A 52,425-nucleotide genomic window follows, 5' to 3' on the forward strand; every position below is an offset into this window, starting at 1 on the left:
CCAGAACAGAGACCTTTTTGTGTGATTCACCCCCTCAAACAGAGACCTTTTTGTGTGGTTTTCACCCCCTAAATGCGTCTGGAACGAAAGAAAAATCGTTACACTGATGTTGTTTTCTTTTAGTATTTAAATAAAAAAAACAACATCACCCTGGAGGAGCATGCCCAAAAGCCAGAACAAAATTCCTGCTGAACGCCGTGACGAAATCAACATCGCCAGGCTGGGCATCATCAGCATCCAATCCCGGGTGGACACCAGTGTCACCCGATGGAAAACCGCCTTCGAAATTGACCGACGCCCATACCGCGTGGAATGCGTCGCACCCGATGGACGGCCCCATGGCATTGACTCCGACATTGTGCTGGCCATCCAGACCCTTTACGTGCGGGCAGGATGCCCAGACCACGGCTGGGTGCACACCACCGCCTACGAACTCGTGGACCTCGCAGGCCTGCAGAAAAAAGGCGGCAGTTACCAGCGCATCAAAGAATCCCTCGTGCGCCTCTACACCACCAGCTTCTTCGTCTCAGAAGGCTGGTACGACAAAAACAACCAGCGCAAATGGGGCACAGACACCATGCGCTACATCGACCGCATCAAATACCTCGGCAAAGACGAACAAACCGAACTGCCCGGGCTGGACCAGAGCTCCACCCTCAGCATCAAACTCGGCGAGCAACTCGCCGAAAGCATCCGGGCCCGGTTCACCCACGTGCTTGATGGCAAACTGCTGCACCAACTGGAGCAACCCCCCGCAAGGGCCCTGTACCGCCTTCTGGAGGCCCACCGCACCACCGGAGGCGTGCGCACCCTTGAACTCATCGTGAACCTCGACGACTGGCGTCACGCCTGCGGGATCAGCAGCGACCGGCCAGAAATCATCCGGCGCACCCTCACCCCCGCCCACGAAGAACTCATTGCAGCAGGCTACCTGCAAGAAGTGCTGCTCGAAGGGCGCGGCAAAAAGCAAACCCTCACCTACCGGTTCCAGAACGACAACGCCCCGGATCCGGCACTGGTGGAAATGCTCATCGGGGCTGGCTTCGCTCGGGGTGCCGCCACCGAAATGGTCAAAGTGCACGAAGACCGCATTGAACCCGCAGTGGCCTACGCCCGGCACCGCAAAGAAGCCGGCTACCAGGTCCGCAGCATGACCGGACTGATCGTGGACATCCTCAAAAACCCCGATCGTTACGTGCTGCCCAGCACCCAGAGCGTGACCACCGTGGCCCTCACTGAAATTGCACGCCTGCACGTCGAACAGGCCGAACAGCAGGCCCACAAAGAATTCGAAGCCCAGCAAGCACAACTCAAAACCCTCACCCCTGCAGAGCAGTACCAGGAAGCCAAACCCGCCCTGAACCTGCTCCTCAAAAAGCACCTCAGCAAAGACGAACTGAAACTGCTCGAACAGGCCTGCCTCTCCGGACGCATCCAAGCAGCAGAACTCAAAGACCAGGTGACTCTGGCCACCGGCAGGCTCACCCTCAGTCAATTCATCCAAGACCTCAAAGCCCAATTGAACGAAAACCAGAACGACTGAGTGTTTTCCGCAAACCCAAACCAGCCACTTTTGAGCATTAAGGAGCCGTGCCACATGCATGACACCACCTGAACCCCTCCCAAAAGACCACCCCTCCCCCACTCTGGGAGGGCTGCACAAAACGCCACAAGCGTGGAATAATCATTCCCAAGGACGGCTGGCGAGCCGGGAAAACGCAAAAAGGACCCCTGGGTGTGGGGACACCCAGGGGGAACGGACAAACAAATTGGTTTGATGGATCCCAAACCTCAGAACTTGGAATCCATCATAGCCGAAAAAGTCTCACCAGCGCAAGCGCTGGGCGGTGCCTCATTGCCTGAATTAAGGCGTGTTGCACATTGAAAGGCTATGGTTATCATGCACATTCAAATTCAGCCAGAGCAGGAAACAATGACCATCACCATCAGTTTTGCCGAGCGGAAGCAACTGCTCAGGACCTGCACCAATGCCTACGAGCTGGCGGGCCTCAGCATGGCCATGCTTGCCTGCGACCTCAGGCCCCTCGACAAATACGAAGAGCTGCCCTGCATGCTCGGGCGCACCGTCCGCAACGTCATCAAAGGAGCCCAGCCGGTGCTTTCCGTATGTGCTGATGTAAGCAATTTGGAAGAATCAAAAGATTTCTTTGTTTCTGTAAGAGAGAAAAACAAAAACCGTACATACCAACATACGGAAAGCATCCCCCAGGAGGACCGCGACCGCCTCCGGGACCTCTCCCAGAAATCCGGGGTGCGCCTCAGCCAGGTGTACGCCGCCCTGATCCGCCACGGCAACCCCCTCGACTTCCTGACTGGGCTTCTGCAGGACATTGCTGCAGCCCCCAGCTTCCAGAGGGTCATCAACGCCACTGGGCTTTTCGTCTCCCAGACCAAACTCGGGGAACGCCTGCAATTCCCTGCAGGGGTGCGCGAAGAGCAGGACCTGCAGGCCATCGAACAGCAAACGCAAGCGCTTGAAGCGCAGCGCAAAACCCAGAAACTCCTGGAGGATGCCGAGTGGCGTGAAGTCATCGGCGACACCCTGCTGGAAGGCATGACCGTGCGTTACCGGGGCGCGCAGTACACCCTCACTGCCCACCATGGTGATCACCTGACTTTGACCGGCTGGGACCAGGACGGTGAGTACCACGAGCAGGTTCAGCTCTCCGCCCTGACCCCCGGGAATTTCATGATTGTTCTTGCAGGCACTCCAGAGCCTTCCCTGCCTTCACCGGAGCCTGCACCAGCACCAGAAACACCCTTGGACATCGAGCGGGTGATTCAGGAAGCCCTGAGTGCGGACCCCCTGACCGCGAAGTTCCTGAAGGGCCTGAAGCGCTCTGGAGGGGTGAAGGCGGCGCTTTCATGAAAGTGTTACGGATTTTCGGGTCTTTTTCGCCCATGAAGCCCTTTGAGGATTTATGCTGGAGGCATGCGCCGATTCACGAAACACCTTTTGATCCTGTCCTTGCTGGCCGTCTCCTGCATTCCGACCGTTCACGCCCAAGTTCCGAGGCCACCCGGCAACTGCTCAGGCACCGGAAGTGGGTGCTGATGAACGTCCAGAGAAACCCGGTGTGGGTGAAGCTGTGGCTGTTGGGGCTGTCCGCTCTGGCCCTGACAACCCTGCTGGGGCCTCCCGGCAACTGCTCTGGTGGGGGTTGCTGAAAGCCTTAGGCGACACCCCTTGACGCCCGAAAAACGTGTTTCAGAGAGGGTTTTTTGGTAGAATGGGTTATGGTTGAGCATGCTTTGAAAACCCCTGAGCCTGTGAAAGAAAGGCCCCATTACCGCCGTTGGGCGGAGGTGCCGGAAGGACTGGTCACCAAAACCACCCTGAGACGGGAGGGCCTGAAGCCCGCCCCGAACCAGCAGCATGTGGCCACCGTGACATACGGGCCAAGCCGGGACACTGCCCTGCTGTACCGGCGCAGCGAAGCCGTTCCCAAAAAACCCCTCACCGAAGCCCAGAAAGCCGGAATCCTGAGGGCCCAGGAGACCCGGGCGGAAAATGAACGTCGGGCATACGAAAAAGAGTGGGCTCACCTGCAGGCCAGAGAGGAAGCCCGGCAGGCGCAGATGGCTGAGGATTTCGAACGCCATTTGAAAGAAGCCCAACAGGAAGCCCTGCAGAACGTGCTGACTTTCCTTGAGCGTCACCCTCGGGACACCTGGCGGATTCTGGACACCGAAACCACCGGTCTGCAAGGCGAGGTGATCAGCCTGAGCATCGTTGATGGGTACGGGAATGTGCTGTACGACCAGCTCCTCAGGCCCATCCGGGATGAGATCGAGGAGGGTGCTTTCAGGGTGCACGGGATCCGGATGGAGGACCTGGAAGGCAAACCGTCATTCGCGGAGGTGTGGCACCTCGTTGAGCCCCTCTTGCGAGACAAGACCCTGCTGGCGTTCAATGCGGACTTTGATCGGGAGCGGCTGTATTACTCCCTGAGGCTCGACCCGAGTCCCTGCTGGCCGAAACCCACCCTTCTGGAGTGGGAGGGCCGGAACTCCTGGGTGTGTTTGATGCTGCTGGCCTCATCACGGCTGGGGTTCGTGAAGGAACACCGGGGGTACTTTGATGGGTTCTGGTGGTTGAAGCTCGACGAGGCCTGCTGGCGTGCAGCGATCACCCTCGGAAAGTTGCCCACCTTGAGGCCCAGGCACCAGGCCAAAGCGGACGCCCTGTCGTCCTTGGAGCTTTTGAATGACCTGCTGGAGCATGGGGCCAGAGAGCGGGACGGTCTGCCCGTGGAGCCTTTTTTGACGTGGCCGACTGCCGCTGAGGTGGAAGCGGCAGGGCTCGGGCACTGGGGCAGGGCATCATCGGCATGGCTGGAGATCACCCGAAAGGGTGCCGTGGTGGGCCGGGTGTTGTGGTGGCCAGTGAGCCGTTTGCTGCCTTGCTTCTGGGAGATGCACAAGAAACTCCCAGATCTGCCTTTTGAGGCGGTGCAGGCGTGGTGGACCGGGGCAGTGGAGAAAGCCCGGGCCTGCCAGCCGGGTGAGCTCGGTGAGTGCCGGCAGGTGATCGGAGAGTGGGGGTTCTCTCTGGACTGGTCCCCTGAACCCGAAGAAGAGGAATGACCGCAGCAATGCAGTTTACACATTTAACAGCAGATGTTTGTTGTTAAACAGATAACATCTGCTGTTTGACGGAACTGAAAGCCCCCTTGCAGCACGCAGAGGGGGGTTTTCAGTTCAGGTTTCTCTGGAAGGGGATTTCAGTGGGTTGCCCGTCAATGAACCGGATCTCGGGTTGCCAGGTGCGGAAATCTGGGGTGGCTTCCCCGAGGAGGAACAGGGGTTCCTCGAAAAGCTCGATCATGACTTGGTGGTGGATGCGGTGGCAGTTGGGGCAGGCGTAGGCCAACCCGAGGTCTGGCCAGTCAAAGTCGAAGGGGTGCTGGCAGGTGCAGCACTTGCCGTGGACCAGTTGGTCTTTCATGGTTTCAGTTTTTCATGGGTGAGGGGTGCTGGGGTGGGTTGGTCTAGGGATCAGGGCTTTTTTGGAGTTTCTTCAAATTGACTTTGCGCTGTAATGCGTTTTAAGGGGTTTCGGGGTGCGGAAGGTATCAGAATACTCAAAAGGGTTTTGAGGGGGCTTGCTTTTGACTTGGCGCAATGGATTTCATCGTTAAACGTTTAACAACTAACAGATAACTGCTGATTCCTACGATAAAGCGCACTATCGTAGACCCCTCCCAAGTTGCAGAGGACAAACCCCTCCGAGGGCTTTAAAATGAAAGGGCTCAATCCAATGGAGGCACCCATGAAATACAGCAAGTTTGAACGGTTCAAAATGATTCAGCAAATGCGCATCCTCAAAGCCCTTTACCCCCTGCAGGCAGAGCAGTATCAGGAGAACATCAAAGTTCTGGAAAACGGCTTTGAACTCGAAATAGACGAATTGAGCGATGGGCTCTACGAAGGGCTCGATCGGCATGGATGCGAAGAAGTTCGAGCCATTCTGGACATGGTGGCCGTGATGCAGCGCTCGAACGAAAACCTCGGGTTTCCCATCCCAGAAGAAAAAGTGAAATTCCAGGGTTTTGCAGGCAACGATCACTTTGCCCAGCACTCCTACATCAAGCACCTGATCGATGACACCAAAGAATATGAGTATATTAAAGGCGTGTTGAACAGTCACAACCCCTACACGTTTCCTTCCTATCAGAAAATGCTGGAGCGCTGGCGGAGTTGGGGGCAACCTCACCAAATGAGCGCTGAGAAAATTTTGGAGCTTCTAGACTCCCAGTGATTATGCAGCTCCACGTGTGCAGTAATCAAAATCAGTAATGCTCAGCAACTCCCGGAGGTTCTGCACAGCCAGAGCTGCTCTGGATTGCTGGGTCATGGGGCCTTGCTGGACCCGCCCCTGCCAGTTCCAACCGTAAGCGGCCCACTGCACGTAACTGCTTGAATCGCTGGAGTGCACCCCGAGGTCTTGCATGAGGTGGATCAGTTCAGGGGTCCCGAGGCCAAAGGCATGCACGTGCATGGGTCCGCTTTCCTCCAGCACCGTTTCCAGCACCTGCTGGACCGCCCTGAGGTCTCTGGCTTTCGGGACCAGAGCACCCACCCCCACCCCGTCGAACCCGGCATCTCGGTAGATGCGAACGGCTTCTTTTGCGGTTTCCGGGCACAGGGTTTGCAGGCTGGCGTAAAGCCGCATGGTTTTCTGCTTGCGGTTTTTGATTGCCCACAGGGCATTCAGGATTGTGTAGTGGTACCGGCGCTTCTGCTCCTGCCAGTCCTGCTCGGGCAGCACCATGAAATCCAGCGTGAAAGCAGTGCTGGCGTGCCGTTCCTGCAGGGCCAGCACCCCTTGAGGGGTGAGGGTCTCCCCTTTCACGGTCATGCTGGCATGGTCCCCTCGGGGGTGGAGCCGGGTGCTTTCGTGCCGACTGGCGAAGCCGCCACTGTCGATCATCAGTTTCACGGGTGGCTTGCCGGGTGGGAGTTGCAAAGCGGACTGGTGGGACACCATCACGGTGTCCACCAGAGCAGGCAGGTGGGGGCGCACCAGGTCATCGATGGGGAAGCGGCCCCCAAAGGTGGTGACCGGAATGAACTTCATGCTTCCCCCTGCTCGAAAGCCTGCTGGTAGCATTCCAGCACCTCCTCGGCACTCTGGAACAGTCGGGGTTCAGGGTCGAATTCGTCGTGGAGCATGGCGTGCCACTGGCCATTCCCGAGGCAAAGCAGGTCCATGTGGCCTTCTGGACCTTGCAGGTTGGCGATGATGCGCAGTCCACGTTGCTCGAATTCCAGAGCGGCTTTGAGCTCCTCGGGGGTGTGGACGTTCAGGCCGGTGTGGATGGCTTCGATGCACTCTTCTACGGTGCGGTGGTTGCCTTGCGCCCAGAGCACGAAGAAGGGGACGTTGTTGGTGAGGATCTGCCAGCCGGTGAGGGTGTAGGGGGCGGAGAGTGCGCGGCTGGGCATGCCAATTTCGTGATCTCCGATTTCAAACAGGAAAAATTGGTCTTTGGTGTTGTTGAAAAGGGGAAAGCCGAGGGCTTCTTCGATGGCAGCGAAGTCTGGGTTCATGCGGCTACCCCATCGGTTTCCACTTCGATTTCGATGTTTCCGGTGCCTTCGCATTCGGGGCAGGTCACTTCGTCGATCTCGGGGTAAACTTGCCCGTTAGAGTATGAGCGGCTTGTTTTGAAGAGGGTTCCGTGGCCTTGGCAGTAAGTGCATTCGGTGGTTTCAAAGTGGGTCATGTTGGTCTCCTTTGGGGTTGGGTGTCGCGCGTTTGCTTCCCGGCTGGGCGCGTCCTGATGTCATTTATTGTATATCGGATAGATATACTTGTCAACAGGTGAAAACGCGAAAAAGCCCTTGTGGGAAACTGTAAAATAAAATCGTTTAACAGCTAACAGAAAACAGAAAATGTTTAAATTCACACAATCTGCTATGATCGAAAAATGGCAACCAACCAGAAATTTGTGATGGTGGCATCAGGGAAAGGCGGCGTGGGCAAAACCACCACTACCGTGCACCTGGCCTACCTGCTGCAAGGGGTGATCGTGGACCTTGACCCCAAACAATCCACCCAGTATTTCAGCAACCTCAAAAGCCCAGTGATTGGCCTGCAAGACACCCTGCCAGAGGGCATGAATGTGATTGTGGATTTGCCTCCAAGCGCAGAGCTGGTGCAGAAGTACGCCCAGCATTATGCGGCGGCCATGACCCATGTGATCATCCCGGTGCAGCCCACCGCTGAAGATTACGCACTGGCCCGCAACCTGCACGGCATTTTTTCGGTGTTTCCGAGGGTCAAAGTGGGCATCCTCCTGAATTTCCTCGGGAACGATCGGGATTCCAAAATTGCTCCTTCTTTGATCAAAGACACTTTCAAATGGGATTTGATCGGCCAGATCGGTTACAAGCCTGCCGTTTTCAGATCGGTGCGCGCTGCCGGAATTTCCATTGATTCGGTGGACTGCTACATGCCCACCTGCTTGTGGGTGAACTCCTGATGGCTGCGAAAAAGAAAACCACTGAAGAACTGCTGGAGGAAAGACGCCAGCAGGTGATGCAACAAACCGAAAAAACCTCTGAAAACTGGAAGGCCCTCAAGGCCCCAGAGCTTCCCGCCATCAAGCCCACCGAGGCCTCTGCTTCATCACCAGTGCTCACTGAACTTTTGGGTTACCGGGTGAGTGAACGGCAAAAACAATGGCTGGCTTACCATGCCGAGCAGCAAGGCATCACCTTGACCTTGATGCTCGAGGAGCTGGTGAATGCCCGGTATGGCATGCCTCCAGAGAACTGGGTTGCGCCTTCCCATTTGCGGAAGAAGCGCAAGAGCAGGCGTGGCCACCGTTGAGTTAGCTGTTAGTTGTTAAACATCAGACCTGCATTGCGCGGGTCTGTTTTTTTGGCTCTGGGAGCCAGAGGGGGCTGACAAGTACATCAATCTGATATACAATTAAATCAAGGAAAACGAGCGCCCAGCCGGGAAGCAAACGCGCTCGTCACACCCAATCCAACCCCCTGAAGGAGAAGGACCATGAATCACATTAACACCCTCAACCCCCTGCAAGCAACCGAACCCCAAAACATCCCCCTGTACCCCACCGACCCTGAACCCACCCCCCCAGCAGCAGGGAAAATCAAACCCACACCCAGCGAAAAGCACGCCGAAAAACTCGAACGGGCAGCCAGAGGTCTTGACGCCACCATCGTGCGCCTCAGCATTCCTGCATTCGCAGGCTGCAACCTCACCCGCAGGCGCGCAGACTTCCGGGCCCAAAAACAAGCCGAGCACGACCACATGAAACAAGTGCAAGCCATCCTCCAGAAAATGGCAGAAGTGGCCCGCCAGAACCAACTGCCCAGCACCCTCAGCAAAATCACCCGCGCCAGCCAGGTCAAAGACCTCCTCAGGTGGTCCGGGTACCTCAACAGCACCGGCTACAACATCGAATACATCTACAGCATCCAGACTGAAAAAACCCTCAAAAGCCTCGGGTTTTCCTGTCTGCAAGACATGATCGATGCCTGCACTTGGGTGGCCACCTTTGACACCCCAGCGGACCCCACCATCAAGCGCATCCAGCAAATCGAAAGCAACCTGATCGGCACCAAAATCCCCGGATTTTTCCCCACCCCCAGACCCCTCATCAACGAAATGCTGCAATACGCCAGCATCCAGAGCGGCCATGTGGTGCTGGAGCCCTCCGCAGGCAAAGGAGACATCCTTGAAGCCATCCAGCAGGCTGAGCCTGCAGCGCAACTGCACGCCGTGGAAATCAACAGCACCCTTGCAGAACTGCTCACCCTGAAAGGCTTTACGGTGCACCAAGGGGACTTCCTGGACCTGACCGGTGAGTGTTTTGACCGGGTGGTCATGAATCCACCTTTCGAAAAAGGTGCAGACATCGACCATGTGCAGCACGCTTACAGCCTGCTCAAAGCAGGAGGCCGGCTGGTCAGCATCATGTGCGAAGGTCCGTTCTTCCGCAGCGACCGCAAAAGCCAGCAGTTCAGGGACTGGCTGCAGCACGTGGATGCCACCATCCACCAGAACCCCGAAAACAGTTTCTCTGGTCCAGAAGCTTTCCGGGCCACCGGCACCCGCACCCGCATGGTGGTGATCACCAAGCAGGCCATGTAGAACCCCCCAGCGTGTTGAGAAGGACGGCTTTGAAGCCGTCCCTTTTCAGCAAGTGAACATGAAAAAGGCCGGGATTCCCGGCCTTCCTTTGGTGCGTGGTTTAAACCAGTTGGTGCTGCCATTTTTTGCCGAGCACCTCGGCGAGCTTGTTGAGGGTTTGCAGGCTGTGGCCGAAGTAGAAGGGGTTTTTCATGCGGTTGATGGCGGCGGGAGCCGTGCCCATGCGGCGCGCCACTTCCCGTTCAGACATGCCAGATTCAGCCAGCGCTGCCTTGATGAGTTCGCTGATGGGGTTCATGGGTGCTGGTTCAATCCAGAGGGCTTCGGGGTTGTTGAAGTCCTCAAGTTCTTCGGCATCGATGTCTTCAAGGGTTTTGGTTTTGGCCTCGGGGATGGGTTGCCCGAGCTTCTGGAGGGTGTCGAGGTGCAGGGTCAGGCCTTGTTCAAGGCGTTCTTTGAGATCTTCTCGGGTTTGTGCGGTGGCGCTCACCTGGATGTCTACGAGGAAGCCGTTCCAGGATGTTTCGTGTGCGATGACTGCGAGGTAAGGCATGTCTGGTCCTTTCTGGAGGTGCATGAGGCTCTTGGGAAGGGTGGGGGAGGGGGCAAAGCCCCCTCTGGTCATTTGAGTCCGAGTCGTTTCAGGTACTTGTTGAGCAGTCCTTTGTCGATGTCGTCCCCGTCGTGTCCTGCGATGGTTTCGAGTTGTCCATCTTTGCTCCACTGTTCGTGGCTGCCTTCTTGTCTGATGGGCTTCCACCCTGCCTTCTTAAAGAGCTTCCGAATTTGGCGGTATTTCATGCACCTCCTTATGTATTCATGTTATCAAATTTGATAACATCTGTCAATACCAAATTTGATAACATTGCCCTTTTTGTACTCAGTTAGATGTTTGCTGTTTTCTGTTTAACAATTAGGATTTTTGTCCTCCCAGAGCGGTTTAAGCGTTGACAAGTATATCTATCTGATATACAATAAATGACATCAGGACGCGCCCAGCCGGGAAGCAAACGCGCGACACCCAACCCCAAAGGAGACCAACATGCCAAACACCCAGCAACCCCAGACCATCGAACAAGACGTCACCTTCACCTTCGACACCGTGTACGAATTCGCCATCCTCACCGGCGCAAACGAAGAAGTGGCCTTGCAAGAAGCATGGCAAGCCGTGGCCAAGCTCGGCATCCAGAAGCCCGAAAAAGGGGTGGTCGCATGACCTCCCTTTCTCTGGGCACTGTGTACCTCCACTGGGTGATTGAAGGCTACAGGATCGGCATGAACCGGCAACGGGCCACCGCTTACGCAGAACGCAAACTGCACCAGCACTGCAAAGACAACGACATCAAAACTGGGCAACTGATCATCCCCACACAGTGGGGGTACACCCAGAAAGAACAGGGGGCAAAGCCAGACGGCACCCACATCACCCTGAAAATCGATCAGGACTGGCTCACCTTCCCGGTGGCCACCGAAACCCAACCCGATGCACAAGACCTCATGCTGAAAGCCCAACAAAGCGGTTGCCTGATCGGAGCCCACCTCATCGACGGACAAATCACAGAAGTCTGGATGGCCCTATGAGCACTTTCACCCCCAAATTCCGCGAAAACCGTGACGGCAAATTCCGTCACTTCTACCGCACCACCGAAAACGGCCATGAAATCAAAGTCCTCAACCTGCAAGACCACACCCCCCGCTTCAAAGGCCGAAGCGACGAGCGATGCAATGGATGCTGGTTCGGCTTCGGCCACAGTGAAGCCTTCCACAACAGCTTTCTGAAAGGAGACAAGTGACCATGACCCACCAACCAGAAGCCTTCTACAACCTCGACGATGACACCTTAAGGGTGGACCTCAGCACATGGATGGAGCCCGAAATCTACCAGCGCTTCATCAAAATGGGCTTCAAACGGTGGCCGAAACAAGAACTGCTCGTCACCAAATGGAGCACCCGCACCGAAGACCTGGTGCTCGAAATCTGCGGCAATTTCGACATTGTGGTCCACGAATCCCTCTTCTCAGACCGGATTGAACGCTTCGAGCAATACGCCCAGAATGCCTCCAGTCGGGCCCAGAGGTTCCAGAAGGCCAGCGACCAGCATTCCGCCCGTTTCTACATGGGGCAACCCATCCTGATCGGCCATCACAGCGAACGCAGCGCTCGGGCCGCCCAGCGCCGGGCCCACAATGCCATGAGTAAAGCCGTGGCTGAAAGCGACCGGGCGTCCTACTGGAAGGATCGCGCAGCCGCAGCAGCCAGAAGGCAATCCCAGAAAGAAAACCCGCAGGTGATTTACCGCAGGATCCTGCGCCTTGAAGCCGACCACCGCAAAGCCAAAAGAGAGCGGGACGGCACCAGAGACCGGCTGGAAAGGATTTATGCCTTTGAAGATGACGGGAAACCTGTGGATTTTGAGAAAAAAGTGCTGGACTTCGAACGGTACTACCAGAGGATCGTTGACCATCTGGAGATGCGCCTCGCTTTCGAGCGTGCCCGACTTGAAAGCGTGGGTGGCCTGGTGATCGCAGACATCAAAAAAGGTGACCTTGTGCGCACCAAACTTGGCTGGGGCGAAGTGGCCGGGGTGGGCCCGAAGAAGCTGAGCATCAAATACCCCAACATGGTTTTCCCTTACAAGATCGGCAGGGAAGAGGTGCTGGAGGTCTGCAAGCCCACTGACAAAAGTGCATGAAAAAAGAGGGCCAGAGGGATACTCTGGCCCTCTCTGGAGTTGCTTTAAAAAGAGTCTCGCACGGCTTGCCGGAGTGCACCTCTGGCCAAACGTTCAAAGAACCCGAAAGGGTCGGTGACAATTTTGAAGATCGTCACGACAATGAAACCCATCACCATGAAGCCCAACAGCGAGGGGTGCTCAACGGCATAAAGCCCTGATGTGTAAGCGAAATAGATCGCGATGAGGCTGCCGAAGCCAGAAAGCAGGATGCCTGGGACGTTGCGGTCATGCAATTCTGTGGCGCAACGCTGCAGCAAGGCAAAAGCGAGAACGGCGCAGATAAAAGCTGTGAGGCCGTTTCCAGCGAACAAAACATAGGGCTCAAATGCCTCCCACATCATTTTCAAAACAATGCTTTTGCCTTCACTTATTGCATCTGGGATGTTTGAAAATGTGGTCTCAATTGTTTTTGTGTGGTCCATGCCTTTCATTATGGGGTCAAGTGCTCAAAAGTTGCTGATGTTTTTCATCTGTCGCCAAACCAGCGTAGACAACGTATAGACCATTTTTTAAAAATAGTCTATAATGATTTGCATGGGAGGACAGACATGACCTACACGAACAGCCAACAGCTTTACAGCGACATCAACGGACTCAAAAGCTACCTCACCAAACGGCACGCCAAAAAAGGCCCAGCAGGGCTCCAGAACCTTCCAAAAGAAACCCAAGCCAAAATCCCCGAAATTGAAGCCCGCATCACCAAAAACCTCGAATGGTTCGACGTCCAGAAACGCACCGAAATCACCCAGAGAGGCCCCTTCTTCACTGGACCCGAAGTCACCGAAGCCCTCTCTGAAAACCTCCTCGGGAATCCAGAGAAACTCCATCGGTTCCTCAAAGGCATCCAGTGCGCCCTGCTCGACCAAAAGGAAATCAAATGGTTTGAAGACATCCTCAAATAAGCAAAGCCCCCCGAGAGTTCGGGGGGCTGAATCACAACTCGCAAACCAATGCCAGCAATCAAGACTTCTGGGAGTCCCCCTTGCCTGACGGACCTTGATTCTGAACCAACGCATTAAATGCGATGGGGGCCATCGCCAAAAGCAGATTTTGAAACAAATCTCGGTCTTTAAACCACCCAAACACCAAAGCCAACAGCACAAGCGAAGCCAAAAGAACCTGCAATACACGATTGCTCATGGGTATTCCTTTCAGAACCACGTTTCCAGCTTCGGAAGGCTTGACAAAGAGCCACATGCCAAAAACGACATAAACGCGTATACTGTGACTCAAGTTCGGACCTCCATGGCCGGATGGAAGCTGCGCCCGACCGTCGGAAGTCAGGCACAGCACTCAAAACTCAGGGCCTTTCACCAGAGCGCCCCAGAAAAGATCAGTGTTCATGATTGGAAGTCGGAAGCACTGGTCTTTTCCTTGCGCACGCATTGTTCATGTTCATCACCCCCACAACCGACAGGCAAATCTGAAACTGAACAGACCACGATTGATCCCCATGGAACTCTGGGCATTGCGCACCAGTTGCTCCTCGAAGGGCTCGATCATGTCATCTCTTGCCCAGTTCTTTAATTCGCCAGTCAGCACATTCATGTAGAGCAGTGTACTGCAAGATTGAAGGAAAGTGTTTTCGTTGTCTGATGGCGGATTGTTGACGTTTGCGGTATGTTAAACACCTTCATTTGGACTTTGTGGAACGTAAAAAAGACACGATGGGCGGAAGGTTTCAGAGTTCAAAAACCATGATGTCGCCAGTCTCATCAGACGGGTAACGTGCCAGTCTCACACCACAGTGATGTGCTGGCCCCACAAAATCAGAATAGAGGCAGAACCGAAGCACACCTCGTTAACGCGAAATGATCCTGCAGCATTGAAGGTAGGGAGTGGCTTTAATCAACCTCTTGATTTAAGGGCATTCACGGAAAAGCTTTTTCTTGTGAACCGGTCAAAGAAGACCCACAGTTCACCGAAGTCCCGCAGTGCACTTAAACTGACCTGAGGTCCGACGCAGTTTGACGCTCTGGCGTTGTATTTTGATCTCATGCACGAATACAAGGTCGGAGCTTTGTACCACCCCCAGAGGACCCGTTGGCCGGAAATCAGCCACTTGCGGATCACGCCGCAAGAAATGGAACTGGTGCTGTTCTGGAATGGCGTCACCAGCAAAGACACCCAGGCCCTCAAGAGGGGCACCAAAGATTTCGGGATTTACTACCAGCAGGACCAGATCTTCTGGCTGTACCGCATTGAGGGCTGCTGTGACTGGAGCGACAGCCCTTTCACGGTGCACCGCACCCCTCAGGCGGAGCGTGGTGCTCCACAACACGATGGTCAAAGGGTGCCGTTCTATGTGCTGATGGTGGAGGCCACCACCGGAATCATCAAAGGCATGCAGCTCGTGAGTCTCACCCCGAGGTTCATGGATGTGCTGCATGAGGCCCTGAGGACGCAAATGGCTGCCCCTTACGACCCGGCAAGCTACGAGCGGAACCTGCAGGCCGTGTACGCCCGGATGACCAGCACGGACCTCCTCAAACAGGCCCAGATCACCGAGACCGCAGGCAGAATATGAAATACAGCACTCGCACCCTGGAGCTGGCTGAGGACGTGCTGCGTTACGTGGAGGAGAACAGCCGGGAGGCCCCGGATGCCCGGCGTTTCAAGGGCGTCACCCGAGCCGAGATGCTGGCTCAAGCTTGGGCTGCCATCCGGTCCCACCACCCGAACCTGAAAGGGGAAATCAACCGCCCTTACCAGCACCTGTGCCTGATGCCCGAGGGAGGCAAGGCAATCCTGAAGGCATTCTGGTCGAGTGCCACGCAGGATCTGCAGGCTGCAGCCGAGGAGCCCGTGAACCTCCACCACCTGCCCGAGGAAACCAGACGCCTCCTGCATGAGCACTTCCTGCAGCGTGGCCACACCCCTGAAGTCCTCGATGAGGTGATCCGCTCGGGCCTCGCTGCCCTGAAAGGAGCAGGCCATGCCTGAGTACACCACCATCGACGGGCTTGCCGACGCCCTGCTGGCAAAGAAAGCCGTGGAGGTCCCCTGGCCGGACAGGATCCCGAAAACCACCCGGTTGCTGGAATCCCGCAAGGTGATGGGCTCCACCCGCAAACTCCGCGCTTTCGAAACCGACTCCGGCACCACCTACCTGTTCAACGACGGCCGGAAACGCCACGCCTTCCAGTTCACCTGAAACGAAAAGACCCCGAGGGTCACTCGGGGTGTCGGACTTCACTGGTTTCAAATCAACTCTTTGGCTCTGGTGGTGAGCTTGCCCTCCAGAATGTCCCTGACGTTCCGGGTGAGGGGCGGGTGGGTGACCTCTCCCGTCAGCAGGTCCGTCACCTGGAACACCAACCGGTCCGGGAAGGGCTTGCGGTACAGGTGCAAGCAGTCATGCAGGTGCCGGACAGCGAGACGCTCCAAGATCTCCAGTTGCCTCTCCAGAGGGGTGGGTGTGGCCTCATCGGTCTCCACCCAACTGCCGTGCACCTGCCCATCGGTGAGCAGTTGCAGGCGCAAGTGCGGCACGTCCACCTCCACCCCCTGCAACCACAACGGACCAGAGGCAGGACCGGCAATCAGCAGGTTGAAGCGCAGCCGGGAGTGCCCCCAGTCCACGCCCTGGTAGCCCCTCAGTGCCTGCACGGAATCCGGGTGCAGCAGATCAATGCTCGGGCTCGGGAAAGTGCCCTCATGGGCCATCAGGGTGCCGGTCACCTCCGGGAGGTCCGGGCGGTTCACCACCAGCCGCATGGTCTTGAAGAAAGTCAGGCGGGGGTGCTGCAGGCCCATTTCAATGCGGACCTGGTCGAGCAGCATCCGGGTGGATGGGTGACGGGCAATTTCGGCTTTCAGGTGCTCGGTGTGGCTGGTCATGTCTGTCCTCCTCAAATCATTCTGCGAGGGGGATGTTGCAACAGGGGTGCAACATCCCATCCAGTCACTCAAGTCCCAAAGCCAGCGTCCGTTGACGCAAATCCTGGATCACCTCTTGCAGCCCCGCATCGTCCAAATAGGATGCAAGACCCTGCACTTCCCCGAGGAGGCTCTGGCGTCTCTCCTGCTGGTCCACAGGCTCAGCCAGCTTGAAGAGGGGCTGCACAAGTTCAGTGGTGCGCTCCTCGCCGATCAGGGGGCGCAGCATGTCCGCGAGGGCCTGCACGTGCCGCTCAGCGTACAGGGAATCGTCAAGCTGAGGGGTGTCCCCGTGAAGCAAATCCACCTGACCGGTGTAGTAAACGAAAACATGCAGCACGCAGTGCCCATCACGACCCCCCTCTGGATCCGGACGCCAAACGGTCAGGCTGGCTCCATCCTCACGGTCAATGAGCCACCGTGCGCGTCCCGAGAAGGTGGTGTGCCCGATGGTACCAAGCTCAGGGTCGATGGAGGCCAAAATGGGATGCCAGATGCCTTTCTCATCCGGGTGCACCCCAGCGGCCTCCAGGGCCTGAATGAATTCTCTGGGGGTGCTGCAGGCCACGGCTTCTTCTTCGGTGAGGGTGGTGGCCCACAGGTGACCGTGGGCGCAGGCGAGCTTGTGGGCAAAGCGGATCTGGTCAGGGGTGAATGGCTGGCTGTTCATGTCTGTCCTCCTGGAGGTGAATTGGGGGCTTCAAGCGAAAAGCGGAAAACGCCTGCTTTCCCCGGCAGGCTCGGGAATGGGGGTCAGATCAGTGCAGCGGAACGGAAGCGACCATCAATGCGGGCATGCTCGGTGATGAACTTCAGGGCCACCCGAGCGGTCTCGGACAGGTCCGCCACTGGGACTGAGCGCACGAAATACTCTGGGGAGTCAGCGAAGGTGAATTCGTACCGGGTGCCCACGAGGGTCTTCCCGTCGTCTTGGAGGCGCAGGCTGATGCGGTCCCAGTAGTGCAGGGAAGTGGTCTCCCAGAGGATCTGGTCGTCGGGCTGGGTTTTGCCTTCCGTGCGGATTTCAGCAAACAGCACTTTCAGGTTCCGACTGAACTGCACTTGCTGCTGTTCGGCTGCACGCTGGGCTTCCTGACGGTCCAGGACCTGCTGGGTTTCCTCTGGGGTGGCTTCGCGGTAGTAAGCGAAACGCACGTATTCCCCTTCATGCCCGAGGAATTGGTGTCCGTACATGCTGGGGGTGCTTTCGTCGCTGCGCCACACCTTACCGAGCTCGTAGTACACCACGGCTTTGCCGTTCACCAGCACAGGGGTGTCCAGAGGGGGTGTTTCGCGGGTGAGGTACAGGTGGCGGGGGTTGGGGGCTTTGCGCTCAGTGGTGGGTGCAGGGGTGGTCACTCTGGGTGCGCTGGCCTGCTGTGCTTTGCTGGCCAGTTCGGTGACCATGCGCTGGGCGAAGCCGGTGATGCCCACCAGGCGTTTTTGTTGCGCGGGGGTGCCGTAAGCCTGCACGCCTTTCTGGAGTTCCTCGGAAGGCAGGGTGCCTTTCTTGGCTTGGATGTAAGCCCGGTCGAGCAGGTCTTCGAGTTTGGCTTGCTCGACGGCACGGGTGGCTTTGTCGGCACGGTCAGCGGCGGCAGCTTTGGCTTTGCGGGTCGCTTGGCCTTTCAAGGCGGCTTCCGTTCCAGCGAACTCAGGCAGGGTTTCTGCGATGGGTTTGCTGGCCAGTGCGGTGTAGGTGCTGGCGAGGGGGCTGTTCTTGATTTGCCCGAGCGCCTGGTGAAGGTGACCGCTGAGGTCGCTGCGTCCGTTCACGGGCTGGATGAACACGGTGTTTTTGCCGCTGGCGCTGAGTTTGGTGACGCCCATTTCGATGCCGAGGTTCATGACGTGGGCGATCAGGGCAACGGTGGCTCTGGTGCGGTGGTGGGGCAGTCCGGTTTTGGCGGTACTGGCTTTGATGGCGGCTTCGGTTTCGGTGAGGCTGAAGGCGTAAATTTGGCTGTTCATGTCTGTCCTCCTACGCAAATCATTATAGACTATTTTTAAAGAATTGTATATAGACTCATTCCCATGATGGGCTGTAATCAAGCCCCTTGAACAGCTCCTTGAGGCCCTTCTGCTGCTTGAAACGCAGCACCTCATCCGCATCCATCCCGAATTCCCTCGCCACCTGGTCATCCGACCAGCCCAGCTGCAAAGCCTGCGCCACAATCTCCATCATCGGCACAATCCCATGCTCACCTCTGGCCCGGTTGTGCCGGATGGTGGCCGCCATGCGGTCCGACAACCCCTGCTGCCCAGAGCGGATCCGGGTGACCGGCAGGTAACCATGCGTGGACTGCAGAACCCGCTTACTGGTCTGCCCGACCTGGCTGCGGTGGTACCCATCCACCACCTCAAAGCCGCCATCCTCGGGAAACCCCACAATCGGCTGGGTGAAACCGTCCGCTTCAATGGAGCGCTCCAGCAGCACCATCTCAGGTCGGGCCACCTTGTTGGGGTTGTAGGCATTCGCCTGCACCCGGTCGGGCTCCACCCACACCACCAGGTCCACCGGATGGTCCCGGAATGGGCTCACTTCGTGCAGGAGTTCCCGCACGGCATTCAGTTTCTGGACTTGCTCATCCAGAGGGAGGGCAGAGATCATCTCGGCGAGCGCTCTGGCTTGCTGCAAAATCGGATCATCAAAAAGCGTCATAAGCACCCCACAAAAAAGGCAGGCCTGCCAGAAGCAGGCCCACCAGAGAATCAAGCGCTGAGGTCCAGCACCCGCACGACTTCCAGCATGCCCTTGCCGGGCTGGCTGACCATTCTGACGGTCTGTCCGACCACGCCTTCACCGACCGGCACCTTGAGCGGCTGCACCACGCTGGCTCCACGCAGGGTGCGTCCGGAGAGGAAGCCCTCATTGATCTGGTCCACGGTGATCACCTCCACGAAGGTTTTCTCTCGGGCAGCCCGGAAGGCTTCCAGCAGGGTTTTGTACTGGCTGCGCAGCACGCTGACGCTGCCTTTGCATTGGTCTTGGAAGAGCATCAGGGTCTCGGCGGTGAACTGCTCGATCTCTTGGAATCGCACGGTCACCAGCAGTTCCCCGGAGCGGGTGAGCTTGCGGGCTTCCTGCATGATCGCGCCTGCGATCACGTAATGCAGGTCGGCGGGGTGCAGGCTTGCTGCATGGTCGATGATGGTGTCCAGAGCGACCTCCAGGGGGTTGAAGGTCATGGGGATGGCTTTGGGGTTCTGGTGGGTGGTGGCGAAACTGGCGAGGGTGGCTGCGAGCATCATGGTTTGGCTGGTCATGTCTGTCCTCCTGAGGTTCAGAATTCACTGGGGTTGGCTTGGAACATGGCAACTTCCCGCAGGTAATCACCAATGGTGTTTTCGATGGCGGTCAAACCATCAGGGTCCACTGCATGAATGCCGTCCGGGCGGAGGTGCTGGATGCTGAAGTGGATTTCTCCATTTTCAATCCAGCAGGGCTGGCTGGTCTGCCATGCGAGGCGACGCTGCAGGTTCCATCGGGAGGAGTTCTTGGCTTCCCGTTGGGCTTCAAACCACTGGTGCAGGGCGAGTTGCTCGGGGGTGAGGATCACCCGGTAGCTGCTGCTGAGGGGCTGGGTGTTGAGACTGATCTGGCTGTTCATGTCTGTCCTCCTATGCAAATTATTATAGACTATTTTTTAAAAATTGTATATAAGTGATGTTGTGATTTTGTATGGCATTGCACCCCAAAACGCTTCTCCTGCCCTCACAAAAGAGGCACACCCTGCACCATCAACAGCTCGTACAGAGGGAAAGACCCGCGCTTGCCAGCCAGAGAGAAACCCTCCTGCTCAAACGTCCGCACGGTCGCAGGAACCGCCAGCCCCTGCACCTGCTCCAACCCGATGGCTCTGGCGTGCTCCAGACGGGCCCGGAAAAGCGCACGGTGCACCCCATACCTCCGGTAAAGCCTGCACACGAAAGCATGGGTCAACCACCCTTTTTTCTTCCCGAGGTCTTGCAGGCTGCCAACGCCCACCACGCAGCAATCATGGATGGCCACCGCCCAAGTGTGATCAGGGCTGTCCGTGAACGGCTCACCCAGCTCCTGCACGATCACCTTGTTGGCAAACAAACGGCCCATGCGTGCATAAAATTCATCGCCGCTCTGGGCACTGCTGTCCAGGTAAATGTCGATGTCCCCGAGAGGGGTTTTCAGCGTCTTAATGTGTTTCATGGCGTCTCCTTGTCGTCCTGGTGCCGATATGGTGATTCCCATATCGGGATTTTGCTGTGTTGGATTCGAAGCGGGAATTCCCGTTTCGGGCCTTGATGCACCCAGAGGATTGATGGCTCTGGTCACCCAACTTTGGGCGAAAAATTCCAACGGAATACTACAGTGGTCACTCGTGTTGCAATCGAGAATGCCGTCCAGCAAAAAAATGGCCTTTTTGAAACGGGTGCAGTTTTCTGGTCAGGCCATGGGTCACAACGACTGGTATTTCTCTTTCAAGGCCTGGAATTTTTCTTGCTCGCGTTTGTTCACACTGAAACTCAGGCGTTTGCAGAAGTAATCGTTTTGCAGCAGGGTGATGGCCACGTTCCGCCACGACCCGGCTTTTTTGCTTTTCTCCATCTCCGGAGTGGAGATGTCTTTCAGGTCCTCCCAGTTTTTGTGCTTCTGGAACCATTTGATGAACACCTGGATTCGGCGTTCATAGTGATCCCGGAGCGCTGGGGGCATGCTGCCCAGCAAGGTCAGGGCATAGTCCTTCCATGTGTCGTATCCGGCTGGGAGTTCGTGCTCCAGTCGCCCGAGCATGGCGGTGTCGCCGTACATTTTGCCGAAGTTGGCCCCGCTGACCCGTTTGACGAGCTTCTGCCAGGTGTCGGGTTCCAGCAGGTGGTAGGTGTCGAGGTGCTTTCTGGCCTCCTCGCTGAACGGCTCATCGATGCGCATGTCGTGCAGGCTCATGCCTGAGAGGTACATCAGGTCGTAAATGCGGTTGTGTGGCACGTCATGATCCCCGTGGTACGTCCAGATGTCATTGACCTCCCAGTCGTAAATCGGGTAGAAGTTCCAGCCGCCTTTGATGCGCGTGCTCCACTTCCAGCCTTCGAAGTTCTGCTTTTCGCGCTTTACGGCACGGAACCGGTTGAGGCTCTCGGAGGCCCGCAGCCCAATCAGGCTGGCCACCTCACCCCCTCGGGTTTCACTGAGATGCTGGAAGAACGCTGGGATGAACTCCTCGAAGGTCATGCCGTGCCGGTAGAACGGGAAAACGCTCGGGTCGCTGATCACCCCTGGAAGGTCGGGGATGTCCCGCACCCACACGTCCCGCTTCTCGGGGTCCCAGCTGGTCCACATGGGTTCGTGGAAGCTGGTGGCGTTGTTGGTGCTGAGCGGCAGGCACACCCAGAGGGGGTTCACGCCTGGGAGTTGCATCATCGTTTGCACGTGGTCGATGGTGGCCTGGTACTGGGCTTCCCAGTCGATGAACAGCACATCAACGGTGCGTCCCCGCTTCTCGGCTTCGGCGAGAGCGAGGTGCAGGAGGACCGTGCTGTCTTTGCCTCCAGAGAACGACACGGCGATGTGCTCGAAGTGATCGAACACCTGCGCGATGCGTTCACGGGCAGCGACCAGCACCGACCTCTGGGGGTGGTAGGTTTTACTGGCTGTCTTGCTCATCGTCGGTCGGGGTGGGGAAGAGGTGCATCAAAGCCTGCAGGTAAACCTGCACCTCGGATTCCGCCTCAATGGTGAATTTGGGGAACACCACCGTCACAGTGCCAGTGCCAACGATGATGCTTTTGGGTGCGCATTTGAGGCGCACGAGGGTTTTCTGGAGGGCAACCACCGCTTCTTTCGCAGCAAGGCCATCCCGGTAGGCTTGGCCTCTCTGGGGTGGCTTTTGGTCTTTGTAGATTTGCAGGGTTCGGTCATCCAACCAGAGGCTTCCCACGTGGTTGGTGATGCCTTCCGGAACCAGTTTGTGTTCTCTGGCGATGTCCATGGCAGCCCTGGCTTTTTCGGGGTTTTTGGCGGCCCTGGCTTTCTCCAGAATCTCTTTGCGGGATGGCTTGGTCATGGGGGTCTCCTGTGTGGGTGAAGGGACCAGCATCGCTGGTCCCTTTGCGGTCTCAGATGGCGATCTGGAAGTCTTGCTTCAGTTGCATGAAGACGTACTCGTTGGCCAAGTGGCCGTTGAAGTACAGGTTGGCGGCTTCGTCAAAGGTGATGTCGATGCGGTAAACGACGAATTTGAAGGCTGAGTCGTCTTTCAGGAACACATCGAAGAAGCCTTCGCCGTCTTTGGGGGCCGGAAGGGCGTTGACGTTGTGGCCTTTGAAGTGCAGGTGAGCGTAGAGCACGCCGTTTTCGTCGATGTCCATATTGAAGCCGCTGATGGTTTCGCTGTTTTTCAGGAAGGCTTCGGCTTTCATGCGCACCAGTCGGGTGAACACGTCGCTGGTGACCGTGACGGTCAGGGTGCCGAGAATGTCGCTGATGTCTTGCAGGGACAGGCGGGTCATGTAGGGGGAAGGGTTTTGCTGGATGGTATACAGAATTTGCTCTTGCAGGACCTGAATTTCTTTCTGCTTGTGTTCGGGCAGTTGGCCGTCTTTGAGCACCAGGCCAACCATGTCCAGGGCGGTTTGCAGGTGGTGGGTGCCAGCGCGGGTGAGCATGTTCTCGAATTCGATCACGTCACCGTAGGTGTTGAGGGCTTTGAGGGTTTGTTGTGCGAGTTGGATGATTTGGCTGTTCATGTCTGTCCTCCTATGCAAATCATTATAGACTATTTTTAAAGAATTGTATATAGCTAGAGTTTGCGGAGTTCCTTGATCAGCCCAGAGCGCCCCTGCGCACTTCCCAACTTCCTCTGGAAGGTGCGCATCAAATTCTCCTTGCGGGACAGCGCCTCGTGGATCCGCTCATCCATCGAATCCCGGCACACCAAATCAAAATACGTCACCTCCCGACCCTGCCCGATCCGGTGAATACGGTCCTCACCCTGCAACCTGACCCGGTACGGAAAATCATGGTCGTAAAACACCGCAAAAGCACACTCATTGAGCGTCAAACCCCGACCGCCGCACCTCGGACTGGCCACCAAAACCCCACCCGGGGTGTCCCGCCACCCCTGCAGGTTCTGCATGCGCCGCTCCAGAGGCAGAGCCCCATGGAATTCGAACACTTCATGGTCCATGCCGAGGTCCGCGACCATCTGGCGGATGGAGTGATGGAACACCGACCACACCACCACCCGTTCCCCCTCCGGAACCTGCCTCAGGACCTGCCGGAGGGTGTTGATGCGATCATGCTCCACGGTGTGCATGCGGTGACCGGAGCGCAGGCCTTTGCGGATTTCGTATTCGGTGGCGGTGTCATGCCAGTACCCTGAGCAGATTTCCCGGAGGGCCGTGAACAGCTTGAACAAGTGGTGGCTGCGGAAGTTCTCTGCCGGCATGGACAGCAACTCCATTTTCGCCTGGTGGTACAGGGTGCGCTGCTCGTGGGTCATCGAAAAATAGTGCGTGCAGTAACGCTTTTTCGGCAAGTCCACGCATTCCTCTTTTTTGATCTGGAACACGTAAGGCTGAATCTTCCGGGTGAGCAGGTCGGTGTTCAAATTCTGCACCACCAGCTCGGGATAATCCTTGTGGAACTCTAGGTGGTTCTGGGAAAAACTGTAGTAACTGTGGTACCCGAGGATTTTCGGGGACAGGAAGTACATCTGGCTGAACAGATCACCGTAACTCTCGCAGGCGGCGGATCCGGTGAGCAGGAACCGGTAGCGGGCTTTCTTGCCGAGCAGGGTGATGCGCTTCGTGCGGGTCGCAGTGTGCCCTTTGATCAGGTCCCCTTCATCGACCACCACCAGGGTGTTTTCGGTGATCAGACTGTGGGTGGCCAGAGTGACCCGACTGGACTGGCTGAACGACTCAAGGCCCACCACGTAAAAGTCCGCCTCCGGGATCTTCCCGACCCTCGTGGACGATGTGAACACGCACACCCTGGGGTTTTTGATGTGCTTGTGGAGTTCCATCTGCACGTTCTGCAGGGTGTTCACCGGGCAGATGTACACCACCCGGTCGATTTTCTCCCAGCGGTCTTGGATCATGCCGATCACCGTGCGGGTCTTGCCGGTGCCGGGATCCATGAACAACCCTCCGATCCGCAGTCTCCCGAGGTGCTCCTGGGCTGCCCGCTGGTGCTGCATGGGGGCGGTGAGGAGTTCGAGGGGGGCTTTAATCGTCGAGGAGGCTGGGATCGACACCATTCACCTCCTGCTGTGCTTCCAGGTGCTTCCTGGCAGCTTTGGGGCTCTGGACCAGCAGGGCTTGTTCGAGCACCTCCCGGAACTGGTCGGCCACCGCTCTGGCTGCAGGGCTGAACGAAAAGCCGTGCATTTCCGCGAAGTCCTCCACCTCCAGGTGGTGCTCTGGGGGCACGAGCACCGAACCGTCAGCATATTTTGCTGCGGTGATCCGCATGGCTTTGTCGTACAAATCTTTGTTTTTCGGCCAGGACAGGGAAAAGTAATTCTTCCGCGGTCCTCTGGTGACCACGGTGACCCGGCAGGGGTTCTCTGAGTTGAACGCCCCACGGACCACCATGTCCTGCACCCCTGTGTGCCTGAGGCCCACCCGGAAGCCAGCCTGCAGGATGTTGTGTGCGGTGCTGGCCATCACGTCTGCCTGGCGGTCCATGGGGCAGTCCCGTTCCCACACCCCGAGGGTGCCGTTCCAGGAGAAGTTCAGGCTGGTGATGAGCACCCGGAAGGGCTCCAGTTTCTCGGGGAAGGACAGCTGGATGGTCGGGCCGGACTGGCTGACCCAGCACACCGTGCGGGTGCGGTGCGGACTGCTTTCCGGGAGGAGGATGGTGCTGGTTTCAGCCCCGAGCGTGCTGGTGGGGGTGAGGGTCCTGAGGGCCATGCCCATCAGGGCACTGAGCTCCTCAGGGGTGTAGGCGTCAAATTTGGCTTGCAGGTCTTCAGGGATGTGCAGGCGGGGTCGCCTGAGCACCCCCTTTTTGGGTTTGCGTCCCCTCGGGTCTTTTTCCGGTCCGCTTTTAAGTTTTTTCTGGTCCGTTTTTGATTTCACTGTGCCTGTCCTCGTTTTCCGGGCTTCTCTGGCTGTCCACCCTTCAAGAACATCTTACCCTGAATTGAATTGGAGTACAATTCAATGTATGCTGAAAGCACCCCGGCACCAGCCAGAGAACACGCCGGGCAGGAGGACAGACATGAAACTGCACGGAGGACCCTTCATCGGCGGCACCCAGATCCACCCACTCCACAGCGTTTACGCTCTGGAGGTCACAGCGGACCCCAGCAAAATCCACGGCACCGATCCCACAGGGAGGCTTGCGCGGTTCCTCGCAGCGAACCTGCAGAACACCTTCTTCCGCGTCCGAGGGGAAAAAGGACTGGTGCTGGAGTTCGACAACCCGGACCCCAGGAACGCCGTTGCCTTCAACCAGCCCAGAGTGAAAACCGAGTGGTTTTTCCAGCCTTACGAAACCTTCCGGTCTGTGGAGGATTACCTGCTGAAAATCAGCGGGGACATCGTCCGACAGGTGGAGAAAGACCAACCCCAGAACCTCGTGATTCGCTCTGGTGGACAAGAATTCAGATTCTGAATCGGAAAAAAGAAATCCCGAGAGGAACAGCCAGTTTCTCTCGGGGTTGCTCTTGCGTCATTGCGTGACGCGAGGACAGACATTAGGATTTTAGCATGAAAAAGCCCGGCGCGCCAAAAGGCAACCAGAACCGCAAAGTGAAAAACCCGAGGGTGCACCGTCTGCCGGCTGTGCGCCTCACCGAGCAGGAAATGCAGGAATTCCGGGCAATTCTGGACGGTGCAAAACCCGCCGAGCGGATCCGAGAACTCATCCGCAGCCGTTACCAGCAGACCAAGTGAGCTTCAAGCCTGCTTGTCAGCCTCCACGTAAGGTTCTGGCTTGGCATCCGCAGGGTTTTCCCGCAGGGCCTGCTCATGCAAATGCGGCTCGCACTTCGGGCAGTAAGGCACCTTCTGCTCGTATACACCCATACCCAGCTTGTTCACCCCCACGATTTCAGCGTCCTCGGGGGGGTGAGGGGTGGGGAGTCGGTGCACCAGGTTCCTGAGTTTCGTTCCGCAAGTCGGGCAATTTGAGGTTTCCATGCCTCAGTTTAAGCACCATGTTACGAACGGTCACTCCGGTATTTCCTCTGGTTGATGTCGCCCCCTTCGCTCTGGGTTGCTCAGTCTGTGACTTTCTCGCAACTGAAACTTCTTCCAATGTTGTGCAGCCGGTATCGGGTGAAGACCCCTGAGACCTCCAAGGCAAGGCTGTAGTACCGCAAAGTTGGGTCTTGTCCTTCCATGGACCGGACTGTGCCACCCAGTTGATGTCGGACCTGTCCAGTCTTCTCGAACGTGTAAGCGACCGTGAAATTCACACTCCAGGCAACCCCCAGAGGGTACTGCCTTGCCAGTTCGGAGGGTTGGGCTGCATCTATGATGTGTTGTGGAACGAATTGCAGCAGTGCGGTTTCGCCGGGTCGAATGATGCGTTTGTTTTCTGCTGGCGCAATGGCAATGGTGGGCCCTCGGTCCTTCCAGAAGCAGGCATGTTCCACGTAAATCAGCCCGTCAGACAAATTGACCAGTTCCATGCCCATGAAGGTGTCCGTGAACCTGATTTGATCAGGCATCGTCACTGGTTCGGCACGGAATTGCAAGAGCATGTTGGGTTTCAGGGAGTCTTGCAGGATCTGGCTTTGTTCGCGGGTGGCTGCAGCAAGGGCATCCATGGCTTCTGCTTGCTTTTTGGCATTTTCGATGACTTCGTGTGCTTGGGACTCAGCTTGCTCAGCCCTCTGGGTGGATTTGAAAGTCAAACCCAACAATAAAATGGTGATCACCGCAGAAACCACACTGGCAATGCCCTGAATGGTGGCTCCCCTGTACGCAGGGTTCATCAAATCACCCCAAAGGGAAGCCATGAGAGCAACCGTGATCACGAAAATTCCAAGAATGGTGTCTCTGATCCACTTCAAATCCATAATTCCAGCATAACAAAACCAAAAAGAACGCAGCCATTGCGCTTTTCCTGGATGTTTTTTCGCAATGAAAACCCTTAAACTGAAAACATGTTGCTTTCGGCATTTGAACCCCAAAAAATCCACCCTTTGGCTTTTCTTGTGTTTGCTGCGCTCCTGCTGGTCTCTGGTCCACCCAAAGGGTGCTCTTCCTGCAGCACCATCAACCTGTCAACACTCAATTCAGTCCTGATTTTCAATCTTGATACCGATTCGGACTCAAAACAAACCCCTTGCAATGGCTGTAGAGTCCCAATGGTCACCGCTGAAGTGGGTAAGCCTTGCGGGTACTGCTGATGGCCATGCCTCACACCCTCAGCATGCGGCACGCAACACGCCCACAACCCACCAGTCACACCATGACCTGGGTGATTGCTGTCATTGCCTTCCTCGCCCTGCTCTGGCCCATCAATGGCTGCGCAATCTGCAACCCGATCACCCAGCCTTCCATCCAACTTTCCATTCCGCCAGTCGGTGGCTGCAGCACCTGCAATGCTCTGGCTGCCGTCACCTCAGGCCCCTGCCCCTTTTGCACCGCAATGGCACCAGCACGGGCCTCTCAACCCACCGTGACCTCAGGCCCGTGCTCTGGATGCAGCACCACGACCCTCCCAGAGCAGCAAGTCCCCTGCAATTGGTGCATGGTGCTGCATCCAAAACCACCACCAAGTCCTCTGGTAAGCCGTCCTTGCTCAATGTGCTGAAACAAAAAAACCCTGACTATCGGTCAGGGTTTTCAATTCACACAGTAGGACCTACAGGATCTGTCAATGCCAAATTGAGCTCCAGCAAGTTCGTCAAGATTTCAAACTCACTTAAGGGCCATGACCAACCATATGCCTGTGCCACCAGTCCATCCAGCTCATTTTCAGCTTGCAACAATTGAGACAACCCTTGGTGCTTCTCTTGAGTGGCTCCCTTTGCAACAAAATCCTCAAGAGCATTATAGATTCCAGTCAAGGACAAACCCGATTTGTCTTTGATGAAAGTCCGCATTTGATCCAAGTACCGTGCAGCCTCCTCAATTTGAGCACGCATGGCATCATTGCATTGAGGGAAAGGGAAAGACTCAATGCAAAGGTTCGTAAACTGAGGCCGGTCCTCCAGAGAACTGCCAACGTGGTGCGCCCACACTGCGTGAATTTTACTGTTCAGAACGCCATAAGTAAAATTATCCTCTTTGGCAATGACCGCCAGAGCATTAGACGGAATACTATCAATGCTTGCCCAAGAGTACGTCCTGTACTTGGCCACACGAGGCGTCACCAAATACCTCTGGAAGGAAGCCACAGCAGCCCGAAGTGCAGGCCGAGGACGGCCAAATTGCCACCACATCTCCCTGCGGCCTGCGTTACGGTTTGTATCTCTGAGAGGCTTCACGTGCTCTTGAGCATAAGCAAATGGGGCTTTATACTTCCGTGCCTCTTCTAAGGTCATGTCATTGAAGTCAATGATCCAGTGCCCTACAGGCTTGCCTGTGATGTCATCACCTTTGAGATATGGTTTTAGCACATCTTGATTTTTGACCCCTGAAGGGTTGGGGAGGTCCAGCCAAGAAGCTGCCAGTTCCTTTGGAATGTCGAAGGGACCCGCTGGCTCCATGCCTTTGTAAACCAAGTTCACCTGTTCAGGGATGACTCGGGCGGTGGCAAGGTCAATGTCTGGCCTCAAATCCACTGAAATGCTGTCCACTTGGGTCAACACTTTTTCACCTGTGGACCCTTTAAATGTGAGAATCCGCTTATTGCTTTCAGTACCGTTATCAAAGCAAACAATGCTCACTTGCACGGAGGCACCATCTTGAATCCAAGGGCGATCTGGCCAAGCTAGAAAGATGTCCCCTGATTCTTTGATGCGAGCCAAAACGTTACGGTTTGAGGTTTGCCGGATGGAATTGGTGGCAATCAACCCCACACGTTGAGTGGTGCCTGCTTTAACCATCTCGTAAGCCTGAGCGAACCAGAAGCAAACCAAGTCACTTCTTCCCCCTACGAGGTCTTCATAGGTGGCCCTGAGCTTCTCGACGTAAGCATCCGACAGCTTCTCCCGCATCTTGTGGTTCCCCAAGAAAGGGGGGTTGCCCACAATAAAATCCACTTTCGGCCACTTGTATTTGCCGTCAGGCTCACCCTCGTCCAGCAAAGCATCATGGTGTTGAATGGTGGTCAGGTCTTTCAAGATGGGTTCACGGCCCGGAACCCCAACATCACCCACCACCACAGGCTCATTCAGGGCTTTTCTTGCCTGAATGAACCCAATCCACAGCACCATGTTGGTAATCTCTGGAGAGTATTCATTCAAGTCAATCCCGTGAAACTGACTGGGGTGAATGCGGGTAGGCACAGGCAGCCCATCATTCACCGGCTCCAGCTTGGCTCGCACTTCACTCTCAAACTCAATGAGGCGTTGCTGCGTCAAGTACAAGAAGTTCCCACTTCCACAAGCCGGGTCCAAAACCTTGATGCTGGCCAGCCGGTCTAGAAACCCTGTGATTTTGCTTTTGATTTCAGCCTGTTGTTCTTTGAGGTTGTGGGCTGCGAAGAGACCTTCATCGCTGTGGTACTGAGCGTAAAATGCTTGAATCGCAGGCTCGATTTCTTCCCGAATGGCATTCCACTCTGCACGCAAGGGTTCAATGATGACTGGTTCAATCACATCCAAAATGTCACTGGCAGGGGTGTAATGCGCACCCAACTGGCTGCGCCTCTCAGGATCAATTGCCCCCTCAAACAGGCTGCCGAAAATTGAAGGCTCGATGTTCTTCCAGTCCTGAGTGTAAGCATCCAGCAACTGCTGAATTCCATAACGGTCCAAGCTGGGGGCTTCACTGTCAGTAAAGATGCCTCCGTTGAAGTAAGGGATGCGTCCCACAATGGACAGCCCCCCGGTGTTCATCTTGGCAAAAAGCTCTTCGCACATGAATTGAAAGTCAGAAGGGTACTCCAGAGCAGCTTTCAGGAGGCGACCAAAAGTTTTGTCCCCCAAGAGCCCTTCGTGCTCAGCAAAAAGGGTGAAGACAATTTTGACCAGAAAGTGCGCCGTTTTGTCTGCGGAATACCCCAAGTTGAATTTCAGGTGGTCCGCCAGTTTCTCCAGGGTTTTGAAGGTCGCCTGGGTGAGGCTTTCACGGTCCTGCCTCGGGTTGAAGGCATTCGGGTCCACCCAGGCTTGTCTCAGTTCGTCCCGTTTGGCTTTGGATTCCAAGTCTTGCAGGGTGTAAGTGTAAATGGTTTTGGGGACACCAGTGAATTGCGTGTGGATTTCAATGCGGTCCAAATTGCTCACGATCAGCAAAGGGGGGTTTTCCAGGTCGTCTTTATAACCCAGCAGTTGAATGTAAGCGTCCCTCAGGTCAGATGCGTTTTTATCTTTGTACTCCCAACCAAAACAGCCTTGCTTCCAGACATCCGCAAAGCCCTTTTTGCCTGTCGCTTTTTTGACATGCTTCTGGAAACAGTAATGCGTGTTCCCAGAGGGGTCCGCTTCCAGAGGGGTGGGCACCCCCAACAGTCGGCAAAGGTCATTGAAGTGCTCTCGGTCCGCTGCGCTCTCTTTGGCTGTGACTTTAGACCATTTTTTGATGAATTCACTGGGCGTCATTGCATCAAAGCATAGGGCATGGGATTCCTGCCTGCAATGCTATGGAAGCTCTTTACAACCCTCTAGCTACAATACAAAGGCCCTGTGGCATCAAAGCACAGGGCCTTTCTCAGTCTCAACCTTTTCAGACTGGATCTTTGAGCACGAAATCTTCAAGGTGATCCCGAATGCTGACATGGGATTTGGCAAACCGGTTCCATGGCACATAGTGCAAAAACTTCAGTCTGCCGATCACTATGGCTTCATGTCTTCCCAACTGGGAGGCAAATGCTTTGATGGCCCCTTCACTGAAATCACCATTCCAAATGAAGTCGTCGAGAAGTTCTGGTTGAATCAACCAGCGGGCAGCATCGTCATTGGCTTCCTTTTCCTGATCTTGGTTCTGCATGAACTGATCTTCTTGGCAGTCAGGCCCAGCATCCCGGTGTTCCCTCATGATGTGGGAAAGTTCATGCAGCAAGACAAACCAGAAGTTGTCAATTTTGCCGTAACGCAAGGAGAGACCAATGTAAGGTCTTCCTTGTGCATCCCAGTCTGCAATGCCATCTACTGGGCACTGACTGAGATTGGGAACAACCACCAAGCGAATACCCAGAGCACGTACTTTCTGGATCACTTGAGGCACGTGGTCCGGGTGGTCCGCCAGAGCCACCAGTTCACCGATCTTTTCCTCGGACAGCCCAGAGTACTCTGGAACGTCTTGAAGGTTTTGGGCAGCATTGTAGACCAACATGTGCCAAGCACTCATGCTGATGGTGTTCTTTTGGCGAACGGGGGACAGTTTGTATGCTGGGCGTGCCTGAAATTCATGGCTGAATTTGGCCACTAGGTATTCAAGTAAGGCTGTGGCACTGCTGAACTTTGGGATCCAGCCTCTGTTTTCCAGTTCCCTGTAGAAAGGGAATTTGCTTCTGATGTCTCTCCGGACAGCAATTTCATCGGTTTTTGCTGAGCCTTGCTGGGCTACCCAATACTCCAGTTCCATCTGGAGCCACATTTTTGCGGGAACACCAAGTGCAGCTTCCAGTTCCAAGGCAATCTCGGGACCGATCCGACGTTGGTTGGTGACCAAGTCATTGATGGTTTGTACGGGTCGTCCCATCACGCCGGCGAGATCGGATTGGCTCCAATTCAACTCGTTAAGGTACCAGCTCAGAACCTTCCCAGGAGAAGCGGATTCATTGAAGTGATCTACTGTGTCACTCATGTTACTCCCACGAGGGTACTATACAGACTCTAAGATGAGTCTTTCAATGACCAAACAAGTCGGTCTGTCTTTGGGTGCGGCGCTGGCCTGAAGGCGCAGGGCTTTTCCGCATACCAAAACCAGCTTGCCGTCATCTGTGATGTGGCTTGCTCGTAAGGCCTTGAAGAGTTGCTCAAGGCTATCGGCCACTTTGATCAAGGTGAATATGACTTCGAGGGTTTCAAGGGCTTTGTTTTCATGGGGTGTCCTCCTGTAATTGTCTTGGCACAAACCAAGCAATTTGGGGCATGTGATTTTGTAGTGCACCTTCCCTCCTTGGTTTCAGGTTAGCAGGTCTGCCACCAAGAGGGTTTGATCTTGAGAAAATCACGCCTCAGAAAGGATTATATCACGTTTCAAGATTTTCCCGAACCCCAATTATCACAATTTTTCTTTAAACCGAGTCTAGATATACGCCTTATAGCTTGCGCAAGAATGGCGGATGTACTACCATGTCATCCAGTGGAGGATTCACAAATAATATTGAGGAGCAATGAGAAAGCCCGAGCTCCTCAACGGTCACACGACTGCCATCGTGTTTCGTCACCAAGCCCGGGACTGAAAATCCAACCTCGAATTTTGAACTTGAGTAAGGATAACTCAGTTTCCCCTTTTTTGCAATAGCCACAGAAAAGAGGTGAAGTATGTCAACTGGCGATGTCTTCTACGACGAACGCGGAGCATTTATCCTCCGCTGGACGCGTAGAACCAAAACGGGTGCAGTGGTGAGAGCCAAGCTCAAACCCTTCAAAATCTACATCAGCAGAGAAATCTGACGTAGGTTTGCTGTCAGGCGCAAACCTGCGCCTGACAGTCCCCGAAGCCCAGTGACAACCTCACCATGTGAAATGATGGCTAGAAAGGGACCACATGTCCAAAATCAAAAACGTCGGGCACCGCGTAGGAGCAGACAAAGGCCGCAGTCAAGTCCAAAACCCCAAAACGGGACTCTGGACCAAGCGTGACACAACCACAGGGCAATTCATCAACGTGAAGACCACGGGTGGCAAATTCAAGAGCACCCGACGAGAGAAATAAATGGACCTCGTGAGCGTACTGGTTGCACCAGAGATCCTGAACTCTTGGTTCATCCAATTCCTGAAAGCAGCAGGGTCTCTGGTGTTTTTTATTGGATGCGTCACCGCAGGATTAAAGCTGAAAGAGATTGGCTTCAAAGTTCTGCTCTATGCTGTTTCGATTGTTGGTCTGCTGGCAACTCTGAATTTCGGAGTTGACGTTTACTTGATGTACAGCCCAGGCATTGGCATGGTCTTGCTGCTGGCTTTCCTATTGTTCATGGGTCAATCCCCCAAAAAGAAACATCGCAGACGCTACCGCCACTGATCCACAACACAGAAGCCCCTCTGGCATCAAACCAGAGGGGCATATTTTTGATCGCACACTCCTGAGGATCAACTGAGTATACGGGCTTTCCAGTTGTTAGAGGGTTGCGTTGCCCTGATCCCGCTTTACAGGAATCCCACGATGCACACAGCACCCATCAGCAGGTACCCTGCACTGGTGTTTGAATTCATCCTCCTCTTCGCTGTCACAGTCGCCCTTTCCCCTCTGACCCTCCCCCGAGAAATTGAAGAACCCGACCCTTTCGAGGACCACGAAGAAATCCGGCGCATGAGGGACCGCCTCCCAAAATGAAAAAAGCCCCTCTGGCGTCAAACCAGAGGGAACTGCTTGTGGAGGGGCTGAGGAACGTCGCAGGATTAACTTAAGCAGGCGCTGGAATCAGGACGCGCGCACCAAAAGCACCCCCAACAGAAACACGTTGGCTGCCACGGTGTCGAGCGCGTCTGCTGCCACACGCCTTGCCCTGATCCCGATGGGCCTATAATTGGCGCTCTGGTTTGCCGCCACCCGAGTCAAAACGGTCGGGTAGGCGCTGCCTTGGTTGGGGGCCACTCCTGCCACGACCCCACCGGGTGCACTGAACGCCCCACTTGCTCCAGAGGCAGGCATGGGGGCACTGAACCCTCCGGTCCCAAGGGATTGCAAGCTGGCCTCCCAAGCCACACCGTTGTTGCTGCCAGTGTACCCACTTCCGAGCGCAACCGTCCAGACGAAATGGATGTCAAATGACTGCCAGTGGGATGGGATGTCCACAGCTGCATTGACAGACATCTGCGTGGCCGGGTCAAAGCTCCACGCTGGCATGGTCCCGGCGATGGCCAGAGTCGGGGCACCCTCGGAGGCGAGGAACTGAGCAGCTGGAATGAACCGCCATGTTTCCCGCATGGGAGGGGCCTGAGGGGTCACAAAACGGCTGGCCTTGAAGTGCCTTGCCACCTCATTGGCCCAGAGGGGTGAGCCTGCGTTATCGTTCGGGTGGATGCCGTCCAACAGCAACAAATTCGCCGTATAAGACGGATCATTCAAAAACGCCTGTGTGACGTTAATGCACCCGTAGCCCTCGGAGGCACAGAGTTCCGCCACCACCCGCATGCGGATCAGGTGGTTGGTCCTCTCGACATCCCCAGTTCCCCTCGGGTTCTGAAGGGTGCAAATGATCCCGGCACTGGGCCACGTCTCCTGAATTTTGCGGATCAGTGGGTAGTGTGTGGAGCGGTAGGTGCTGCCCACCCCTGTGGTGTTGTGGCCGTAATTGATCATCACGAGTTGAGGGGTCATGCTGGACATCACGGCCCACCGTGCCTGAGTTGCCACTGGGTAGGATGCCTGCGTACCGGACGCACTGCCGTTCCAGATCGTCAGGGTGCGTCCGTTTGTTCCGGTTTGCAGGGTTACAGCGGAGTTCCAGGTGTCGTTTGTGTCCTTCCATGTCCTGTACAACACGGTCCACGCCGGGAACATGGCTGCGAGTTTGAGGGCCAGCAGGTAAACCCATCTTGTGTTGCTGGCCCCGGTGCTGTCCCCCACAACGAACATGGCTGCATCCTCCGCCCCGAGCATCATCCTCTGAATAAGGATGGCAGCTTGCTGAGCAGTGATTTGACCGCTGGCAGCAATTTCGGCAGCGAGTTGGTCTTTGTTGAGGCCCGTGGTGTTGATGCCCATCTGGGAAGCCAATTTCTTCAGGTCTTGACTGGGAGGCGGACCAAATGACATCAGTTGCCTCCATAGTAAGTGACGTACAGCTTCCCCGAGTTGCTGGCTGCAATGAACCGAGCTGCTGCAATTTGGGCTTTCAGCAGCACGATGGAGCCACCGTCATACTGGATGTACCCACTGGTGGCCGTTGGCAGTTTTGCTGCCCCGAGCAGTTTGAAGCGCACATCAATTCCTTGCACTTGGATTTCGGCTCGGGTTGCTCCTGCAGGAATGCTGGCCAGCGGGACTGCCACTCCTGCAACAGTCAGTTCCTCATCATCAAGGATGTTGAGGACTGCTGGACTGGTAGCGTCCCCTCCCGTCACCACCGGAATGCTGCCACCCTTCAGATCGGGAGTGCGGTCCAGCAAGGCCTGCAGCCGTGCCCCGAGGGCAGTTGGGAGCACTTTTCTGACTCCAGGTGAGACTTCCACCTCTTCCTGCAAGACAACCTTAAGTTTCCCGGAAGCATCATAAGAATCCGGGTTATCCTCATCGAGACGCCCAGGGTACTTCTGGTATTCGGTCACTCCAACCCCACCTTTCTGGCCCAGAACTGGCCTTCCTTGCGGTCCAGCAAGGCGTCCGCAATGACGTTCTCTCCGGCCAAGGGAAGCACGAAATTCTTCCTCGGGGCCATCTTCGGCAAGGTGCACTCCAGATGAAGCTGCACGGCTTTGCAGGAAGGGTCATTCACCCTGAGATCCACCCCGCGAATGAACAAGGTGCCGCCCAGCAGGTCTGCTTCCCCAGAGGAAACCACCACCTGCTTGCTGTCAGCGGTGACCTTCCCACCGTGGGGGTCCACGGGGCCTTTCTGGAACACGAAGCTGCACGAGACCAGCCCGAGCAAGCTCAGCAGGACCACTGCCCGGAAGCCCCTCACTTGGCGTCCTCCACACGCCCAGGCTCAAGCTCTGGGGCATCGGTGACGGGGGGTTCGCTGAGGGCATTGAGTTTCCCGAGCAGGAATTCGCAGGCCTCATCGAGCACCTCATCGACCACTTTCTTGACCCAGCGGTCATCGATGTCGGTGTCTTTGAGGACGGGTGTGTTCGCAGTGAAACGGGCGTACAGTTCCATCACCCGAGCGGTGGCCTGCTGGCGTTTTTCCTCAGAAAGCCACTTCTGTCCTTCTGCAGCGGCGAATTCAATGGCGGCCACTTCAACTTCACTGACGGCGAGCAGGGCGAAGCGGAACAGGTGGTCTTTGATTTGCTGAAGTTTTTCCATGGTCGTCCTCCATGACGAAAATCCCGCCAGTTGGCGGGTGAGAAAGAGAGCGGATTTTCAGGGGTTTCCGGTCAGATTGTGTTCCCCATGTGCCCAAACCTAAAAATTGAGTGAACTCTGGAAGGGTTTTCCATCGGCCCAGAGGGGAATCTCAGATTGTGGTGCCCATGTATCGGTTCATGGGTGTTCGCTGAGTGATGCAGGCATCAAATGGAACATAAGCTCTGGCGAATGGAGCATAAGGACTGAAACTCGGCTTATGATCCATTTGAAAGGTCCTTATCTCGGGTTTGCAGGCCTTATCTCGGTTCCTGAGGGCTTATCTCGGGTTTGCAGCCATGGCAGTAAGGGCAGAGCTATGGTTTTAAAGCTTATTGCCATAGCTCTGGACTGAAAACCACAGGTTTCCCGAGGGTCAGCAGGGCTGGATGTGCCCTTCCTGAACGAAGAAGTGCGCCTTGCAGTTCTGGTGCCCGCAAATCACCGAAGGGCTCAAGGTGGGTGCGGGGTCGGGTCCGGTCAGGTGCTGCTGGATGCTGCTGTAATTCAGGCAGACCGGGCAGCAAATCAACCGTTGGCCATCGGATCGGATCAGGATGTCGCCGGGCAGGGCTGCGCGCAGCCGATCCGATCTGACCACTTTGCTTTTGAGGGACTGGAATTTCATTTCAGACTCTGGTAAGCCACATTGAAAGCCCACTTGCGGGTCTCAATGCCGTGGTGACCACCGTTCACCCCTCGGGTGACGCTGTAAATGTCATTCCGGTCGGCAGCTTCATTCAAATTGCGGGCCTTCCAGTAAGCGGCAGCCACCAGAGCGCTCACTCCAATTTGCAGGAGCAAGTCCGGGTTTTGGAGCAGGTTGAAGCCGGTCATCTGGCCGTAGGTTTTGTAGTTGCTTTTCCCGGTGAGTTGGATCATGCCCATGCCCCGGTAGCGGTACCCATCGCCGGACGCTTCATCGCCGTTCCCCATGCGGCCCGAGTAGACTTTGTTGGCGAGCCTCTGGGGGTTCATGGCGTAAGGGCGGGCGGATTCCACGGTCGGGAAGCGCAAAGGCCACACTTCAGTCATGCGTTTCGCACTGTAGTACAGCACTTCCTCTTTGGGCACCAGTCCGGACTCAGCGGTGAGTTGCCCGAGGAAGTGGGCTTTCCGGAGGGGCGTGTTGATGCCGAATTGATCGCAGGCCTTCTCCAGTTTCTCAGCGGTGACTTCAGCGGTCGCTCTGGGAATCTTGGGGTTCAGGGCGAGCACCAGCTTTGCAGTGATGGGTTTCATGGTTTCACCAGGTTGATTCGGCGCACGGCGAGCACCCCGGCGACCCGTTCCAGTTTCATCTGGAGTTTCAGGCCGGGGCGAAGCTCAGCCCAGAACACCGCCCGACCAACCGGGCGGCCATGGATCTGGTAGACCGTGCTGAACGTGCAGTACAGCTCCCCGTGCTGCAAAGTGTAGATTTTGCGTTGCACTTCGCTGACGTTGTAGGCCACGCCGGACGTGGGAATCCACTCCGCGCGGGCCATCGGCAACACCAGCAAGGCAAAGGCCAGCAGGAAACGTTTCATGCTCCTCCTCCTCTGGATTTCATCAGGAGCCTGCGCACAGGTGGAACGAAGTGCGACAGGATCACCGACACGTAAAGCAGCAGGAAACCCCAAGTGAGACTCGGGGCAGTCCTGACGAAAGTGGTGACCATCAGCAAGACGGCAATGAAGGCCACCAGCCAGTTGATGGTGACGAGCAGCGTGGATTCCCTGAGGTACCGCACGCCCGTCATGAAAAATGCAATGGCGAACATCAAATGCAGCACCAGCACCCACAGCCAGGAGTCCTGCCCGAGGGGTGTTTCCGTGAGATAAATGCCCAGGGTGAAAAGCCAGTCATGGAATGTCATTGTCCTCACCTGCTTTCTTTTCAGGGGTGGGCTTGAGGGCCCCGAGGATTCCGGTGGTGGCGTCGATGACTTTGCCGATCACGGCGTCCACTTTCGGACCGTGCTTTTTGATGGTGGCACGGGCCCCGAAGTAACCGGTGATGGTGGACACCAGCAAAGCCCAGGGGACACCCAGTCCGGATTCCAGGCACATCCAACCGAAAATGACGGCGAAGAGGGCGGAAAGCCAGCAATCTGCGATCAGCACCCGCCACTTGGGTTGGTGGCGTGCAAATTGGAGGCTTGCCAGTCGAGCGAAAAGCCCGAGCACTGCAAAGGCCGTCAGGTAATGCCACAGCGGCAGGGCGTTGAGGGAGTTTTCAGGCATACGCCGTCCTTTCTGCGCACGAGCAACCAGCATGCAACCCCCACTGGGAGACAATGGGGGTTGCACGAGCCCCCGAGAGATGACGCCTCTCGGGTTTTTTGTTTACGGGGTGGTTCTCCATTCGACCCAGCGGTGAATTCGCACAGGCAAAGGCCTTGCCAGGTCGAGTTCCTTGCGGATCAGCAGTCCTCCTTCCCCCCCGGCGAGCAGGGCGAACAGTGGGTTTTCGGATGGTGAGAACGTGTGGGTGCTCTGGCTGGCCATCTGCTGGCCGTCGCTGGAACGCCACACCCCTCCCAAGGTCAGGGTGCTTTGCACTGCGTTGGAGGTGAGGGTGAATTCGAAGCGGTACTTCACTCCGGTCTCCAGAGCCCCGAGGTCACCGGTGGGCGTCTGGTTGCCTGCGCCGATGCCTGTCTGGAGTTTCAGGGTTCCAGTGTGGTCCCTGAGGAGCCCGAAGAAAGTCCGGGCCCCTGTTTGCATGCGGTTTTGCTGCACCCCGAAAGCAATTCCTTCCAAGACGTCCGGGTGCAGGTGGGGCAGGGCGGTCAGTTCGATGATGCAGTGCTGCGTGACCACCCCTCCAACCGGGTTGCTGGTCGGCACATCCAGCCGGGTGAGGTGCATGCCGGACACGTCGTAAGTGCCGGCTTGATTGACAGTCACGGCTTCCGGTTCGATGCGGTCCCCGATGTTCTTGAAGGCCATCGGCAAACTGATCCCGGCAGGGGCGTAAGGGGCGGTGTACACCACTCCGGCAGCGTTCCTGACCAGCGTGTCGGTGATCAGGTTCCGGTCTTGCAAAATCCCGCCGTAACTGTAGAAACTCGGGATCACCTGAATGTCTCCAGAGATGCGTTTCAGGCGGAGTTGGGCATCTTTCGGGAACACCGGAAGGCCCGGGAAATCGAAGTCGATTTGCGAGTGGGTGTTGTTGGCGATGTTGCCGACATCCACGCTGCAGGCAGACACCACCGTCGCCCCGTCCATGATGGCCAGTTCGAACAGGGCGGTTTTGGTGGGGTCGTTGCTGCAGTTGAACCACACGGCGATCTTCTCGAAGATCAGGTCGGTGCGGTTCATGAATTCCACGTACCATTCGCTGTTCGCCTGGTGGGAAGTGTCCATGCGGAAGGTGCCGAAACGGCTGATCGTCCCTCCGTACAGAACGTCCTGATCTGCCGTGGTGAACTGATCGGATCTGAGCCCCCAAGATCCGGGTGCCTGGTCTTCGTTCAGGCCACTCGGGGCAGTCAGGAAGCCGCCAGAGTCGTACAGGCCGACTGGGGCGAGGGGGTAAGGGACGAGTTCACCTGCCGGGTTGCTGCGCAGGCCGTAAAAGGCAGGGGTGCCGTCAGGCATGCGCAGCTTGCCGGTCAGCAGTTCCGGGACTGCGAAGGTGACTTTGCCGCCAGATTCAGACGGCTGCACCTCCCCATCCTCATTGAGCAGGGACAGCAGGCTGACAGGTGTCAGGTAGTCGGCTTTGTGGCCAATCACCTGCATGGGGGTGCCGCTGAACGGAATGACTTTCAGCAGTTCCCCCGCCTCAAAGGTGATCGGCAAGTCCCCTGGGAGGTTGATGAACATGCCGTTCTTCTGGATGTCTCCGCCGATCACCTGGGTGATGGTGAACGGCAAGAGGTTCTCTGGGATTGGGAATTCCATGATGGAGCCCGCCACGATGAACGGGGCGGGCAGGTGCAGGTTGGTCATGCGGGTCCTTTCTCAAGTTTTGACGCTGGTCACGCACCACACGAGCTGGCTGACCTGAAGGCCGTTTTCGAGCTGCAAGGTGAGGGTCAGGCCGTCCATGGGTTGGATGCTCGTCTGAATCACCAGACTGAAGGGCCGCCAGCCCCTCGCTGGAACCTCCTGACCTTCGATGGTCGGCTTTAGGCCACGCCCGAGCCAGAAGCACTCGGGTTGCGGACTTGCGGGGGTTTTCAGTCCGGTGAGGTCGCCTTTTGCCCGGCCGTGCAGTTGGATCACGGTGCTGCCCTGCACGGGGATGGGTTCGAAGGTGAGCCTAAATTTCCCCCCTGAGATGTACGTCTGGTCGTTCTGCTCGTCTTGGCTTTCCCAGCCGAGCGGCAAATCCATTTTCTTCTGGAGGGCTTCAAGGGCTGCAGCTTCCGCTTCGGCTTTCTGCTGTGCGGTGCCCACGAAATCCATGATTTCCACCGATTGCACCGTCCGAGCGGGGGTTTCCCCTCTGGGAACGGGCAGCATGCGGAACTCAATGGCTTTGAAACCCAAAGGCTCGAAGGTGGAACCGACTGGGCTGTACCCGGGCTTGGTGGCGTCCGGAATTTCAGGCACAGGGATCACATCGGACACCACCAGTCCCGTGCGGGTGGTGGGTACACTTCCGCCTTCCTGCAGGTAAGTGCGGTAATCCAGGCGGCTTTTTGGGCGGCTGAGGTCTTGCTCTTGCCACTCTGCTGCCCCGAGGTCGCGCCATGCGTCAAGGTGAGACAGGCCGATGATGTACTTTCCGGCTGGGTGTTCTGCTGCGATGTGGCAGCGGTCCAGTGGGAAGCTGTGGTGGGCGTAAGGGCTGGTGGCCGCTTTGAACTCCAGGTCTTCAGGGAGGCCCATCTGCCTGAAGAATTCCGGCCAGGTGAGGGTGAGGGTGCTTTCAAGGTGCAGGTGGATTTGCACGTGTGTGGTGCTGCACAAAATCAATGTTTGCCTGTCTGGTTTCCCTTCCTGCACGTCCCTGAGGGCAGCCCAGTAAAGCCACATTCCGGTGACCGGTTGGCCATTCACTTTCACGTGGCTGTCCGCGAACAGGCGCTCACCGTAACCGTAGTAGGTTTCAGCGTCATGCACACTGAAAAACCCCCCGAGGTTCGGGCTGGTGAAAAAAGGCCGGTGGTCCATCGGGGGCAGGGGGGCAGGGGGGGTGTTCCCGTTCGGCATGGAGACCAGCACGGCATTGTCGAACTCCGGGCCTCTCCTCTCATTGCCGCCCGGAACGTCCGGGAATTCACCGGTGATGGGGTTGCAGCTCGGCACGGGCTCCGTCCAGTCTTCCTCCTCGTAGAACACCCCGCCCGGCGAGAGCCGCCCGAGGGATTCCGGCATGAATTCCGAGAGCAGCACCAAGTTGGTGACCGGCCACCATCCGTCCGTGATCGGGCAGTACGCCTCCCAGCGCGCGAAGTCGGGGTAAGGCTCGAAGCGACCTGTCTGCCAGTTCCAGCTCGGCATGTACACCATCACAATGCGCAGCTTCCCTGCAGGCTGACGGTACTTCTCTGCGCGCCTCGGGAAAGTCAACGGTGGGTCCAAGTAACGCCAGGTTTCGATGTACAGGGTGGCTTCCTGCCACACGCTCACGTCGGTGCTGGTGGTCAGTGACTCCAGGGTTTCGGTGCCTGTCTCGTAATCCACCCGCGTGCCTTGGGTGGTGTAAACGATGCGCTCACCGGACCTGGCACCTCCTTCCCCGAGGTGAAAGTACGCCTGGCTGTCAACGAACACCGTTTCAGTGGTGATTTTCGGGTAGCCCTGCAGGTACTGCGCGAGGGTGCGGGTGCCAACCGGGGGCGGCAGGTGGTACAGGTTCGACTCCAGGTGCAGCCCGAGCTGGTAGGTGCGGTTCACGTCAGGCACGTAATGGTGGATGGTGTAAGCCCCACTGGAATACTCTGGCCGGAAGGCCGTGCGGGTCTGGTGGTCGATTTTCTGCCATGCCGAGGAATTCCCGAACGACAGGTAATGCTGGTGCCTGACCCCGAGGTCATCGAGGGGCTCTGAATGCCTCGGGGAATGCTCGCTGTGCTCCTGCGGAAGCAGGGTTGCGCTGAAAGCCGGGGCATTCAGGTGCAAGCGGTTCAGTTTCGGTTGCCAGAGGTCCGTGAAGCGCTGCGGTCCCTGGAAAGCCAGGTCGGTGGGAATCCCGACGTGCTCCACCCGGTAGGTGTTCACTCGCCTGTGGGGCTGCGCCTGGAAGTGCATCCGCTGCCCTTCAAGGGTCGGGGTGAGCCTAACGCGGGTTTTTGGCCTCGGGTTCTGCAGGTACCTCGCTGGGACATTCACGATTTCACTGGAATCCAAGCGGACCTGCACGAACGTCGGAGTGGTGAACAGCACCACCCCCCACGCTTCCTGCACCGGCACCGTTTCGGTCTTCTGGTGTTTTCGTTTGATGCCAGCCAGGTACTCCCAGATTTCCGTCCAGGAGTACTCTTTCATGCGCCCACCACCCATTCACCGGTGAGGGGATCTTTCTGGAGGGTGACCCTCTGGCCCCGAGGGGGGAAACTGTACCCCTGCACCCGGGCAACCATGCGCTCTTCGGTGCGTGCCCCGTTCAGGATCCGCAGCCTTGCGCACATCACCCCTCCCAGGGTCGGGTACAGCACGTGCGCCTCGATGGTGTTGTCGTTCACGGCAGAATCACCTCCCCGGTGATGGTCATGCTGAAGCCCGCAGCGGACTGCATGCTGGCCTGAATTCCAGTGATGGTGTACCCGTCGATCACCTCCCGGTAAGCAACAGGGATCGGCAAGCACACCTTCCACTCGCGGGTCTTGCGGACCTTGCTGTTCTCCAGGATGTAACTGGCGAGGCCCTCAAGGTTCGTTTCGGTCGGGAAATCCTCCTCCTGCCTGCCCGACCCGTAAGGGTCCACATGCTCGTGCTCTCTGGGAATCAGGATGGTGTCCTCGTCGCACTGGCAACTGCTGGAGTCCGGGGCGTTGTCGGTGGTTTCAGACTGGCTGCTGATCACCCCGCTTTTCTTCTCGACGCCCACCCAGCTTTTCCCGGTCTTGTCGAACACCGGGACGAGCTGGTCGCCGCTGGTGGTGGTCTTGTAAATCCACTGGCCATTCCCGATCGGCAACCAGGTCTCCTCGGTGACGGTGTTCACCCTCAAACCAGTGGTGAACTGCTCATTGACCGTGCCCATGTTCTCGACGGCAAGGCTGCCTGTTTTGGTGGTGAGGGTCACCCTGCGCTTCAACCACCCTTGAGGGCTCCACTCGTACAGCACTTGCGTGGTGCTCTCCGACAAAAGTTGCCCCGCAGAAGTCCCGAACTGGTAGCCCGGAATGCTCAAAATGGCCTGCTGGAGCTGCGCATTGAACGGGTAAGCCCACTCGCGGTGCTTCTGGTACGTGCTGGTCAGTTGACCTTCGCAGGTGCTGGAGTACCGCTTGTAGGTGTTGGTTTCGCTGATCGGAACCCGAGTGAACACCCGGTCCGGCAGCTTCTTCCCTTCAGGGGCCTTCACCGTCACGGTGCTGATCACCACGGTTCCTTCCCGCACCACCTTCCCGCCCTCTTTCTGGACGCTGCTGTACGTGGTCCCCCCAGGGGTGGACGTCTCACTGCGGTCTATGTAATTCTTGCTGAGCTCGAATTCCTTCGCGGCCTGATCCGGGTCACCAGACAAATCAAAAGAAGCAAAATTTGCCTCCTCGGGCATCCCGGTGAGTTTCAGGAACCCGAGTTTCTCCCGGTAAGGGGTGTTGCTGGACGTTTCCTCGCAGTACCTGCGCAAAGTGGAGGAGGATATTCCAGCGGACCCCTTGTTTCCGCCCGGCGCGATGACCAGCAGGGTGTCATTGTCGAGGGTGGCGAAAGTCGCCCCGAGCTTGCCGTAAAAGTCATTCAGCACCTGCTGCAAGGTCTTCCCGAACGTGCTGTAATCGCTGCTGGTGCCTTGGATGATTTCACCACTGAAAGCACTGGCAAACGAGCCGGGCAAAAAGCGCACCTGCAGGTCCGCAGCTTGAATGGCTTCCTGCAGCAACGCCCGGACAGGCTTGCGTTTCCTGAGGGCTTTTCTCTGCGAGCAGGACGCCCCAGAGCGGCCCTCCTCGGGCATTCCGGCCCACGGGATGAGCTCCGGCAGGGGCGCGCCGAGCTTCTTCTGGATGGGTGAACTGAAGTTCAATTGCGTGTCCGACCCTGAACGGGTGGTTCGGGTGCTGGACGCCCCGTTCCCCTGCAGGCGTTCCGTGGTGAAACTCAACCGTTGCCTGTTGGCTTTGTTGGTGGCCACCACCGTGATGCGCTGCAAACTGTCCGACATCGATGCGTGCAGCCCATCGAACGTGCACTGCAAACTCACCCCGAGGCCATCGGGCCTGCTGTACGTCCAGCTTTTCAGTTTGTCGCCCAGCACACTGGAATGCTGCGTGAACGCCCAGGATTCCGCCACCCCGGACCGGACTGCGCCGTGGCCAGCGGGAGAGGACGCCCGCACTTCATGCCGGGAGAGGTAATCGCTCGGGCTGGTGCAGGCCCGCACTTCATGCACCGCAGTCAACTCAGGCCTGACCCGGGCCACCACCAGGTGACTGAGGTCCAGCTCGGGCATGGTGCTCGCCTGCACTTCGTGCTGCAAGCGGATGCTGGTGCTGGCTTTCACTTCATGCCGACTGAGGGTGCTGCTGCTGACCTGCACTTCATGCCGGACGCCGTAAGAGCTGCTCGCCAGCACCGTGTGCGCCAGATGGTAATCACCGTTGATCAGGATGAACGGCATTCAGCCCCCCTTAACGGAACTTGGCTTCAACGTAGGCATTGTCCATGGAGAGCGGCACGGCGTCCGGAGGGACCGTCCACTGCAAATCCACGGTGATGTGACTCCCAGGGTCGAGGGTCGCAGCGAATTCCGTGAAATCGTCGGTGAGGGGGATCCCGGACACCGATCCGATCAGGCCCCCATCGGCCATGCTGCTCTGGTTGAGCCGCAACCGCACACTGCTCACGGTTTCCGTGCCGGTGTTCTTCAACCACAAAGTGAAAGCCGGGGTGGTGGTGCCGACATCCACATCCCCGAGGTTGGTGGTGTCCCCTGCTGGGGTGTCGTCGGGCTTCGTCCAAGTGAGTTCTTTGCTCATGCGTCCTCCTGGTACTGCAAGACGAGCTTCAGGCCGTAAACGTCGGCTTTCGGCCCGGTGGTGTTCGGGTCCATCAGTTTGCGTGGGAACGAAGGGTTCTCGGCCACCACGCAGTTCTGCCAGACGGTCAGGGTCGGTTCGGTGTAATTCTCCCTGAGGGTGATCACGTCCCCGACCTCCAAGGTTTTCAGTTGCTGGTGCTCAGCGGGCCAGAGGGGTGCGTCCTCTGGCAGTTCGATGGTGATGCGCCACACCCGGGTGGGTGCGACGCGCGTCACCCGCAGCCCATCGAGCGTGGAGACCTCATTGACCTCTTTGACTTTCTGGGCATTCACGGGCTTCTTGTGCACGGCTGGGGGGCTCGATAAGGTCACCCCGTTGATGTCGAGCACCAGAGGCAGACGGCTCATGGGTTTCCTTTCAGGGTTTCTTCTCTGGCCATGCCAGATTTGATGAGGTCGAGGGTTCTGCTGGCCGCCATCTGGGCGAGCTTCTCAGGGTCGTTCACTTCGTAAGCGTGGATGTTCACGTCCCCCACGTGGATTTCGGTGTTGATGACCTGAGAGACCCGGGTGGTGCCTTCAGCGACCGGGACGGGTTTCACGCCGGTCACCTCTGGGACTTTCAGGTTGGCGAGGCCCCGTTCCATTCCGGTCCGGACGGCCACTTCAATTCCGGCAGTCAGTTCAGAGAGGCGGTCCGGCAGGGCCTCAAAGAACGAACTGAGGGGGTCTTTGTCCTTGAGGGAGTCGATGATGCCCTGAATGTCAGACAGGGAATCTCGGATGGTGACGGCGTTCTCTGCTGGGATTTCGAAGGTGAACGCTTCAGCGAGCGATTGCACTTGCGCGAGCCTGCTGGCCGCGTCGTTGATGTTGAAGCGGAACTGGTCGCTGCTTTTCGCCACGCTTTCCACGGCCACCTGGGCGTTCACGAGCAGGTTCACGTCCTTGCTGACCCCGAGGCCGCGTTCATCGGCCTGGGAGAGCACCTGGTCGTATTCCTGCTTGGCTTTGGTGAGCGCCTGGAGGGCATCGGCTTGCTCCTGAGGGCTGCCGGTTTGCTGGGCTGCCTTGAGGAACGTCAGGGCGGCTTGCAGTCTGCCTTCAGCCACTCGGGTTTCATCCCGCAGTTGACTGTCGGTGAGTTCACCTCCCTGGAAGGCTTTGCGGGCCTCGCTGATCGCACTGAGCAGGTTGCTGTTCCCGGTGAAAGCGGCCTTCTGGGCATCAGCGACCCCTTTCAGGGCTTCCCGTTTGCGGTTGATGGCCTGAATCAAACCGTCCATCTTCCCGGAGGCTTCCTGTGCTTCCTGTGCGGTCAGACCGATGCCCGACCTGACTTTCTCCAGCAGAGGGGCGGTCTGCGCGGACACCAGAGCCAGTTCGCTTTCCGCCTGCATCAAATTGCGGGTGGCGAGCTCCACCCCTTCGAGGGGCACCCCGGCTGCGTTCTGCAAGTCCCGCATTTTGCCTTGCAGGGCAATGCGGAGGTTTTCACGCTCCTCAAGGGCTTTTTGCAGCTGCTCTTGCTTTTGCAGCTCAGCGGTCTGGGCTTTGGCGAGGTCCACTTGGAGGCGTTTGCGTTGCAGGAAAGTCAAATCCTGCTTCTGCAAATCCTTCTGGATCCGGCTGACCTGCTCACCGGCTTCCAGCACATCAAGGTAAGCATTCGCCACCCCGTCATCTGCCAGACCGGACAACTGGGCGAGGCCAGCAATTGCGGCATTTCTGGCTTCGACCTGCAGGAGGTTCAACTCCACCCCGAGGTCAAACAACTCACCTTGACGGTCCAGAAGCTGCCCGTACAGGCCGTTCCGTTCCGTGACCAGCTGGTTGATGCTGGCTTCGCTGTCCCCTCGGGCTTTCGCCAGCAGGATTTCACGGTCCTGGAATTGAATTTCTTGCAGCACCCCCTGAATGCGGAGCCCCTTGACCCTGAGTAAGGCCTGCTCGCTGTCCGCTTGCCGTTCCAGCAAATCCAAGTTGCTGTTCTGCAAGGCGACGCTGGCCTTGAAGCGGTCCTGTTCCCGTTGACGCACCTGGTCTTCAAGTTCATTCCGGGCGGTCAGCAGGTTCGTTTCGGCATTCACCACCTGAAGGCGGGCCTGCAGCACATCCTGACTGCTCGCACCAGTTTGAAGCACGGAATTCAAGGTTTCTCTGGAGACGGCCAGTTCACGCTCAGCGAGCTGAACCCGCCCCTCCTGCACCTGCAAGGCATTGCCGTCCGAGCGGTCTGATGCAGCACTCCGGTTGAGGAGGGCCGCAGCGAGATCCAACTCGGCACGCAACTGCTCACGCTTCACCCCGAGGGTGCTTTGCAGCAGGTTCTTCTGGGCTTCATACAGGGCGGTTTGCTTGCCGATCACCTCGATTTTCTGCTGCTCAATGTCCTTCGAGGACGCCCCTTGCCGTTCCATGAACGCCAGCACCCCTTCAGCCGCCACCAATTCCTGCTCAGCCAGTCCAACCTGGGCTTGCCGGGAAGCCAGCACCTGCTGTTCCGTCACCGCGCGCGCATTCTGGGCCTGCACCTGGGCGGAAAGCAGTGCCAGAGTGCCTTGCAAGGCACCCCGTTCACTCTGGATCCGGGCTGCGAGTTCCTGCGACCGGGCTTGATTCAACTGCTGCTCTTTCGACAGCACCTCCACCCTCTGGCGGTCCAGTTCGACGCTCGTTGCGCCGTTCTGTTGCAGCAGGTTGAACGCTGCCCTCGCAGCGGCCAGTTCACGTTCAGCGAAAAGCACCTGCTTTTGTTTCACCTGCAGGGCTTCGCCGTCCGTGCGGGACTGGCTTTCACTGAGCTTCAAGGAGGCTTCCTGCACATCAAAGCCCCGGGTCAACGCTGCGAGCTGCTGGTCCAGCAGGGTTTTGGAGGCATCCTGCTGCGCGGACTCCAGAGCGGTGCGTTTCTGCACGATGGTGGCACGCTGGCTCTCAAGGTCCCGAGCGGAAGCCCCGTTTTTCAGCATGGCGGCGAGGATGCCTTCCTCAGCGGTGAGTTCAGCCCGGGCAAGATCCACCTGGGCTTCCTTGGCACCGAGGACATCCTGATCGCTTTTCGCGCGGGCCACCTGACTGGCCACCAAGGCAGCCTGCAACGTCAAGCCTTCCCGCAGGCGGTTGCGTTCCAGTTCGATGATGGCATTCAACTCATCCCTCTGGGCTTCATACAGGGCGGTTTGCTTGCCGATCACTTCGGCCTGCTGCTTGTTCACGTCCGCGGCACTCGATCCACCTTTGACCATCAAATCCAAGAGCTCCTGGCTGTCCAGCAGCTCCTGCTGGGCCAGAGCCACCTTTCTGGTTTTGGCTTCAACGGTTTCACGGTCGCTTCTCGCTCGGGCAGCCAAGGCAGAGGCTTCCGCTTCCAGCAGCACCAGCCCTCCACTCAACTCATCCCTGCGGGACTGCACGAAACCATCCTGCAGGGCTTTCTTGCGGGACAGCAGTTCACTTTCCGCTTTCAGCACCCCGAGGTTCGCATCCCGCACCTGCTGGGTGTTCCCGGACGGGCTTTGCAGGGCATTCCTCTGGGTTTCACGGGCCAGCAGCAGTTTCTGCTCAGCGATCTGCACCTCTGCACGCAACACGCGCAGTTGACCCTCGGACCCCTCCGCCTGCTGGCGTTGCAAGTCCAGCAGGGCCTGAGCGGTGTCGATGTCGTACTGCATGCTGGCCTGACGGTCCTCGAAAATCGCCTGCTGAAGGGCCTGCTGTTTGCTGTACAGCTCGGTTCTCGCCGACAGCAAGTTGTTCTCCAGAGCCGCCAAGTCCACCCCTTGTTGGTTGGTGGACAATGCAGTCTGCAAGGCACTTTCCAGGTTGCGGACCTGCTCCTCACTGGCCTGCAACTCCAGACGCCGGGCAGTGAGCACCTGACCTTGCGCCTCAGCGAGACGCGCCTCACCCTGCAGCCTTCCTTGAACCGTCTCGGACACCCGACCCTGGTACTCCGATTCGGCACGCAAACGGGCCGTGTGCCTCTGGGAGAGCACCTCAAGCTCCAAAGTGTTCAAAGACGTCAACTGGGCCCGGTACTGCTCGAGCACCACCGTGGAAACCGCCCCTTCCGGAACCCGAGCAAGGGCTTTCGAAAGGGACTCTTTTTGCTTCTGGATGTTCTTCAGTTGCGACTCGAAAGGACCATCCGCTTCCGCTCTGGCCCGGTCTGACCCGGTGAGCAGGTTCTTGCTGAGTTCAGCCCCAAGGTCCCGACTGAAATCCCTGGCTTCACGCAAAGCCGACTTCAAACCCAGCACGTTGTCGAGCCGCACTTGCCCCACCTGACGCAAAGCGTCCTCAAGGGCCTTGATCTCACCGGGGGTGCTTGCAGCAGCTCGACGGGCCCGCAAACGGGCCTCCAGACTGGTCAACTCTGCGCCCGTCAAATCCTTCAAGTTGCGAAGCTCACGGCCCAGCACGTCCTGCAAAGCCGCCACCCGAGCCTCCTGCTCCCTGCGGATGGCACCCAAACGGGCCTGCTCCACCTGGGTGCTGCTCGCCAACTCGATGCGTTGCTTCTCCTGCTGGAAACGGAACCGGGCTTGAGCTTCCGCTTCCCCTTTTCTGGCCCCGAGGCTCTGGGCGTCCCGCAACTCCTGCTCCAAGGCACCCTGAGCGGAAAGCAACTCCTGATCCCGCTGCACCCTGATGGCCGCCAGACGCAAATTCAAAATCTGCTGGCTGTAACGGCCCTCAATCCGCAAACGGGCATCCCCGCTCTGGCCGTACAGCTCGATCTCCTTGTCCCTGAAAGCCTCCAGACTGGCCACCGCAGCATCCAAACTGCTCCGGCGTGCCCCGAGGGCAGACACTGCACCAGCAAGGAGTTGCCGTTCGGTTTGCAGGTCGTACTCTGCGATGGCACGCATGCCCTGCTCGGTGAAGGTCTTCAGTTCATCGGCCTTCAGGAGGGTCAACTTCTGGATTTCAACTGCGAATTTCTGACGTGTGCCAACGTCAGGCGCTTCGCTGGCCTTCTTCTGCAGTTCGGCAAGCTGTTCATCGTACTTGCTGGAAATTTCATTGAAGGTTTTGGCCTGCTCCAGCATCACTTTCGTGCGACCATCCTGAGTCAGGGCAATCCGGCGATCCTGAATGCTCTGTTCCGCCTGACGCAAATCCTGCTCGGTGGATTTCAGTTGCTCAGCCACCAGTTGATCCAATGCCTGCTGCCTCACCCGGTCAATTCGGGTTTCCAACTCAATGCGGATGGTGGGGTCCGGGATTTTCTGGCGCACCTCGTCCAGCATCGACTGGAATTCCAGAGCGATTTTCCCGGCTTGCTTCCCGAAATCGGTTTTCACATCGAGGTTCAGTTCCGCTTCACGTTGACTCAGGGACTCATCGATGGCCTTGCGGTTCTCCAAGCTGAGTTGCAGGTCCTTTTCGGCCTGGAATGCCTCTCTGGCTGCACGTGCCTCCTCTCGTTTTTTGGCAATCAAAGCGTCGGCGTTCGAAAGGCGGGTTTTTGCTGCTGCTACCGCAGCTTGATTCCCGCTGACTTCAGCGTCCTCAAGGTCCTGCAAAATGCGACCTTTGGCTTCCTGAAGCACCACCACCTGCTCAATCAAACCCACGAACTGCTCACCGAACTGACCGACCAGGCGCTCTCGGGACGCCTTCTCGGCTTTTTCGGCATCCTCGTAGATTTTCTCGGTGGCCTCCATGTAGCCTTTCACGGCCAGCACAGCCCCAGCCACAATTCCCGTGAGGGCAATCCACGGGCCTGCCAGAGCCAACTTGTTCAACATGGCCTGACCTGCCATGCCGGACATGTAGATTTTGTAATCGTTCATCAACTTGTTGGCTGCAAAAATCCCAGCGCTGACTTTCGCCAGAGCCCCAACAAGCAGAATGCCCCCGGTACTGACAAGAAACAGCCCCGCGCCCACCTGCAAAAGCACCGGATTGAAGCCCTCCATCACGTTCAGGAAATTCGTCGCGCCTTTCAGCATGTCTGTGACCATCGGAACGAAAGTCTTCCCGAACTTCTGAATGAAAATCAGGCCTTCTGAAGTCAAAGCGCTGATCTGACCGGCCATGCTCTGCATCAACTCGGGGATGTCCTCAACTTCCTGTTTGGTTTCTTTGAGGACCACGTTCATGATCACTTGGGCTTGCTGCAAATTGGTCAGCTCGTCCTTGGTGACCCCGATGCTCCGGGCGTACTTGATCATCGCTGGTCCCACATCCCCAGAGATGCCGATGGTGTTCAGTTCTCGGGACAGTTTGGTGACTGCAACGTTCTGAATGGCCTCGAAGGACTTCTGGACCGTGCGGCCCGCAGCGAGACCGGACGCGGCACCCGCAGTGAGGGTTTTCACGGCGTCGTTCAAGGTGAAGCCGTTCCTGAGCATCACTTTCACGGACTCTTCAGCCACGCTCGGCACGGTCTTGAAGGTCTTGACCAGTTGATCAATCGCCTTCTGGCCTTCCGCTGCCGCGATGCCTTGACGCCCGAGTTCCTTGTTGAACAGCCTCTGGCTGACTGTGGCTTTGTCTGAAGCCTGAGCCATCTTGAAGATGCTCACCGCTCCAGCGGACCCGGTGAGCAGGGCGCTGTTCGAAGCTTGGTTCATGGTGCTGGCAATGTTCAACCCGGCTTGACGTGCCCGCTCCTCCAGCCTCCTCAGGGACTCGGTGGCTTGATTCGCCCCGGTTTGAACGCGAATCAAACCCTCGGTGATCTGGTTGGATTTGAAGCCATTGCTGGCATCGGTGAGCTTCTGGCGCAACCGGTCATTGGCGGCCACCAGTCGATCCAACTCCTGAGCGGCAGCACGTAATTGCTCGGGGCTGAGCCTGCGGCTGTCCACCTCTAGGGTGATTTTCTTGATGT

The 52,425-nt window shown here is 57.2% G+C and carries 63 protein-coding genes and 1 pseudogene (1 of these 64 only partly in view); 22 read left to right on the forward strand and 42 right to left on the reverse strand.

Annotated features, from left to right (window positions below; genetic code table 11):
* Positions 1-160 precede the first annotated feature (160 nt).
* From Q371_RS11260 to Q371_RS25660, 4 genes are all read left to right on the forward strand, one after another.
* Positions 161-1,543 (forward strand): replication initiator protein A, encoded by a 1,383-nt coding sequence (locus tag Q371_RS11260; RefSeq protein WP_034340475.1) that lies wholly within the window; start codon positions 161-163, stop codon positions 1,541-1,543.
* Positions 1,544-1,933: 390 nt separating this feature from the next.
* Entirely contained in the window at positions 1,934-2,890 is a 957-nt protein-coding gene (locus Q371_RS11265; RefSeq protein WP_034340478.1) for a hypothetical protein, read from the forward strand.
* A complete protein-coding gene (locus tag Q371_RS11270) occupies positions 2,887-3,189 on the forward strand; it encodes a hypothetical protein (RefSeq protein ID WP_034340481.1) in 303 nt (100 codons plus the stop codon). The genes Q371_RS11265 and Q371_RS11270 overlap by 4 nt, the downstream gene beginning before the upstream one ends.
* 69 nt (positions 3,190-3,258) lie before the next feature.
* Complete coding sequence (locus Q371_RS25660) at positions 3,259-4,608, forward strand: 3'-5' exonuclease (protein ID WP_051964131.1); 1,350 nt, start codon at positions 3,259-3,261, stop codon at positions 4,606-4,608.
* 109 nt (positions 4,609-4,717) lie between these two features.
* On the opposite strand, the gene Q371_RS11280 is transcribed toward Q371_RS25660, so the two are convergent.
* Positions 4,718-4,969, reverse strand: coding sequence for a hypothetical protein (locus Q371_RS11280; protein WP_034340483.1), 252 nt, complete (start codon positions 4,967-4,969; stop codon positions 4,718-4,720).
* Between the two features lie 324 nt (positions 4,970-5,293).
* Here Q371_RS11280 and Q371_RS11285 point away from each other — a divergent pair, with 324 nt between their 5' ends.
* Complete coding sequence (locus Q371_RS11285) at positions 5,294-5,782, forward strand: YfbU family protein (protein ID WP_034340486.1); 489 nt, start codon at positions 5,294-5,296, stop codon at positions 5,780-5,782.
* Here Q371_RS11285 and Q371_RS11290 read toward each other — a convergent pair whose 3' ends face one another.
* Genes Q371_RS11290 through Q371_RS11300 form a run of 3 tightly spaced genes read right to left on the reverse strand, consistent with a single transcriptional unit; the run spans position 5,783 to position 7,250 of the window.
* The gene (locus tag Q371_RS11290) at positions 5,783-6,601 is read right to left on the reverse strand and encodes a tRNA guanosine transglycosylase family protein (RefSeq protein ID WP_051964133.1); all 819 of its coding nucleotides are present in this window, start codon (positions 6,599-6,601) and stop codon (positions 5,783-5,785) included.
* Complete coding sequence (locus Q371_RS11295) at positions 6,598-7,074, reverse strand: hypothetical protein (protein ID WP_034340489.1); 477 nt, start codon at positions 7,072-7,074, stop codon at positions 6,598-6,600. Before Q371_RS11295 ends, Q371_RS11290 begins: the two co-directional genes overlap by 4 nt.
* Positions 7,071-7,250, reverse strand: a complete 180-nt coding sequence (locus Q371_RS11300) for a hypothetical protein (protein WP_034340491.1) — start codon at positions 7,248-7,250, stop codon at positions 7,071-7,073. Before Q371_RS11300 ends, Q371_RS11295 begins: the two co-directional genes overlap by 4 nt.
* A 204-nt stretch (positions 7,251-7,454) precedes the next feature.
* On the opposite strand from Q371_RS11300, the gene Q371_RS11305 reads away from it, so the two are divergent.
* The 3 genes from Q371_RS11305 (at position 7,455) to Q371_RS25665 (ending at position 9,649) form a co-directional block, all read left to right on the forward strand.
* Complete coding sequence (locus tag Q371_RS11305) at positions 7,455-8,009, forward strand: ParA family protein (RefSeq protein WP_034340493.1); 555 nt, start codon at positions 7,455-7,457, stop codon at positions 8,007-8,009.
* Entirely contained in the window at positions 8,009-8,359 is a 351-nt protein-coding gene (locus Q371_RS11310) for a hypothetical protein (protein WP_034340495.1), read from the forward strand. The genes Q371_RS11305 and Q371_RS11310 overlap by 1 nt, the downstream gene beginning before the upstream one ends.
* A 183-nt stretch (positions 8,360-8,542) precedes the next feature.
* Positions 8,543-9,649 carry a DNA methyltransferase family protein gene (locus Q371_RS25665; protein WP_051964136.1) on the forward strand — a complete coding sequence of 369 codons (1,107 nt, stop codon included), beginning with the start codon at positions 8,543-8,545 and terminating at the stop codon, positions 9,647-9,649.
* A gap of 100 nt (positions 9,650-9,749) precedes the next feature.
* Here Q371_RS25665 and Q371_RS11320 read toward each other — a convergent pair whose 3' ends face one another.
* Together Q371_RS11320 and Q371_RS11325 are read right to left on the reverse strand one after the other, a co-directional pair.
* Positions 9,750-10,226 (reverse strand): type II toxin-antitoxin system HicB family antitoxin, encoded by a 477-nt coding sequence (locus Q371_RS11320; RefSeq protein ID WP_157442655.1) that lies wholly within the window; start codon positions 10,224-10,226, stop codon positions 9,750-9,752.
* Positions 10,227-10,270: 44 nt separating this feature from the next.
* Positions 10,271-10,450, reverse strand: coding sequence for a type II toxin-antitoxin system HicA family toxin (locus tag Q371_RS11325; protein ID WP_034340500.1), 180 nt, complete (start codon positions 10,448-10,450; stop codon positions 10,271-10,273).
* Between the two features lie 241 nt (positions 10,451-10,691).
* Between Q371_RS11325 and Q371_RS26970 the strand changes: the two genes are divergently transcribed.
* The 4 genes from Q371_RS26970 to Q371_RS11340 are packed head-to-tail and all read left to right on the forward strand — an operon-like array spanning position 10,692 to position 12,341.
* A complete protein-coding gene (locus Q371_RS26970) occupies positions 10,692-10,865 on the forward strand; it encodes a hypothetical protein (protein WP_157442656.1) in 174 nt (57 codons plus the stop codon).
* A complete protein-coding gene (locus Q371_RS11330) occupies positions 10,862-11,230 on the forward strand; it encodes a hypothetical protein (RefSeq protein WP_034340503.1) in 369 nt (122 codons plus the stop codon). Before Q371_RS26970 ends, Q371_RS11330 begins: the two co-directional genes overlap by 4 nt.
* Positions 11,227-11,442, forward strand: coding sequence for a hypothetical protein (locus tag Q371_RS11335; RefSeq protein WP_034340506.1), 216 nt, complete (start codon positions 11,227-11,229; stop codon positions 11,440-11,442). The genes Q371_RS11330 and Q371_RS11335 overlap by 4 nt, the downstream gene beginning before the upstream one ends.
* A 2-nt stretch (positions 11,443-11,444) precedes the next feature.
* On the forward strand, positions 11,445-12,341 hold the full coding sequence (locus tag Q371_RS11340; protein ID WP_034340509.1) for a DUF3560 domain-containing protein: 897 nt from the start codon (positions 11,445-11,447) through the stop codon (positions 12,339-12,341).
* A 44-nt stretch (positions 12,342-12,385) separates the two neighbouring features.
* Here the strand turns inward: Q371_RS11340 and Q371_RS11345 are convergent, their stop codons facing one another.
* A complete protein-coding gene (locus Q371_RS11345; RefSeq protein ID WP_157442657.1) occupies positions 12,386-12,805 on the reverse strand; it encodes a hypothetical protein in 420 nt (139 codons plus the stop codon).
* A 126-nt stretch (positions 12,806-12,931) separates the two neighbouring features.
* Here Q371_RS11345 and Q371_RS11350 point away from each other — a divergent pair, with 126 nt between their 5' ends.
* Complete coding sequence (locus Q371_RS11350) at positions 12,932-13,285, forward strand: hypothetical protein (protein ID WP_034340514.1); 354 nt, start codon at positions 12,932-12,934, stop codon at positions 13,283-13,285.
* A gap of 496 nt (positions 13,286-13,781) precedes the next feature.
* Here Q371_RS11350 and Q371_RS26975 read toward each other — a convergent pair whose 3' ends face one another.
* On the reverse strand, positions 13,782-13,931 hold the full coding sequence (locus tag Q371_RS26975; protein WP_157442659.1) for a hypothetical protein: 150 nt from the start codon (positions 13,929-13,931) through the stop codon (positions 13,782-13,784).
* Between the two features lie 448 nt (positions 13,932-14,379).
* On the opposite strand from Q371_RS26975, the gene Q371_RS11360 reads away from it, so the two are divergent.
* Genes Q371_RS11360 through Q371_RS11370 form a run of 3 tightly spaced genes read left to right on the forward strand, consistent with a single transcriptional unit; the run spans position 14,380 to position 15,537 of the window.
* A complete protein-coding gene (locus Q371_RS11360) occupies positions 14,380-14,910 on the forward strand; it encodes a hypothetical protein (protein ID WP_157442660.1) in 531 nt (176 codons plus the stop codon).
* Positions 14,907-15,326, forward strand: a complete 420-nt coding sequence (locus tag Q371_RS11365) for a hypothetical protein (RefSeq protein WP_034340523.1) — start codon at positions 14,907-14,909, stop codon at positions 15,324-15,326. The genes Q371_RS11360 and Q371_RS11365 overlap by 4 nt, the downstream gene beginning before the upstream one ends.
* Positions 15,319-15,537, forward strand: coding sequence for a hypothetical protein (locus tag Q371_RS11370; RefSeq protein WP_034340527.1), 219 nt, complete (start codon positions 15,319-15,321; stop codon positions 15,535-15,537). Before Q371_RS11365 ends, Q371_RS11370 begins: the two co-directional genes overlap by 8 nt.
* Before the next feature lie 47 nt (positions 15,538-15,584).
* On the opposite strand, the gene Q371_RS11375 is transcribed toward Q371_RS11370, so the two are convergent.
* From Q371_RS11375 to Q371_RS11430, 12 genes are all read right to left on the reverse strand, one after another.
* On the reverse strand, positions 15,585-16,223 hold the full coding sequence (locus Q371_RS11375; protein ID WP_034340530.1) for a hypothetical protein: 639 nt from the start codon (positions 16,221-16,223) through the stop codon (positions 15,585-15,587).
* A 64-nt stretch (positions 16,224-16,287) separates the two neighbouring features.
* Positions 16,288-16,932: a hypothetical protein gene (locus Q371_RS11380; RefSeq protein ID WP_034340533.1), complete on the reverse strand. Its 645-nt coding sequence runs from the start codon at positions 16,930-16,932 to the stop codon at positions 16,288-16,290.
* A gap of 83 nt (positions 16,933-17,015) precedes the next feature.
* On the reverse strand, positions 17,016-18,233 hold the full coding sequence (locus Q371_RS11385; protein WP_034340537.1) for a hypothetical protein: 1,218 nt from the start codon (positions 18,231-18,233) through the stop codon (positions 17,016-17,018).
* Between the two features lie 55 nt (positions 18,234-18,288).
* Entirely contained in the window at positions 18,289-18,924 is a 636-nt protein-coding gene (locus Q371_RS11390) for an IbrB-like domain-containing protein (RefSeq protein ID WP_034340540.1), read from the reverse strand.
* Between the two features lie 50 nt (positions 18,925-18,974).
* On the reverse strand, positions 18,975-19,529 hold the full coding sequence (locus Q371_RS11395) for a hypothetical protein (RefSeq protein WP_034340544.1): 555 nt from the start codon (positions 19,527-19,529) through the stop codon (positions 18,975-18,977).
* A gap of 17 nt (positions 19,530-19,546) precedes the next feature.
* On the reverse strand, positions 19,547-19,873 hold the full coding sequence (locus Q371_RS11400; RefSeq protein ID WP_034340547.1) for a hypothetical protein: 327 nt from the start codon (positions 19,871-19,873) through the stop codon (positions 19,547-19,549).
* A gap of 104 nt (positions 19,874-19,977) precedes the next feature.
* A complete protein-coding gene (locus Q371_RS11405) occupies positions 19,978-20,448 on the reverse strand; it encodes a GNAT family N-acetyltransferase (protein WP_034340552.1) in 471 nt (156 codons plus the stop codon).
* Positions 20,449-20,697: 249 nt separating this feature from the next.
* Entirely contained in the window at positions 20,698-21,903 is a 1,206-nt protein-coding gene (locus Q371_RS11410) for a DUF3440 domain-containing protein (RefSeq protein WP_034340559.1), read from the reverse strand.
* Entirely contained in the window at positions 21,884-22,303 is a 420-nt protein-coding gene (locus tag Q371_RS11415; RefSeq protein ID WP_034340561.1) for a hypothetical protein, read from the reverse strand. Before Q371_RS11415 ends, Q371_RS11410 begins: the two co-directional genes overlap by 20 nt.
* A 52-nt stretch (positions 22,304-22,355) precedes the next feature.
* The gene (locus tag Q371_RS11420) at positions 22,356-22,985 is read right to left on the reverse strand and encodes a hypothetical protein (protein WP_034340562.1); all 630 of its coding nucleotides are present in this window, start codon (positions 22,983-22,985) and stop codon (positions 22,356-22,358) included.
* A 53-nt stretch (positions 22,986-23,038) separates the two neighbouring features.
* Entirely contained in the window at positions 23,039-24,499 is a 1,461-nt protein-coding gene (locus Q371_RS11425; protein WP_034340564.1) for an SNF2-related protein, read from the reverse strand.
* Positions 24,468-25,325: a hypothetical protein gene (locus tag Q371_RS11430; protein WP_034340565.1), complete on the reverse strand. Its 858-nt coding sequence runs from the start codon at positions 25,323-25,325 to the stop codon at positions 24,468-24,470. The genes Q371_RS11425 and Q371_RS11430 overlap by 32 nt, the downstream gene beginning before the upstream one ends.
* Positions 25,326-25,467: 142 nt before the next feature.
* On the opposite strand from Q371_RS11430, the gene Q371_RS11435 reads away from it, so the two are divergent.
* Both Q371_RS11435 and Q371_RS11440 read left to right on the forward strand, forming a co-directional pair.
* Positions 25,468-25,863, forward strand: a complete 396-nt coding sequence (locus Q371_RS11435) for a hypothetical protein (RefSeq protein WP_034340570.1) — start codon at positions 25,468-25,470, stop codon at positions 25,861-25,863.
* 95 nt (positions 25,864-25,958) lie between these two features.
* Positions 25,959-26,144, forward strand: coding sequence for a hypothetical protein (locus Q371_RS11440; RefSeq protein WP_034340572.1), 186 nt, complete (start codon positions 25,959-25,961; stop codon positions 26,142-26,144).
* Between the two features lie 3 nt (positions 26,145-26,147).
* Here the strand turns inward: Q371_RS11440 and Q371_RS11445 are convergent, their stop codons facing one another.
* The 3 genes from Q371_RS11445 to Q371_RS11460 all read right to left on the reverse strand — a co-directional run bounded on the left by Q371_RS11445 (position 26,148) and on the right by Q371_RS11460 (position 30,295).
* Positions 26,148-26,390, reverse strand: coding sequence for a hypothetical protein (locus Q371_RS11445; RefSeq protein WP_157442661.1), 243 nt, complete (start codon positions 26,388-26,390; stop codon positions 26,148-26,150).
* 80 nt (positions 26,391-26,470) lie between these two features.
* Complete coding sequence (locus Q371_RS11450) at positions 26,471-27,190, reverse strand: hypothetical protein (protein ID WP_157442662.1); 720 nt, start codon at positions 27,188-27,190, stop codon at positions 26,471-26,473.
* A gap of 861 nt (positions 27,191-28,051) precedes the next feature.
* Positions 28,052-30,295, reverse strand: coding sequence for a class I SAM-dependent DNA methyltransferase (locus Q371_RS11460; RefSeq protein ID WP_157442663.1), 2,244 nt, complete (start codon positions 30,293-30,295; stop codon positions 28,052-28,054).
* A 9-nt stretch (positions 30,296-30,304) separates the two neighbouring features.
* Between Q371_RS11460 and Q371_RS26980 the strand changes: the two genes are divergently transcribed.
* Positions 30,305-30,925: a hypothetical protein gene (locus tag Q371_RS26980; RefSeq protein ID WP_157442664.1), complete on the forward strand. Its 621-nt coding sequence runs from the start codon at positions 30,305-30,307 to the stop codon at positions 30,923-30,925.
* A 109-nt stretch (positions 30,926-31,034) separates the two neighbouring features.
* Here the strand turns inward: Q371_RS26980 and Q371_RS27890 are convergent, their stop codons facing one another.
* The 3 genes and pseudogenes from Q371_RS27890 to Q371_RS11470 all read right to left on the reverse strand — a co-directional run bounded on the left by Q371_RS27890 (position 31,035) and on the right by Q371_RS11470 (position 32,423).
* On the reverse strand, positions 31,035-31,643 hold the full coding sequence (locus tag Q371_RS27890) for an ImmA/IrrE family metallo-endopeptidase (protein WP_245618324.1): 609 nt from the start codon (positions 31,641-31,643) through the stop codon (positions 31,035-31,037).
* A 282-nt stretch (positions 31,644-31,925) separates the two neighbouring features.
* A pseudogene (locus Q371_RS28205) lies at positions 31,926-32,117 on the reverse strand (helix-turn-helix transcriptional regulator); the annotation flags it as partial.
* Positions 32,118-32,135: 18 nt separating this feature from the next.
* Positions 32,136-32,423, reverse strand: coding sequence for a hypothetical protein (locus Q371_RS11470; protein WP_034340584.1), 288 nt, complete (start codon positions 32,421-32,423; stop codon positions 32,136-32,138).
* 603 nt (positions 32,424-33,026) lie between these two features.
* Here Q371_RS11470 and Q371_RS27555 point away from each other — a divergent pair.
* From Q371_RS27555 to Q371_RS26985, 3 genes are all read left to right on the forward strand, one after another.
* On the forward strand, positions 33,027-33,194 hold the full coding sequence (locus Q371_RS27555) for a hypothetical protein (RefSeq protein WP_169743833.1): 168 nt from the start codon (positions 33,027-33,029) through the stop codon (positions 33,192-33,194).
* Positions 33,195-33,500: a hypothetical protein gene (locus Q371_RS11475; RefSeq protein ID WP_034340587.1), complete on the forward strand. Its 306-nt coding sequence runs from the start codon at positions 33,195-33,197 to the stop codon at positions 33,498-33,500.
* A gap of 141 nt (positions 33,501-33,641) precedes the next feature.
* Positions 33,642-33,812 carry a hypothetical protein gene (locus Q371_RS26985; RefSeq protein WP_157442665.1) on the forward strand — a complete coding sequence of 57 codons (171 nt, stop codon included), beginning with the start codon at positions 33,642-33,644 and terminating at the stop codon, positions 33,810-33,812.
* Positions 33,813-33,899: 87 nt separating this feature from the next.
* On the opposite strand, the gene Q371_RS11480 is transcribed toward Q371_RS26985, so the two are convergent.
* The 16 genes from Q371_RS11480 to Q371_RS11555 all read right to left on the reverse strand — a co-directional run.
* Positions 33,900-35,237 (reverse strand): SGNH/GDSL hydrolase family protein, encoded by a 1,338-nt coding sequence (locus tag Q371_RS11480; RefSeq protein WP_034340590.1) that lies wholly within the window; start codon positions 35,235-35,237, stop codon positions 33,900-33,902.
* Positions 35,237-35,626: a hypothetical protein gene (locus Q371_RS11485; protein WP_157442666.1), complete on the reverse strand. Its 390-nt coding sequence runs from the start codon at positions 35,624-35,626 to the stop codon at positions 35,237-35,239. The genes Q371_RS11480 and Q371_RS11485 overlap by 1 nt, the downstream gene beginning before the upstream one ends.
* A gap of 119 nt (positions 35,627-35,745) precedes the next feature.
* Complete coding sequence (locus Q371_RS11490) at positions 35,746-36,105, reverse strand: hypothetical protein (protein WP_034340595.1); 360 nt, start codon at positions 36,103-36,105, stop codon at positions 35,746-35,748.
* The gene (locus Q371_RS11495; protein WP_034340598.1) at positions 36,102-36,452 is read right to left on the reverse strand and encodes a hypothetical protein; all 351 of its coding nucleotides are present in this window, start codon (positions 36,450-36,452) and stop codon (positions 36,102-36,104) included. Before Q371_RS11495 ends, Q371_RS11490 begins: the two co-directional genes overlap by 4 nt.
* 415 nt (positions 36,453-36,867) lie before the next feature.
* On the reverse strand, positions 36,868-37,119 hold the full coding sequence (locus tag Q371_RS11500) for a ubiquitination-like system serine protease family protein (RefSeq protein ID WP_034340600.1): 252 nt from the start codon (positions 37,117-37,119) through the stop codon (positions 36,868-36,870).
* Positions 37,116-37,733, reverse strand: coding sequence for a glycoside hydrolase family 19 protein (locus Q371_RS11505; protein ID WP_034340602.1), 618 nt, complete (start codon positions 37,731-37,733; stop codon positions 37,116-37,118). The genes Q371_RS11500 and Q371_RS11505 overlap by 4 nt, the downstream gene beginning before the upstream one ends.
* Positions 37,730-38,020 carry a hypothetical protein gene (locus Q371_RS11510; protein WP_034340604.1) on the reverse strand — a complete coding sequence of 97 codons (291 nt, stop codon included), beginning with the start codon at positions 38,018-38,020 and terminating at the stop codon, positions 37,730-37,732. The genes Q371_RS11505 and Q371_RS11510 overlap by 4 nt, the downstream gene beginning before the upstream one ends.
* Positions 38,017-38,349 carry a hypothetical protein gene (locus tag Q371_RS11515; RefSeq protein ID WP_034340610.1) on the reverse strand — a complete coding sequence of 111 codons (333 nt, stop codon included), beginning with the start codon at positions 38,347-38,349 and terminating at the stop codon, positions 38,017-38,019. The genes Q371_RS11510 and Q371_RS11515 overlap by 4 nt, the downstream gene beginning before the upstream one ends.
* On the reverse strand, positions 38,336-38,716 hold the full coding sequence (locus tag Q371_RS11520) for a phage holin family protein (RefSeq protein ID WP_034340613.1): 381 nt from the start codon (positions 38,714-38,716) through the stop codon (positions 38,336-38,338). The genes Q371_RS11515 and Q371_RS11520 overlap by 14 nt, the downstream gene beginning before the upstream one ends.
* 102 nt (positions 38,717-38,818) lie before the next feature.
* Positions 38,819-40,432, reverse strand: coding sequence for a hypothetical protein (locus Q371_RS11525; protein ID WP_034340614.1), 1,614 nt, complete (start codon positions 40,430-40,432; stop codon positions 38,819-38,821).
* Positions 40,433-40,444: 12 nt separating this feature from the next.
* A complete protein-coding gene (locus Q371_RS11530; protein ID WP_034340615.1) occupies positions 40,445-42,919 on the reverse strand; it encodes a hypothetical protein in 2,475 nt (824 codons plus the stop codon).
* Positions 42,916-43,116, reverse strand: a complete 201-nt coding sequence (locus Q371_RS11535) for a hypothetical protein (protein ID WP_034340616.1) — start codon at positions 43,114-43,116, stop codon at positions 42,916-42,918. Before Q371_RS11535 ends, Q371_RS11530 begins: the two co-directional genes overlap by 4 nt.
* Positions 43,113-45,221 carry a hypothetical protein gene (locus tag Q371_RS11540; protein ID WP_034340618.1) on the reverse strand — a complete coding sequence of 703 codons (2,109 nt, stop codon included), beginning with the start codon at positions 45,219-45,221 and terminating at the stop codon, positions 43,113-43,115. Before Q371_RS11540 ends, Q371_RS11535 begins: the two co-directional genes overlap by 4 nt.
* 10 nt (positions 45,222-45,231) lie before the next feature.
* Positions 45,232-45,579, reverse strand: a complete 348-nt coding sequence (locus Q371_RS11545; RefSeq protein ID WP_034340621.1) for a hypothetical protein — start codon at positions 45,577-45,579, stop codon at positions 45,232-45,234.
* Positions 45,576-45,989: a hypothetical protein gene (locus tag Q371_RS11550; protein WP_034340626.1), complete on the reverse strand. Its 414-nt coding sequence runs from the start codon at positions 45,987-45,989 to the stop codon at positions 45,576-45,578. The genes Q371_RS11545 and Q371_RS11550 overlap by 4 nt, the downstream gene beginning before the upstream one ends.
* Positions 45,986-52,425, reverse strand: the 3' portion of a protein-coding gene (locus tag Q371_RS11555; protein WP_034340629.1) for a hypothetical protein. 625 nt of this gene lie beyond the right edge of the window; the window shows 6,440 of its 7,065 coding nt (coding positions 626-7,065); its start codon lies off the right edge, out of view — the gene reads right to left on this strand; the stop codon is at positions 45,986-45,988. The genes Q371_RS11550 and Q371_RS11555 overlap by 4 nt, the downstream gene beginning before the upstream one ends.

It is taken from the genome of Deinococcus misasensis DSM 22328 (genome assembly GCF_000745915.1).
Classification (GTDB): Bacteria; Deinococcota; Deinococci; order Deinococcales; family Deinococcaceae; genus Deinococcus_C; species Deinococcus_C misasensis.

What these genes read in the sequence shown, in the direction of transcription:
- Q371_RS11290 (WP_051964133.1), bottom strand. Translation starts at nt 6,601, where the DNA reads ATGAAGTTCATTCCGGTCACCACCTTTGGGGGCCGCTTCCCCATCGAT.
- Q371_RS11385 (WP_034340537.1), bottom strand. Translation starts at nt 18,233, where the DNA reads ATGAACAGCCAAATTTACGCCTTCAGCCTCACCGAAACCGAAGCCGCC.
- Q371_RS11540 (WP_034340618.1), bottom strand. Translation starts at nt 45,221, where the DNA reads ATGCCGTTCATCCTGATCAACGGTGATTACCATCTGGCGCACACGGTG.
- Q371_RS11495 (WP_034340598.1), bottom strand. Translation starts at nt 36,452, where the DNA reads ATGGAAAAACTTCAGCAAATCAAAGACCACCTGTTCCGCTTCGCCCTG.
- Q371_RS11345 (WP_157442657.1), bottom strand. Translation starts at nt 12,805, where the DNA reads ATGGACCACACAAAAACAATTGAGACCACATTTTCAAACATCCCAGAT.
- Q371_RS11380 (WP_034340533.1), bottom strand. Translation starts at nt 16,932, where the DNA reads ATGAACAGCCAGCCATTCACCCCTGACCAGATCCGCTTTGCCCACAAG.
- Q371_RS11305 (WP_034340493.1), top strand. Translation starts at nt 7,455, where the DNA reads ATGGCAACCAACCAGAAATTTGTGATGGTGGCATCAGGGAAAGGCGGC.
- Q371_RS11400 (WP_034340547.1), bottom strand. Translation starts at nt 19,873, where the DNA reads ATGAACAGCCAGATCAGTCTCAACACCCAGCCCCTCAGCAGCAGCTAC.
- Q371_RS11505 (WP_034340602.1), bottom strand. Translation starts at nt 37,733, where the DNA reads ATGAAACCCATCACTGCAAAGCTGGTGCTCGCCCTGAACCCCAAGATT.
- Q371_RS11395 (WP_034340544.1), bottom strand. Translation starts at nt 19,529, where the DNA reads ATGACCAGCCAAACCATGATGCTCGCAGCCACCCTCGCCAGTTTCGCC.
- Q371_RS11270 (WP_034340481.1), top strand. Translation starts at nt 2,887, where the DNA reads ATGAAAGTGTTACGGATTTTCGGGTCTTTTTCGCCCATGAAGCCCTTT.
- Q371_RS11530 (WP_034340615.1), bottom strand. Translation starts at nt 42,919, where the DNA reads ATGAAAGAGTACTCCTGGACGGAAATCTGGGAGTACCTGGCTGGCATC.
- Q371_RS11310 (WP_034340495.1), top strand. Translation starts at nt 8,009, where the DNA reads ATGGCTGCGAAAAAGAAAACCACTGAAGAACTGCTGGAGGAAAGACGC.
- Q371_RS11350 (WP_034340514.1), top strand. Translation starts at nt 12,932, where the DNA reads ATGACCTACACGAACAGCCAACAGCTTTACAGCGACATCAACGGACTC.
- Q371_RS11320 (WP_157442655.1), bottom strand. Translation starts at nt 10,226, where the DNA reads ATGCACCTCCAGAAAGGACCAGACATGCCTTACCTCGCAGTCATCGCA.
- Q371_RS11545 (WP_034340621.1), bottom strand. Translation starts at nt 45,579, where the DNA reads ATGAGCAAAGAACTCACTTGGACGAAGCCCGACGACACCCCAGCAGGG.
- Q371_RS11280 (WP_034340483.1), bottom strand. Translation starts at nt 4,969, where the DNA reads ATGAAAGACCAACTGGTCCACGGCAAGTGCTGCACCTGCCAGCACCCC.
- Q371_RS11480 (WP_034340590.1), bottom strand. Translation starts at nt 35,237, where the DNA reads ATGTCATTTGGTCCGCCTCCCAGTCAAGACCTGAAGAAATTGGCTTCC.
- Q371_RS11370 (WP_034340527.1), top strand. Translation starts at nt 15,319, where the DNA reads ATGCCTGAGTACACCACCATCGACGGGCTTGCCGACGCCCTGCTGGCA.
- Q371_RS26985 (WP_157442665.1), top strand. Translation starts at nt 33,642, where the DNA reads ATGCACACAGCACCCATCAGCAGGTACCCTGCACTGGTGTTTGAATTC.
- Q371_RS11425 (WP_034340564.1), bottom strand. Translation starts at nt 24,499, where the DNA reads ATGGTGTCGATCCCAGCCTCCTCGACGATTAAAGCCCCCCTCGAACTC.
- Q371_RS11295 (WP_034340489.1), bottom strand. Translation starts at nt 7,074, where the DNA reads ATGAACCCAGACTTCGCTGCCATCGAAGAAGCCCTCGGCTTTCCCCTT.
- Q371_RS11550 (WP_034340626.1), bottom strand. Translation starts at nt 45,989, where the DNA reads ATGAGCCGTCTGCCTCTGGTGCTCGACATCAACGGGGTGACCTTATCG.
- Q371_RS11405 (WP_034340552.1), bottom strand. Translation starts at nt 20,448, where the DNA reads ATGAAACACATTAAGACGCTGAAAACCCCTCTCGGGGACATCGACATT.
- Q371_RS11335 (WP_034340506.1), top strand. Translation starts at nt 11,227, where the DNA reads ATGAGCACTTTCACCCCCAAATTCCGCGAAAACCGTGACGGCAAATTC.
- Q371_RS25665 (WP_051964136.1), top strand. Translation starts at nt 8,543, where the DNA reads ATGAATCACATTAACACCCTCAACCCCCTGCAAGCAACCGAACCCCAA.
- Q371_RS11500 (WP_034340600.1), bottom strand. Translation starts at nt 37,119, where the DNA reads ATGAAATTCCAGTCCCTCAAAAGCAAAGTGGTCAGATCGGATCGGCTG.
- Q371_RS27890 (WP_245618324.1), bottom strand. Translation starts at nt 31,643, where the DNA reads ATGTTGGTCTACAATGCTGCCCAAAACCTTCAAGACGTTCCAGAGTAC.
- Q371_RS11420 (WP_034340562.1), bottom strand. Translation starts at nt 22,985, where the DNA reads ATGAACAGCCAAATCATCCAACTCGCACAACAAACCCTCAAAGCCCTC.
- Q371_RS11365 (WP_034340523.1), top strand. Translation starts at nt 14,907, where the DNA reads ATGAAATACAGCACTCGCACCCTGGAGCTGGCTGAGGACGTGCTGCGT.
- Q371_RS11325 (WP_034340500.1), bottom strand. Translation starts at nt 10,450, where the DNA reads ATGAAATACCGCCAAATTCGGAAGCTCTTTAAGAAGGCAGGGTGGAAG.
- Q371_RS11265 (WP_034340478.1), top strand. Translation starts at nt 1,934, where the DNA reads ATGACCATCACCATCAGTTTTGCCGAGCGGAAGCAACTGCTCAGGACC.
- Q371_RS26975 (WP_157442659.1), bottom strand. Translation starts at nt 13,931, where the DNA reads ATGAATGTGCTGACTGGCGAATTAAAGAACTGGGCAAGAGATGACATG.
- Q371_RS11520 (WP_034340613.1), bottom strand. Translation starts at nt 38,716, where the DNA reads ATGCCTGAAAACTCCCTCAACGCCCTGCCGCTGTGGCATTACCTGACG.
- Q371_RS11390 (WP_034340540.1), bottom strand. Translation starts at nt 18,924, where the DNA reads ATGACGCTTTTTGATGATCCGATTTTGCAGCAAGCCAGAGCGCTCGCC.
- Q371_RS11415 (WP_034340561.1), bottom strand. Translation starts at nt 22,303, where the DNA reads ATGACCAAGCCATCCCGCAAAGAGATTCTGGAGAAAGCCAGGGCCGCC.
- Q371_RS11410 (WP_034340559.1), bottom strand. Translation starts at nt 21,903, where the DNA reads ATGAGCAAGACAGCCAGTAAAACCTACCACCCCCAGAGGTCGGTGCTG.
- Q371_RS11525 (WP_034340614.1), bottom strand. Translation starts at nt 40,432, where the DNA reads ATGACCAACCTGCACCTGCCCGCCCCGTTCATCGTGGCGGGCTCCATC.
- Q371_RS11475 (WP_034340587.1), top strand. Translation starts at nt 33,195, where the DNA reads ATGGACCTCGTGAGCGTACTGGTTGCACCAGAGATCCTGAACTCTTGG.
- Q371_RS26970 (WP_157442656.1), top strand. Translation starts at nt 10,692, where the DNA reads ATGCCAAACACCCAGCAACCCCAGACCATCGAACAAGACGTCACCTTC.
- Q371_RS11435 (WP_034340570.1), top strand. Translation starts at nt 25,468, where the DNA reads ATGAAACTGCACGGAGGACCCTTCATCGGCGGCACCCAGATCCACCCA.
- Q371_RS11360 (WP_157442660.1), top strand. Translation starts at nt 14,380, where the DNA reads ATGCACGAATACAAGGTCGGAGCTTTGTACCACCCCCAGAGGACCCGT.
- Q371_RS11300 (WP_034340491.1), bottom strand. Translation starts at nt 7,250, where the DNA reads ATGACCCACTTTGAAACCACCGAATGCACTTACTGCCAAGGCCACGGA.
- Q371_RS11330 (WP_034340503.1), top strand. Translation starts at nt 10,862, where the DNA reads ATGACCTCCCTTTCTCTGGGCACTGTGTACCTCCACTGGGTGATTGAA.
- Q371_RS11510 (WP_034340604.1), bottom strand. Translation starts at nt 38,020, where the DNA reads ATGAAACGTTTCCTGCTGGCCTTTGCCTTGCTGGTGTTGCCGATGGCC.
- Q371_RS11340 (WP_034340509.1), top strand. Translation starts at nt 11,445, where the DNA reads ATGACCCACCAACCAGAAGCCTTCTACAACCTCGACGATGACACCTTA.
- Q371_RS11440 (WP_034340572.1), top strand. Translation starts at nt 25,959, where the DNA reads ATGAAAAAGCCCGGCGCGCCAAAAGGCAACCAGAACCGCAAAGTGAAA.
- Q371_RS11450 (WP_157442662.1), bottom strand. Translation starts at nt 27,190, where the DNA reads ATGAACCCTGCGTACAGGGGAGCCACCATTCAGGGCATTGCCAGTGTG.
- Q371_RS11260 (WP_034340475.1), top strand. Translation starts at nt 161, where the DNA reads ATGCCCAAAAGCCAGAACAAAATTCCTGCTGAACGCCGTGACGAAATC.
- Q371_RS11445 (WP_157442661.1), bottom strand. Translation starts at nt 26,390, where the DNA reads ATGGAAACCTCAAATTGCCCGACTTGCGGAACGAAACTCAGGAACCTG.
- Q371_RS11285 (WP_034340486.1), top strand. Translation starts at nt 5,294, where the DNA reads ATGAAATACAGCAAGTTTGAACGGTTCAAAATGATTCAGCAAATGCGC.
- Q371_RS11515 (WP_034340610.1), bottom strand. Translation starts at nt 38,349, where the DNA reads ATGACATTCCATGACTGGCTTTTCACCCTGGGCATTTATCTCACGGAA.
- Q371_RS25660 (WP_051964131.1), top strand. Translation starts at nt 3,259, where the DNA reads ATGGTTGAGCATGCTTTGAAAACCCCTGAGCCTGTGAAAGAAAGGCCC.
- Q371_RS11375 (WP_034340530.1), bottom strand. Translation starts at nt 16,223, where the DNA reads ATGACCAGCCACACCGAGCACCTGAAAGCCGAAATTGCCCGTCACCCA.
- Q371_RS27555 (WP_169743833.1), top strand. Translation starts at nt 33,027, where the DNA reads ATGTCCAAAATCAAAAACGTCGGGCACCGCGTAGGAGCAGACAAAGGC.